The following is a 54982-nucleotide window of genomic DNA, read 5'->3' as shown; positions in this document are numbered from 1 at the left end:
CTTGCGAACCCTCCCGGCACTTCAACCAACATCTGGCTCTCTCCCGCCTTCATGACCGATTAACCACTTTTTTCTTGCTTTGTTCTCTTTTTGGTCTCATGTAATGCGGAACACCCCGTGAACATCGAAGGCAGTTGCCGGGGTCAGGGCAACATGAAACAAGGGACCAGGGCAATGGCGGCAGCGGACATTCTTTCGATGAACGACAAGCGCGTGGCAGACAAGCAAAAGGCGCTCGACAGCGCCCTGGCACAGATCGAGCGGCAGTTCGGCAAGGGCTCGATCATGAAGCTCGGCGGCGAGAACGCCATGCCGGATATCGAGGCGACGTCCACGGGCTCTCTGGGCCTCGACATCGCTCTGGGCATCGGCGGCCTGCCGAAGGGCCGGATCATCGAGATCTACGGGCCGGAAAGCTCGGGCAAGACCACGCTCACCCTGCATGTGGTGGCCGAAGAGCAGAAGAAGGGCGGCGTTTGCGCCTTTGTCGACGCTGAACACGCGCTCGACCCGCAATATGCCAAGAAGCTGGGCGTCGATCTGGACGAGCTGCTGATCTCGCAGCCCGACACGGGCGAGCAGGCGCTTGAGATCGTGGACACGCTGGTGCGCTCGGGCGCCGTCAGCCTTGTGGTGGTCGACTCGGTCGCCGCGCTGACACCGAAGTCGGAGCTTGAGGGCGACATGGGCGACAGCTCGGTCGGCGTGCATGCCCGCCTGATGAGCCAGGCCATGCGCAAGCTGACCGGCTCGATCAGCCGTTCCAACTGCATGGTCATCTTCATCAACCAGATCCGCATGAAGATCGGCGTGATGTTCGGCTCGCCGGAGACGACGACGGGCGGCAACGCGCTGAAGTTCTACTCCTCGGTCCGCCTCGACATCCGCCGCATCGGCGCCGTGAAGGACCGCGACGAGGTCGTCGGCAACTCGACCCGCGTGAAGGTGGTGAAGAACAAGGTGGCCCCGCCGTTCAAGCAGGTCGAGTTCGACATCATGTATGGCGAGGGCATCTCGAAGACGGGCGAGCTCATCGACCTCGGCGTGAAGGCCGGCGTGGTCAACAAATCCGGTGCCTGGTTCTCTTATGGTGACGAGCGGATCGGGCAGGGGCGGGAGAATTCCAAGACCTTCCTGCGTGAGAACCCCGACATCGCCTACGAGATCGAAGACAAGATCCGCGCCTCGCACGGGCTGGATTTTGGGTCTAGCGATGACGACGGCAAATCGGGCGGCGACGACGACCTCGTCGAGATGTGACGCACCCTCGTGGGCCTCTACTCTCGGAGACATTCAAAGGGCGGCCCGTCGTGGGTCGCCCTCTCACGTGACGCCGGTCCCCACACCGATTTCCATATGGAAATCGCAGGCGGAAACCATATGGTTTCCGCTCGCACAGCTCCGGGCGCTCACGCATAAATCACATCCGGTGGACAGGGGCAGACCGCAGCGATACACCGCAGTCCGACCCATTTGACGGACCTCGCCATGACCAGTCTCGCCGACATTCGCTCGACCTTCCTCGATTTCTACGCGGGCCAGGGCCACGAGCGTGTGGCAGCCTCGCCGCTGGTGCCGCGCAACGACCCGACGCTGCTGTTCACCAACTCTGGCATGGTCCAGTTCAAGAACGTCTTCACCGGCGTCGAGCACCGGCCCTACAGCCGCGCCACGACCAGCCAGAAATGCCTGCGCGCCGGCGGCAAGCACAATGACCTCGACAATGTCGGCTACACGGCCCGACACCATACCTTCTTCGAAATGCTGGGGAATTTCTCCTTCCAGGACTATTTCAAGGAAGAGGCGATCACCTATGCCTGGGACCTGCTGACGAAAGGCTTCGGCCTCAACAAGGACAAGCTGCTCGTCACCGTCTACCACACCGACGACGAGGCTGCCGCGCTCTGGAAGAAGATCGCCGGCCTGCCGGATGAGAAGATCATCCGCATCCCCACCGATGACAACTTCTGGATGATGGGCCCGACCGGCCCCTGCGGCCCTTCCTCCGAAATCTTCTACGACCACGGCGACCACATCTGGGGCGGCCCGCCCGGCAGCCCCGAGGAAGACGGCGACCGCTTCATCGAGATCTGGAACCTCGTGTTCATGCAGTTCGAACAGTTTGAGGACGGCACGCGCAAGCCGCTGCCCAACCCCTCGATCGACACCGGGATGGGGCTGGAGCGGATCGGCGCGCTGCTGCAGGGCAAGCACGACAATTACGACACCGACCTCATGCGCGCCCTCATCGAGGCCTCGGCGCATGTCACCTCGACAGACCCCGACGGCCCCGGCAAGGTGCACAACCGGGTCATCGCCGACCATCTGCGCGCCATGTGCTTCCTCATCGCGGAAGGCGTGCTGCCCTCCAATGAGGGGCGCGGCTACGTGCTGCGCCGCATCATGCGCCGCGCCATGCGCCATGCGCATCTGCTCGGCGCGAAAGACCCGGTGATGTACCGCCTGGTGCCGGCGCTGGAGACCGAGATGGGCGTCGCCTATCCCGAGCTCGGGCAGGCGCGCGCGCTGATTACCGAGACGCTGAAGACCGAGGAAGAGCGCTTTCGTCAGACACTCGACCGCGGCCTGAAACTGCTGGACGATGAGCTGGCCGGCCTGCCCGAGGGCGCCGAGCTGCCCGGGGCCTCCGCCTTCAAGCTCTACGACACCTACGGCTTCCCGCTCGACCTCACGCAGGATGCCCTGCGCGAGAAGGGCCGGGGCGTCGATACCGAAGGTTTCGACAGCGCCATGGCCGAGCAGAAGGCCAAGGCCCGCGCGGCCTGGTCCGGCTCTGGCGAGGCGGCGGAAGAGGGCATCTGGTTTGACTTGGCCGACAAGCACGGGCCGACAGAATTCCTCGGCTACGACACCGAGGTGGCCGAGGGGCAGATCCTTGCCCTCGTCGGCGACGGCGCAGCTTTGGTCGACAGTGCCGAGGCCGGGGCCGAGCTGCGGCTGGTGCTGAACCAGACGCCGTTCTATGCCGAATCCGGCGGCCAGGTTGGTGACACCGGCGTGCTGAAGACCGACACGGGCGAGGTGACGATCACCGATTGCCGCAAGATCGCCGGCGTCTTCGTGCATATCGGCCAGGTGACCGAAGGCCGCATCGAGCGCGGGCAGGGCGCCGAGCTGCGCGTCGATCACGAGCGCCGCGGCATGATCCGCGCGAACCATTCCGCCACGCACCTGCTCAACGAGGCGCTGCGCGAGGCGCTTGGCGATCACGTCGCGCAGCGCGGCTCGCTCAACGCGCCCGACCGGCTGCGCTTCGACTTCAGTCACAACAAGGCGCTGAGCCGCGAAGAGATTGCCCGCGTCGAGGGGCAGGTGAACGAGATGATCCGCCAGAACTCGCCTGTCGAGACGCGGATCATGACGCCTGACGATGCGCGCGGCATGGGCGCCCAGGCGCTGTTCGGCGAGAAATACGGCGACGAGGTTCGCGTTGTCTCGATGGGCCAGGCCGATACCGGCAAGGGCCCGAAGGGCGACACCTGGTCGATCGAGCTTTGCGGCGGCACACACGTGACCCGTACCGGCGACATCGGCCTCTTCGCGCTGGTGGCTGACAGCGCCTCCTCCTCCGGCGTCCGCCGGATCGAGGCGCTGACGGGCGCGGCGGCGGTGGCCGAGCTGCGCCGGCGCGACATGACGCTGGGCGAAATCGAAACACTGCTGAAGACCGGCGGCACCGATGTGGCCGAGCGGGTGAAGGCGCTGATGGACGAGCGCCGCACGCTCGCCAACGAGGTTGCTCAGTTGCGCCGCGAACTTGCGATGTCCGGCGGCGCGCATGGCGGGCCGAAAGCCAAAGAGATCAACGGGGTGAAGCTCGTGGCTCAGGTGATGCAGGGCGTCACCGGCAAGGATCTGCCCGCCATCATCGACGAGATGAAGGGCGAGCTTGGCTCTGGCGCCGTGCTGCTCATCGCCGATAGCGGCGGCAAGGCAGCGGTGGCCGCGGGCGTGACCGGCGACCTGACGGCGCGGCTCTCGGCGGTCGATCTGCTGAAGACCGCCGTGGCGGAATTGGGCGGCAAGGGCGGCGGAGGCCGGCCCGATCTGGCCCAAGGGGGCGCCGCGAGCGCCGAGAATGCCGACGGCGCCATTGCCGCGGCCGAGAAACTGATTGGAGATCTGGCATGAGCGCGCTCTGGATTGCCCATGTGAACGTCACGAACGCCGAATCCTACGGCCGTTATGCCGAGCTGGCGACGGGCGCCATCGAGGGTCATGGCGGCGTCTTCCTGGTCCGCGGCGGCAAGTACGAGCAGCTCGAAGGCGAGGATCACGCCCGCAACGTCGTGGCGCGCTTCCCCTCACTGCAGGCAGCGCATGATTGCTACAACTCGCCCGAGTATCAGGCCGCGCTCGAGCACGCCAAGGGCGCGGCCGAGCGCTCGGTCGTGATCGTGGAAGAGGTCGCCTAGATCGACGCGAGAAAGGCGTCGGCGCGGCTGAGGCAGAGCTCGGCCGCCTCGGCCCCGTAATCTTCCAGCGCGCGGTCGAGGAAGTAGTGGCCGACGCCGTCGTAGCGGAAGATCTCCAGCTCGGCACTGCCCTTACTGGCGGCCCATTCGGCGAAATAGGCTTCATCGTCAAAGGGATCGGGGCGGGCGATATGGGCCTGCACCCGCAGCCCCGGCTTCAGCCCCGGCACGAATTCGGCGCCGCCTGCAAAGAACAACGCCCCGCCGATATCGGGCCGCTGGCCCCAGCTTTCCCCCACAAACATCGCGCCGAGCGAGACGCCGGCGAGCACCGCGCCCCGCGGCGCCGCCATGATCGCCGCATGGGCGCGTTCAGCGACGGCATCCCCTACCTCGCGGCGGATCGCGAAGCCCTCGTCGTAGGTCTCGGCGCTGGCGCCATCGTAGAGATCGGGGAGGGAGACGGTATGGCCGTTCGCCTCCCACCGGGCGCGCATGGCTTGCTCGACGGGGCGCAGGCCCAGAACGGAGTGCAGCAGAACGACATGGGCCATCGGCGGTAACCTCCAGGTAATCCCTTTTGAGAACAATAGGGGAACGAGGGGGCCCGTCAACTGGCGGGGGCAACGTCAAATGTTGGATTGAAACTTCATGCCCCGCACGGTCACGGGCCCGGCAGGCCCGTGACGATTGTGCTGTGTGCCGGGGGCGCTACCGCTTAGCTGGCGGCGCGGCCCTGGCGCTTGCGCTCGTGGGGGTCGAGGTAGCGCTTGCGCAGGCGGATGGAGTTCGGCGTGACCTCCACCAGCTCGTCATCGTCGATATAGGCGATGGCCTGCTCCAGCGTCATGATGACCGGAGTCGTCAGGCGCACGGCTTCGTCGGTGCCGGAGGCGCGCACGTTGGTCAGCTGCTTGCCCTTGAGCGGGTTCACATCGAGATCGTTCTCGCGGCTGTGCTCGCCAATAATCATGCCCTCGTAGACCGGGTCTTGCGGCTCGATGAACATCTTGCCGCGATCTTCGAGCTTCCACAGCGAATAGGCCACGGCCGTGCCGCCGCCCATCGAGATCAGCACGCCCTGGCGGCGACCCTGGATGGGGCCGCGGTGCGGCGTCCAGCCGTGGAAGATGCGGTTGAGCACGCCCGAGCCGCGCGTGTCGGTCAGGAACTCGCCGTGGTAGCCGATCAGCCCGCGCGAGGGCACATGGGCCACGATGCGGGTCTTGCCGGCGCCGGCAGGCTTCATCTCGACGAGGTCGCCCTTGCGCTGGCCGGTGAGCTTTTCAACGACGGCGCCGGTGTATTCATCATCGACGTCGATGGTGACTTCCTCGACCGGCTCCATCGTCTGGCCGTTTTCCTGCCGGAAGATCACCTGCGGGCGCGAGATCGACAGCTCGAAGCCTTCGCGGCGCATGTTCTCGATGAGCACGCCCATCTGAAGCTCGCCGCGGCCGGAGACCTCAAAGGCCTCGCCGCCGGGGGTGTCGGCGATGCGGATCGCGACGTTGGATTCGGCTTCCTTCATCAGCCGGTCACGGATGACACGGCTTTGCACCTTCTTGCCTTCGCGCCCGGCGAGGGGCGAATCGTTGATGCCGAAGGTCACGGTGATGGTCGGCGGGTCGATCGGCTGCGAGGGGATCGCATCCTCGACCTCGAGAGCACAGATCGTGTCAGCCACGGTGGCTTTCGTCATGCCCGCGAGGGTGACGATATCGCCAGCCACCGCCTCGTCGATCGGCTGCTGCGAGAGGCCGCGGAAGGCGAGAACCTTGCTGACGCGGAACTGCTCGATCTTGTCGCCCTTGCGGGAGAGGGCCTTCACCGTCTCGCCTGTCTTCAGGCGGCCGGATTCGACGCGGCCGGTCAGAACGCGGCCCATGAACGGGTCGGACGACAGCGTCGTCGCAAGCATCGAGAAGGGCTCGCTGTCGCGGGCCTGCTGCTTCGGCGGCTCGACGTGGGAGATGATGAGATCGAAGAGCGCGTCGAGATTCTTGCGCGGCCCGTCGAGCTCGGTATCGGCCCAGCCGGCACGGCCGGAGGCGTAAAGATGCGGGAAATCAAGCTGTTCGTCGGTCGCGCCGAGGTTGGCGAAAAGGTCGAAGCATTCGTCGAGCGCGCGGTCGGGCTCGGCATCGGCCTTGTCGACCTTGTTGAGCACCACGATGGGCTTCAGCCCCAGAGCGAGCGCCTTGGCGGTGACGAACTTCGTCTGCGGCATCGGGCCCTCGGCGGCGTCGACCAGCAGCACAACGCCATCCACCATCGACAGGATCCGCTCGACCTCACCGCCGAAATCGGCGTGGCCGGGCGTGTCGACGATGTTGATGCGGGTCGAGCCATGCTCGACGCTCGTGCATTTGGCGAGGATGGTGATGCCGCGCTCACGCTCGATATCGTTGGAATCCATGGCACGCTCGGTCGTCGCCTGGTTTTCGCGGTAGGTGCCGGATTGCTTGAGAAGCTCGTCCACCAGCGTCGTCTTGCCGTGGTCAACGTGCGCGATAATCGCGATATTGCGAAGGTCCATGAATAGTGCCTCGAAGGGGGAGTTGCCGGGCGCTTACAATGCAGCCGCAGAAAAGGCCAGCACCAACAGCGTCAGTTGAATATAGAGCGGTCGTCCTGCGCATATATGCGCCAGTCGGCGTCGCCCTTCGGGTTGGGCTGGCCGTGATGAAAGCCGATATAGGGCAGAAGCGCCGCGCTTACCACCGCTGTGACGCGGCGAAACGGCCCTGTGGCTTTGTCAGCGCACGACGTACCAGTCGCGGCGATGGTTGAAGGCGATGACGCCGTTCAGCACCAGCGCCCCCAGCAGCGACCAGAGCACCCGTTCGGCGGGGAAGAGGAAGAAGGCGACGAGGAAGATCACCGCGTCGACTATGAGCTGCACGTTCCCCGCGCGGAAGCCGGTGGTGTCCTGGATCAGCACCGCCACGACGCCAAGCCCGCCGAGCGAGCCCTTGTGGCGGAAGATGGCAAGCAGCCCGAGCCCCGTCATGGCGCCGAAGAGCACGGCGCCGAAGGCCGGGTTGACGTCGCCAAGGTGAAACCAGCCGGGGATGAGATCGCTCAGGATCGACAGGCCGATGACGCAGCCGATGCTCTTGAGGGTGAATTCCAGCCCCATGCGCCGGTAGGCCAGCCAGTAGAACGGCAGGTTGACGATGAAGAACACCACGCCGAACGACCAGCCGGTGAGATACGAGATGATGACGGCGATGCCTGCCGTCTGCCCGGTGATCAGCCCCAGATGGGTCAGGATCACGAGGCCGGTGGAGGTGAGCAGCACGCCCATGGCCAAACCTTGCGCATCCTCCGCCGGTTTGTGGCGGGGCGCGTCTTCTGGCGGGTAGGGCACTGCGGCTGGCATGGCGCGACTTTAACCAACGGTCAGGCGCCGTCCAGCGGTGTGGCGCGAGGGAAGGGGGCGCGCGTGCGCTCTGCCTGCTCTTGCAGCAGACCGTCGGGCCGTCAGTGCGGCGAGGCGCCGGAGAAGAGGTTGATGATGAGCACGCCCGCGAGGATCAGCGACATGCCGATCACGGCCGCCGCGTCGAGCTTCTGCCCGAAGATCAGCCAGCCGGCGAGACCGAGGAGCACGATGCCGAGGCCCGACCAGATGGCGTAGACCACGCCCACGGGCATCACCTTCAGCGCATAGGTCATGGCGTAGAACGAGATGCCATAGGCCACAACGACAAGCACCGAGGGCCAGAACCGCGTGAACTGGTCCGACGCCTTCAGGGCCGTCGTGCCGATGGTTTCGGCGAGGATTGCGAAGAACAGCCAGATGTAGTGGGCGGGCATGCGGCTCTCCCTCGCGGTGCCGGGCGACTCGAAAAGGGGGCCGCAGCCCCCAGCCCCTTCTGCCAATCCCGCAGCGCCTGCGCCAGCCCCCCGCAAATGCGACACGGCGGCGCGGATTTCTCCACGCCGCCGTGCTGATGTTTGCCTGAGTTCTGACGCTTAGAGCGCGAGCTGCTTGTCGAGGTTCTCGGCGACCTTCTCGAGGAAGCCCATGGTGGTCAGCCACTTCTGGTCGGGCCCGACGAGCAGGGCGAGGTCCTTCGTCATGAAGCCCGATTCCACCGTGTCGACGATCACCGTCTCCAGCGTTTCGGCGAAGGTCATCAGCTGGTCGTTGCCGTCGAGCTTGGCGCGGTGCTTCAGGCCGCCCGTCCAGGCGTAGATCGAGGCGATCGAGTTGGTCGAAGTCTGCTCGCCCTTCTGGTGCTGGCGATAGTGCCGCGTAACCGTGCCGTGCGCCGCTTCGGCTTCCACGATCTTGCCGTCGGGCGTCATCAGCTGGCTGGTCATCAGGCCGAGCGAGCCGAAGCCCTGCGCCACGGTGTCGGACTGCACGTCGCCGTCGTAGTTCTTGCAGGCCCAGACATAGCCGCCCGACCACTTCATCGAGGCGGCGACCATGTCGTCGATCAGGCGGTGCTCGTACCAGATCTTCGCGGCTTTGAACTTCTCTTCGAACTCTTCCTCGTAGACCTTCTGGAAGATGTCCTTGAAGCGACCGTCATAGGCTTTGAGGATGGTGTTCTTGGTGGAGAGATACACCGGGTAGCCGCGGTTGAGGCCGTAGTTCAGCGAGGCGCGAGCAAAATCGTAGATGCTCTCGTCGAGGTTATACATGCCCATGGCCACACCGGCGGCGGGCGCGTCGAAGACCTCGCGCTCGATGGTCTGGCCGTCTTCGCCGACGAACTTCATCGTCAGCTTGCCGGGGCCGGGGAAAAGGAAGTCCGTCGCGCGGTACTGGTCACCGAAGGCGTGACGGCCCACCACGATGGGCTGCGTCCAGCCCGGTACCAGGCGGGGGACGTTCTTGCAGATGATCGGCTCGCGGAAGATGACGCCGCCGAGGATGTTGCGGATCGTGCCGTTGGGCGAGCGATACATGCGCTTGAGGCCGAATTCCTCAACGCGCGCCTCGTCGGGCGTGATGGTGGCGCATTTCACGCCAACGCCGACTTCCTTGATCTTGTTGGCGGCGTCGACGGTGATCTGGTCATCCGTCTCGTCGCGCGCCTCGATGCCGAGGTCGTAATAGAGCAGGTCGATGTCGAGATAGGGCAGAATGAGCTTCTGCTTGATGAAATCCCAGATGATGCGGGTCATTTCATCGCCGTCGAGTTCGACGACGGGGTTTTCAACCTTGATCTTGGTCATGGAGCGCTCCCGCTTGAATCGATTTCGGGTCCGCTTACCCGATATCGGCCCGGCAGGGAAGGTATGCAGCGGTATACCGCTATGCGCGATCTGAACCACTTCGCTCCGGCGGCGTTGGGCTGACGGAGGTGACAGATGGATATCACGGATAGCGACCAAGGCCCTACCGCCCGGGCAGCCACGAGAAAACCGGTCGATCACGCGGCCGAACTGGCCCGGCTCGACCGGCTGGCCAATCTGCTCGACGCGAGGTGGCGGATCTTCGGCTTCCCCGTGGGGCTCGATTCGGTTCTCGGCATTGTGCCCGGCATCGGCGATACCATCACACTCGCGCCCTCGGCCTATATGGTCTGGCGCGGCCATCAGCTCGGCGTGCCGAAGCACAAGCTGGCGCAGATGGCTGGGAATACGGGTCTCGACTACGTGGTCGGTCTGGTTCCGCTGCTGGGTGACCTGTTCGACGCGGGCTTCAAGGCGAACCTGCGCAACGCCCGCATTCTGCGTGAGCACCTTACGAAGGAAGCGGCCAAGGCCGGCGCCCTAGCTATTAAGCTCAGCGCCCTGGAACCACGCCTCGATGCGAGGGCGCAGCGCTTCCCACACCGCCGGGGCGCCGCGGCGGACTTTGCCGCCGACGCGGTTCTCCAGCTTTTCGGGCGTGACCTCGTATTCAACCCAAGTGCCGCCGCCCGTTTCCAGATTGGCCATGACGGGCTGCACCCGGTCGATGCTTTTCGCATAGACCGCATCGTCGGAGTCGGCGGTCTCGAACTCGTCCCACAGGCTGCGGAAGGTCCCGCCTTGATCCTCGGGCAGGAGGCCGAAGAGGCGGTCGGCGGCGCGGCGCTCCTTGGCCTCCAGAGCGGCCACATCGTGGTCGCCATGGATCGGCGCGTCGCCCGCGTCGATTTCAACGAGGTCGTGCAGAATGAGCATGCGCAGGGCGCGGGAGGTGTCGGCCGGGCGGACGGCGTGCTCGCCGAGCAGATGCGCGAAGAGCCCGAGGTGCCACGAATGCTCGGCGGAATTCTCGCGGCGCGAGCCGTCGAAGATGGTGGTGCCGCGCAGGATGCCCTTCAGCCGGTCAGCTTCGGCCAGAAAGCGCAGCTGCCGGGCCAGCGGCTCGGGGGCTGGCTGGCCGCGCCGCTCCAGCAGCCCGGTGGCATGGGCGTGGAACTGCGGCCAGCTGTCGGCGAGGGCGGCGGCGCGGCCGGTGGTGAGGGCGGCGCGGGTGATGTCACGGTCGGTCTCTGTCTGCACTGTGGCGCCGAGCACCTGGAAGCCGGGCTGCGCGATATCGAGCATGCGGACGAAGCGCGCCTCGGGCGTGCGCCCGGCTTCGAATTCCTGCCAGAGCGCCAGAAGCGGCGCGCCCTGATCGCCCGGCAGCAGGCCGTAGAGCCGCTTGGCGGCCGCAGCCTCCTTGGCGGCGACGGTGGCGCGGTCGTGGGGCAGGTGGATCGGGTGGTCGCCGGCGTCGATCTCGACGAGGTCGTGGATCAGCGCCATCAGCAGCGCCCGGTCGGGGTTGGTGCCCGCGGGGGCGAGATCGGCGAAAACCATGGCCCAGAGGGCGAGATGCCAGGAATGCTCGGCCGTGTTCTCGCGGCGCGTGCCATCCATCAGCGTGCTGGCGCGGGAGATGCCCTTGAGCTTGTCGGCCTCGGTGAGAAAGGCGAGCTGGGCGGCAAGCCGCCCGCTCATTCGTCCGACGTCAGCGGTTTGGCGCCGCGGGCACGGGCGATGCGCTCGGCCTCGGTCGTCAGCATCACGCGCGCCCGGCGTTCGGCCAGGCGCACCCGCATAGCAGTGAGGAAGGCCTCCTCCATCGTCTGGCTGGAAGAGCCGATCTCTTTTGCGACCTGCATGAAATACTGATCGTCGCCGAGCGCATCCATCACGCGGATCGTCTCGATGGCCAGCTTGTCGGCGATCTCGTCGGTGATGCTGCTCATGGGCCTAACGCGTCGTTTCCGTCAGCCGGCGCGAGACATAGCCCTTCACCGAGTCGATCATCGTATCCATGTGCGGCTCTTCAAAGAAGTGGCCGGCGCCCTCGATCGTCTCGTGAGTGATCGTGATGCCCTTCTGCTCGTGCAGCTTCTTGACGAGCTGCACGGTATCGGCGGGCGGGGCCACACGGTCGGCCGAGCCGTTGATGATCAGGCCGGAAGACGGGCAGGGGGCGAGGAACGAGAAATCGTACATGTTGGCCTGCGGCGCCACCGAGATGAACCCGGTGATCTCGGGCCGGCGCATCAGCAGCTGCATGCCGATCCAGGCGCCGAAGGAGAAGCCCGCAACCCAGCAATGCTTGGAGTTGGAGTTCATCGACTGCAGGTAGTCGAGCGCCGAGGCGGCGTCGGAGAGCTCGCCGATGCCCTGATCGTATTCGCCCTGGCTGCGCCCCACGCCGCGGAAGTTGAACCGCAGCACGGTAAAGCCGAGATCGTGGAAGGCGTAATGCAGGTTGTAGACGACCCGGTTGTTCATCGTGCCGCCGAATTGTGGATGCGGATGCAGGATGATCGCGATCGGCGCGTCGTTGGCTCGTTGCGGGTGGTAGCGGCCTTCAAGCCGGCCTTCAGGACCGGGGAAGATGACTTCGGGCATCGTCGTCCTCTGGAGCCTCGAGGGTTTCTTGACGGAAACGCTCGGGCTCTTTAGAATAATTCTAAACCGGCGCCATCGCGGCCCGGCCAAGCTGCACGGGAAGTATGTGACACCCGGCGCGGCGTCAATGCAATTGGGGCCGGGGCCTCATGTGGGCGGTTGCCGCCAGCCGGTCGGATGGGCCGGAGGACGAGAAGGAACGCGCCGATGAAGCTGTCGACCAAGGGCCGTTATGCAATGGTGGCTTTGTGCGACCTAGCTCTTCAGAAGGACGGCGAACTGATGAGCCTCAGCGAGCTGTCGCAGCGCCAGGACCTGTCGCTGCCCTATCTGGAGCAACTCTTCGTGCGCCTGCGCCGCGCCAATCTGGTGGAAAGCGTGCGCGGCCCGCGCGGCGGCTACCGCCTGGCCCGCCCGGCGAGCGAGATCAGCGTCGCCGACGTTCTGGTCGCCGTGGATGAGACGGTGAGCGCCATGCACAAGGGCGCCGGCGCCTCGGGCGGCGCGTCGGGCAGCCGGGCGCAAAGCCTGACCAACCGGCTGTGGGAATCGCTGGCGGCGCATGTCTATGTCTTCCTGCACCAGACGCGCCTGTCGGATGTCACCAGCAACGGTCTCGCCCCCTGCCGCGCGGTGCCGGCGCTCTTCGAAGTCGTCGAAGAGGCGCTGGGGGCCGAACGCGCGGCAACGGACGAGGCCGCCAGAGAGGGCGTGGGCGAGCCGCAGATCCTCGGCTAACGGGGCTTGGCCAGGGCAGAGCGCCCCGCCGCAAACGACGCCGGGCATGGCCCGGACGGAAAGGAACTTGTGAGGCATTACCTCGATCACGCGGCCACCACGCCGCTGCGCCCCGAAGCGCGAGAGGCCATGGCGGCGGCAATGGATGTCGCCGGCAACCCCTCTTCTGTGCATTCCGAGGGGCGAGCGGCCAAGGGGCTCGTCGAGAAGGCGCGCGCCCAGCTGGCCGAGGCCGTGGGCGCCGATGCCAACGACATCATCTTCACCTCTGGCGCCACAGAAGCGCTGGGGCTGGGCCTCGCCGGCCGTGGCCTGGCCTGCGCGCCGGTCGAGCATGAGGCGGCGCTCGCCTGGTGTGAGCCCTCCCTAGAGGTCTCCGGTGACGGGCGTGTGACGATCCCCGAACCGGTGAAGGCGACGCTTCAGCTCGCCAACAGCGAGACCGGCATCCTGCAGGAGCTGCCGGAGGGGTTGGCGCTCAGCGACATCACGCAAGCTTTCGGCAAGCTGCCCTTCGCCTTCTCATGGTCCGGCCTCGGCATGGCCGTGCTCTCGGCCCACAAGTTCGGCGGGCCCAAGGGCGTCGGCGCGCTGGTGCTTAAGCCGGGCACCGAGGTCGCCGCCCGCGCCCTCGGCGGCGGGCAGGAGATGTCGCGCCGGGCGGGCACCGAGAACATCATCGGTATCGCGGGCCTCGGCGCCGCGGCCGCCGCGGCGCAGGCCGATCTGGCGAATGGCGTTTGGGAAGAGGTTGCGGCCCGCCGCAAACTTCTGGAAGACGCACTGGAAGAGGCGGCGCCGGGGCTCCATATCGTGGGCAAGGATGGCCCGCGCCTGCCGAACGTGACGAATGTCATCTCGCCCGGTTGGAAGGGCGAGACGCAGGTCATGGTGATGGATCTGGCGGGGTTCGCAGTCTCTGCGGGCTCGGCCTGCTCCTCTGGCAAGGTGCGGCTGAGCCGCGTGCTGGAGGCGATGGGTTACGGCGAGGATGCGGCCTGCAGCCTGCGTATCTCGCTGGGGCCGCAGACAAGCGACGAGACGGTGCTGGCCTTCGCCCGCACATTTGGAGAAAAGCGGCGCCGGGCCATTGCCCCCCGCCAGCAGACGAGGATGGACGCATGAACGAAGTCGTCACAACCCGCGAGGGTGTCGAACAGGATACGGTGGATGCCGTCGCCCGCCTCGCCGGCAAGTACAAGTTCGGCTGGGAAACCGAGATCGAGACGGAATACGCGCCGAAGGGCCTCAACGAGGACATCGTGCGCCTGATCTCGATGAAGAACGAAGAGCCCGAGTGGATGCTCGACTGGCGCCTTGCGGCCTTCCGCCGCTGGGAAGGCAAGGAGAACCCCACCTGGCCGATGCTCGACCTGCCCGACATCGACTTTCAGCACCAGTATTACTACGCCCGCCCGAAGAGCATGGACGTGAAGCCCAAATCGCTCGACGAGGTCGACCCCAAGCTGCTCGCTACATACGAAAAGCTCGGTATCCCGTTGAAAGAGCAGGCTTTGCTCGCCGGTGTCGAACCTGCCGAGGGCGAGGAAGATCGCCGCGTTGCCGTCGATGCAGTCTTCGACTCCGTCTCGGTCGGCACGACCTTCAAGGAAGAGCTCGCCAAGGCCGGCGTCATCTTCTGTTCGATCTCGGAAGCGATCCGCGAGCACCCCGAGCTGGTGAAGAAGTACCTCGGCTCCGTGGTGCCCGTCAGCGACAACTTCTACGCCACGCTCAACTCGGCGGTCTTCTCCGACGGCTCGTTCGTCTACATCCCGCCGGGCGTGCGCTGCCCGATGGAGCTCTCCACCTACTTCCGCATCAATGCCGAGAACACCGGCCAGTTCGAGCGGACGCTGATCATCGCCGACAAGGGCTCTTATGTCAGCTACCTCGAAGGCTGCACGGCGCCCCAGCGCGACGTGGCTCAGCTGCACGCGGCGGTCGTCGAGATCGTTGTCGAGGAAGATGCCGAGGTGAAGTACTCCACGGTGCAGAACTGGTTCCCCGGCGACGACGAAGGCAAGGGCGGCATCTACAACTTCGTCACCAAGCGCGCCGATTGCCGGGGCGACCGGGCGAAGGTGATGTGGACGCAGGTCGAAACCGGCTCCGCCATCACCTGGAAGTACCCCTCCTGCATCCTGCGGGGCGATGACAGCCAGGGCGAGTTCTACTCCATCGCCATCACCAACAACGCCCAGCAGGCCGATACCGGCACGAAGATGATGCATCTCGGCAAGAACACAAAGAGCCGCATCGTCAGCAAGGGGATCAGCGCCGGCAAGGCGCAGAACACCTACCGCGGCCTCGTCTCGATGCACCCCAAGGCGACCAACAGCCGGAACTACACGCAGTGCGACAGCCTGCTGATCGGTTCGGGCTGCGGGGCGCATACCGTGCCCTATATCGAGGTGAAGAATAACAGCAGCCGCGTCGAGCACGAGGCCACGACCAGCAAGGTCGATGACGACCAGCTCTTCTACTGCCGCCAGCGCGGCATGGACGAGGAAGAGGCCGTCGCCCTCGTCGTCAACGGCTTCTGCCGCGACGTGCTGCAGGCGCTGCCGATGGAATTCGCCATGGAAGCGCAGCAGCTGGTTGCCATTTCCCTGGAAGGGTCTGTCGGATGATCACCACCACCACGACCAGCATCGAGGGCCGCCCGGCCACCGAGTATCTCGGCATCGTCACGGGCGAGGCCATTCTCGGCGCCAACGTGTTCCGCGACATGTTCGCCAATGTCCGCGATTTCGTCGGCGGGCGCGCCGGCGGCTACGAGCGCGGCATCGGCAAGGCGCGGCGGATCGCGATCGAAGAAATGGAAGACGAGGCGAAAAAGCTGGGGGCGGATGCCGTCGTCGGTGTCGACCTCGATTTCGAAGTCATCAATCAGATGCTCATGGTGACGGCCTCCGGAACGGCCGTCCGACTGGGCTGAAGGAAGAAGAAACATGCTGAATATCAAAGGCCTGAAGGTCGATCTTGAAGAAGAAGACAAGCAGATCCTCAAAGGGGTCGACCTCGAGGTCGGCGCCGGGCAGGTGCACGCGATCATGGGGCCCAACGGCTCCGGCAAGTCGACGCTGTCCTACGTGCTCTCCGGCCGCGACGGCTACGAGGTGAAAGAGGGCTCCGCCACGCTCGACGGCGAGGACCTGCTGGACATGGACCCCGAGGAGCGCGCCGCCGCCGGCCTGTTCCTGGCGTTCCAGTACCCGGTGGAGATCCCCGGGGTGGGCAACATGACCTTCCTGCGCACCGCCTACAACTCGCAACGCAAGGCGCGCGGCGAGCCAGAGGCGAGCGCGGCGGAGTTCCTCAAGCTCGTGCGCGAGAAGGCGAAGGATCTGAAGATCGACGCCGACATGCTCAAGCGCCCGGTCAACGTCGGCTTCTCCGGCGGTGAGAAGAAGCGCAACGAGATCCTGCAGATGGCGGTGCTCGAGCCGAAGATGTGCATCCTCGACGAGACCGATTCCGGCCTTGATGTCGATGCCATGAAGCTCGTCGCCGATGGCGTGAACGCGCTGCGCTCTGAGGGCCGCAGCTTTCTGGTGATCACGCACTATCAGCGCCTGCTCAACCACATCACGCCCGATGTCGTGCACATCATGTCCGACGGGCGCATCATCAAGACCGGCGGCCCCGAGCTGGCGCTGGAAGTGGAAGAGAACGGCTATGCCGACATCCTGGGGGAGACGGCCTGATGGCGCTGACCAAGCCCAAACAGGACACGACGGACGCCCGACTCGCCACGCTGACGCTGCCCGAAGGCGCCCGCTGGGCGCGCGAGGCCCGCGAAGCGGCGCTTGGCCGCCTGCGCGCCATGGGCCTTCCGCATGGCCGCGACGAATACTGGCGCTTCACCCGGCCTGACAGCCTGAACAGGCCCGATCCGGCCCCGGCTGACGTTATGCAGGCGGGGGAAGAGGACATCTTCTCCAGCCGCGAGCGCATCCATATCACCTTCGTCGATGGCGTCTTCTCGCCGGAAGCCTCCGATGCGCTCGAAGGCACGGGGCTGGAGATCGTTCGCCTGGCCGATGCGATGGCCACGGACATCCATTGGATCAAAGACTTCTACGGCAAACTTGAAGCGCGTGGCCACGATCCGGTCGATCGCCCCTTTGCCGCGCTGAACTCCGCCACCGCCACCGACGGCGTGGTGATCCGCGTGACCGGCAAGGCCGAGAAACCCGTCCACATCTCGTACGAACGCCAGGCCGAAAGCTCTGACCCGGCCCTGCACAACCTCATCTGGCTGGAGCCGGGCGCCGAGATGACGCTGCTGGAGAATGGCCCCGCCGCGGCCCGCTTCAATCATGTGATGGAGGTCGAGGTCTCCGACGGCGCCACCTTCCACCACATCCGCGCCCAGGGGCGTGACCACGAGCGCCGCTGTGTCAGCCATCTCTATGCCCGGCTGGGTGAGGAGAGCACGTTCAAGAGCTTCACCCTCACCGCCAATGGCGCGCTGACCCGCAACGAGGGCGTCATCTGGATGGATGGCGACGACGGCGTGGCCCATATCGCCGGCGCCTCGCTGGGCGACGGCAAGGATTTCCACGACGACGACACGATCTTCATCACCCATGACGCGCTGAATTGCGAAAGCCGCCAGGTGTTCAAGAAGGTGCTGCGCAACGGCGCGACCGGCGTCTTCCAGGGCAAGATCCTCGTGCAGCCCGGCGCGCAGAAGACCGATGGCTACCAGATCAGCCAGTCGTTGCTGCTCGATGGCGACAGCCAGTTCCTCGCCAAGCCCGAGCTGGAAATCTACGCTGACGACGTCGCCTGCAGCCACGGCTCCACCTCCGGTGCCATTGACGAGACGGCGCTTTACTACCTGCGCTCGCGCGGTGTGCCGAAGGAGCAGGCAACGGATATGCTGACGCTCTCCTTCGTCGCCGAAGCACTGGAGGAGATTGAGGACGAGAGCCTTGCCGACGAGATCCGCACCCGGCTGGAAGGCTGGCTCGAACGCCGGCGCGACTGAGCGATGGCCGTCTCGACCGACATCCTGGCCAGTTGGCGGGCGCCGCGCTCTGTGATGCGCCGGCTGCTCGCCGCCGGCCGTCGTGAGGACAGGGCGCTCGTCTTTCTGATGACGGGCTGCTTCATCATCTTCATCGCCCAATGGCCGCGCCTGGTGCGCACGGCCGAGCTGACGGGCGATGAGCTGAACCGCCTGATCGCCTATGAATTCCTCGCCTGGATGTTCGTCTGGCCGCTCGTGCTTTACATCGTCACCGGCCTCGCCGCCGGCCTTCTGCGATTGTTCCGCGCGCGGCTTGAGGGCTGGGAGCTGCGCCTCGCGCTGTTTTGGTCGCTGCTCGCCTCGGTGCCGGCGGCGCTGCTTTACGGGCTGATGGAGGGCTTCGTGGGCCCGGGGCCGGGGGCGAACCTCGTTGGTGCCATCTGGATCGCAGGGTTCCTCTTCATCCTGATCGGCGCCCTGCGCGCCGCCGCCGGGCGCCCGGCATGACCTCTTCCCCCAATGGCAGCAACCCGTTCCTGCGGCTGATCGCCGAGAGCTTTCGCGACCCGTCCTCGGCCGCACGCGAGTTGCTCGACATGAGGCTGTCGCGGGCGGTGCTTTGGCCCGGCATCATTCTCATTGCGGTAGTGACCGCCCTGTTGGCCGGCCTGCCGACGCTGGGCACCATTCAGCTCGCGCCGGGCATGGTTGCCCTGCAGCCCTTCGGCTTCGCCATCATCGCAGCGATCGGGCTGGTCGCGTTCGTGGTCGTGCTAGATTTCGGCGGCCGCGCGCTAGGCGGGCAGGGCGATTTCACCGGCGCCATGACGGTTGTGCTCTGGATTCAGGTGCTCTCGACCGTTCTCGGGCTGGCGCAGCTTCTGCTCGCCGTCATCTTCCCGCCGATCCTGGTGGTCACGGCCTTCGCGGTGCTGATCCTGGAGGTGTGGATCTCGGTGCATTTCGTCAACGAGCTGCACCGCTTCGGCAGCCTCATGAAGAGCTTCCTCATGCTCATCGGCTTCGGCCTGGCGCTCATCGTGACTGCCGCGATCCTGCTGGCCGGCCTCGAACTTCTGCTGGGAGGCGTCTGATGCCCTTCGATCTTGCCAAGGTGCGCGCCGATTTTCCGATCCTCTCGCGTGAGGTGAACGGCAAGCCGCTGACCTATCTCGACAATGGCGCATCGGCCCAGAAGCCGCGTGTGGTGATCGACGCCATGACGCAGGTCTACGAGCACGATTATTCCAACGTGCACCGGGGCCTGCACACCCTTTCGAACATCTCGACCGAGCGCTACGAAGCCGTGCGCGGCATCATCGCCCGTTTCCTGCACGCGCCGAGCGAAGACGAGATCGTCTTCAACTCCGGCACGACGGAGGGGATCAACATGGTCGCCTCGTCCTGGGCCGCGCCGCGGCTACAGGCGGGCGACGAGATCGTCCTCTCCATCATGGAGCATCACGCCAATATCGTGCCCTGGCACTTCCTGCGCGAGCGGCAGGGCGTGGTGATCAAATGGGTCGAGACTGATGCCAATGGCGACCTCGACCCTGAGGCCGTGCTGGCCGCCTGCGGGCCGAAGACCAAGCTGATCGCGGTCACGCATTTGAGCAACGTCACCGGCACGGTGGTGGATGTCAAAGCGATCTGCGACGGGGCGCGCGAGAAGGGCATCCCCGTGCTGGTCGACGGGAGCCAGGGCGCCGTGCACATGCCGGTGAACGTGGCCGACATCGGCTGCGATTTCTACGCCATCACCGGCCACAAGCTCTATGGGCCCTCCGGTTCCGGCGCCATCTACATCCGCCGCGAACGGATGGACGAGATGCGCCCCTTCCTGGGCGGCGGCGACATGATCCGCGAGGTCACGCGCGAGAGCGTCACCTACAACGACCCGCCGATGAAGTTCGAGGCCGGCACTCCCGGCATCGTGCAGACCATCGGCCTCGGTGTGGCGCTGGAATACATGATGGACCTCGGCTTGGAGGCGATCGCCGCCCACGAGCGGGATCTGCGCGACTATGCCCGTGCCAAGCTCGACGGGCTGAACTGGCTGCAGGTGCAGGGCCAGTCGGCAGATAAGGCGGCCATTTTCTCGTTCACGATGGAGGGCGCGCATGCGCATGACCTTTCCACCGTGCTCGACAAGCGCGGCATCGCGGTGCGCGCCGGCAGCCATTGCGCAATGCCGCTGATGGAGCACATGGGCGTCACGGCGACGGCCCGCGCCTCTTTCGCCATGTACAACACCGAAGAAGAGGTCGACCGGCTAGTGAGCGCGCTTGAGTTCTGCCACGAGCTCTTCGGCTGATCACGGGCGCGGAATTCGCGCGAATTCCGTCTCGAATTTCGCGCGAAATTCGGTGGCGCGCAGCGGCCAGGGTTGGGCCGATTGACCGTTGCAGCGCCCTGGCGCCGCCGGTATAGACCGCCCCACGGCACCCGTAGCTCAGCTGGATAGAGCGCTGCCCTCCGAAGGCAGAGGCCACAGGTTCGAATCCTGTCGGGTGCACCAAACTCCCAATCAAACTGCCTTCTGATCGACCCGCCCGGCGGCGCGCACCTGGTTGCGGCCGGCATTCTTGGCCTCGTAGAGCGCGCGGTCGGAGCGTTCGATCATGTCGCGCGGCTTGGTCGGGCCGCCGAAGATCGACACGCCGATGCTCACGCTCATCGCCATGCGCTGGCCCTCGATGGTCACGCCTGCCGCCTCGACCGCGGCACGGATGTGTTCCGCGGCTTCCAGCGCCGCCGCCTCGTTCACGCCGGTCAGGATGAAGGCGAATTCCTCGCCGCCATAGCGGAAGCTGTGCTCCGGGTGGCCGCCCGCTTCGCGGAGGACCCCGGCGATCTGGCGGAGTGCCTCGTCGCCGGCGAGATGGCCGTGGCGGTCGTTGAAGCGCTTGAAATGATCGACGTCGATCATGAGCAGCGCGACGCGCGCGCCGGCCTTTTCGGCCGCCGCGATCTCGCGGGCGAGCACCACATCGAACTCGCGGCGGTTGAACAGACCCGTCAGGCTGTCGGTGCGGGCGGAGAGGGCCAGCGCCTGCTCCTGCCGGACGATCTGCAGCGTCATGTCGTTGAAGGCGGTGGCGACAGCGGCAAGCTCGGGCGGGACCTGCACGTCGATCTTGTGCTCGCGGTCGCCTTTGGTGATGCGCCGCGCGCCCGCGACCAGCTCGTCGGTGCTGTTGATCAGTGCGCGGTCGATGATCTGGATGGCGGCGAGGGTGAAGATCAGCGTCAGCGCCGCCGCCGCGAGCGCGAAACGTTCGAGCTGTTCCATCGCAGCCAGTGCGTCGGCATGGCTGGCCTCGTTCTCGCTGCGGATCGCCTCGGCGACATCCTCCATCCTCAGCGCGACATCGACGATCAGCGTCTCGAAGCCCTGCAGATCGGGGTCGGCACTGCTGGCCGTGCCCGGGCGCAGGCCGCCGGCGATTTCCGTCAGCCGCCCCCATTCCGCCTCGATCCCCTCAAGCGTGGGCAGGTAGCCCGGATGCGCCTCGGCCGCCGCCCGCAGCGCCGGCAGATGGCGGACAATGTCGCGCTCGGCTTCCAGAAAATCGGCGCGGTAGCCCTCGTCGCCGGTCAGGGCGAAATCGTTGACGGCAACGGACATCTGCCAGAGCTTGCCTTGGATACGCTCAAGATTGACCAGGACGCGGTGCTGGGCAGTGATCACGTCGCGGAAAGGCTCGGCGATGCGGTCGTGATAGGTGCCATAGGTGAAGGCGGCCATGACGAAGAGCGGCAGCAGCGCCACCGCCATGCCGATGATCAGCCAGGTTCGCAGCGACAGCGTGCGAAACCAGGTCTTAAGGCGCCTTTGCATAAGTCTCTCTCTCCCGTTGCCGCGCGGGGGCGGCCCATGGGCAGTGACTTGTGCGAGGCGGATGCGTCAACCAACATCTTGCAAAGGAATGTCTTAAACGCTTGATAACGAGCGTTCGGACGCCTCGTCAGACAGGTTTCACCAGCCGAGCGAGGGCGCAGAAGCGCTCCAGCTCAATTTCCTCGGCGCGGGCCGTCGGCGGGATGCCGGCGGCGTTGAGTTTGTCTTCGACATCCGGGCCCAGCCCTTTGAGCGCGGCGCGCAGCATCTTGCGACGCTGGTTGAAGGCCATAGCGACGACGCGCTCCAGCGTCTTGGCGTCGGCCGGATAGCGCGGCTCGGCAAGCGCTGTCAGATGGACGACGGCGGAGGAGACCTTGGGCGGCGGGGTGAAGGCCGAGGGCGGCAGGTCCATCACCACCCGCGCCTCGCAGCGCCACTGGGCGAGAAGGGCGAGCCGGCCATAGGCCTTCGAGCCGGGCGCGGCGGTGATGCGCTGCGCCACCTCGCGCTGGAACATCAGCGTCATGCTCTGCCAGAATGGTGGCCACTCAGGCGGGGTGAGCCAGCGGATCAGCAGCTCGGTGCCGACGTTATAGGGCAAGTTGGCGCAGATCCTGACGGGGGCAGAGAGCTTGCCGGTCAGATCCAGCGCCAGAGCATCGCCCTGCAGCACCTCCAGCCGGCCGGGATAGGCGGCGGCGATCTCTTCCAGCGCCGGGATGCAGCGCGGGTCTTTCTCGATGGCGACGACGCGGCGCGCGCCCTCGGCCAGCAGCCCGCGTGTGAGGCCGCCGGGGCCGGGGCCGATCTCCAGAATATCGCTGCCGGTGAGATCGCCGGCGGCGCGGGCGATCTTGGCGGTGAGGTTGAGATCGAGCAGGAAGTTCTGGCCGAGCGCCTTGCGGGCCGAGAGGCCGTGCGTGGCGATCACCTCGCGGAGGGGCGGGAGCGTGTCGATCTGGCTCATACGGGGGTGCCGGTGGAGAGGGGGGAGGGGGCGCTGCCCCCCGCGCCTTTGGCGCCCCCCCGGAGTATTTCGAAGAAAGCGAGATCATGAAGAGGGGAGGGCTGTGGCCTTGCGCGCGGCCATGTCGGAGGCAAGGCGGAGGGCAGCGATCATCGAGGTGGGATCGGCGACGCCGCGGCCCGCGATGTCGAAGGCGGTGCCGTGATCGGGCGAGGTGCGGATGAACGGCAGGCCGAGGGTTACATTGACGCCGCCGGCGAAGTCGATCGTCTTGATCGGAATGAGCGCCTGGTCGTGGTACATCGCGATGGCCGCATCATAGCGGGCGCGGGCGGCGGCGTGGAACATCGTGTCGGCCGGATGAGGGCCGGTGAGGGCGAGGCCTTCGGCGCGGAGCCGGTCGAGCAGGGGAGTGATGAAGGCGATCTCTTCGCCGCCCATGCGGCCCTCTTCGCCGGCGTGCGGGTTGAGGCCGGTCACCGCGATGCGGGGGGCGGGCAGGCCGAAATCGCGCTGCAGGGCGGCATGGGTGATGCGGATCACCTGCTCCAGCCCCGCCTCGGTGAGGGCGGCGGGCACCTGCGACAGGGCGATGTGGATCGTGGCGGGCACGACGCGCAGCTCGGGGCAGGCAAGCATCATCACGACGGGCACGTCGCCGGCCAGATGGGCGAGGTATTCGGTATGGCCGGGAAAGGCGAAGCCGGCGCCGCCGATCAGGGCGGCCTTGGAGATGGGGGCCGTGACGAGGCCGCTGGCCGCGCCCTCTGCCGCGAGGCTGGCACCGAGGCGGATCGCCTCGATCACCTGCGGGGCGTGTGCCGCCTGCGGGACGCCGGGCGTGGCGGCAGGGCCAAAGGCGAGCGGCAGGACGGGCAGGGCGCGCGGCGCTACGGTTTCGGCCTCGGCCGGGGCGGTAACCTCCTGCCACGGGGTGCCTGCGGGTAGGTGGGCCGGGTCGCCGATCCAGGCGAAGGGCAGGGTGGCGCTGAGAGCGGCCCAGGCCTTTGCGGCGACCTCCGGCCCGATGCCCGCGGGCTCGCCGCAGGAGACGACGAGGCTCATCGGTAGCTGATGTTGGCGGCGGCCATCAGGTCGGCCAGCAGCGCATCGGCATAGCCGGCCAGCTGCTCGGAGCGCAGGTTGCTGCGTACCGTCTCGCGGTCGGCGCCGACCGAGGCCTCGGGCAGGCGGGCGCAGAGCATCAGCAGGTAGCGCAGCGAACCGTCAGGGCTGGTGAGGCGCACCGAGGTCTCATCGGCATCGAGCTTGGCCAGCTCCAGCGCGATGTCCTGCGGGATGGCGCCGGGGGTGGCGCTCTCGCGGATCAGCCGCTCCTCGGGCAGGCCATAGGCGACGCCGTAGAGATCGTCGCAGGTGTCGAGCCTGGCGGCGATGCCGGCGGCCTCGGAGAGGCTGCCCTCGGTATTGGGCAGGGTGAAGATGGCGTAGTCGATCTGGGCGGGCGCCGGGCGCGAGGCCGCCACCTCGCGCACATCGCGCAGCTGGAACAGAACGATGCCGTTGGTGATGGGCAGCGGCGGCGACACTTCGCCTGGCTCCAGCCCCAGCAGCACCGGGTGCAACACCGGCGGATAGTTGGAGAGCGGCGTCCAGGGCAGGCGGCCCGATTGCTCGCGGCTCTGGGAGGCGGACACCTCGCGCGCCGCAGCCTCGAATTCCGAGATCGAGCGGATCTGGCCGATCTGCTCGGCCACGCGCTGCGCCTCGGCGGCGCGGTCCGGCGGGGCGGGCAGAATGATCTCGTTGAGCAGCACTTCGACGCCAGCGTTGCTGGGGCCGAGCCCTTCGAGCGCGCGGTCGATATCGGCCTCGGTGATCGTCACCGCATCGCTGTAGCGCAGGCGGATGTAGTCGCGCCAGGCGACGTTGACGGCGAGGTAATCGCGGAAGCTCTGCTCATCGACGCCGACTTCTGCGAGCACGCCGATGAACTGGTCGAGCGGCAGGCTGGCATTGGCGGCGAAATCGGTCATCGCCGCGACGAGGCCCTCTTCGGTGAGGGCGAGGCCGGCGCGATCGAGCGCGCCCTGCTTGACGCGCTCTTCCACCAGCTGCTGCAACGCCAGCTCCTGCAGGTCGCCTGGGGTGCGGAACACTTCGAGCATCAATGCGCGCTGCTGAACCTCGTAATTGGTCACCACGCGGTCGCCGATGCTGACGACGGGCGAGAAGAGGCCCTGCGCCGCCAGGGGCGCGGCGGTCAACGCCGACAGGCCGAGGGCGCCCGCGATCAAGATGCTCTGAATGGTCCGCATGGCCCCACCTTCCTGTGGCCGGCTTACGCGGCCTTGTCTGCTCTTCCCCGCCCGCCCGATCCCGCGGCCTATTGGCTGCAAGAGGCCGCCGCGACCGGGGCCGCAGCGCCGGCGCTGAAGCCTTCAAGCGAGACGCTCAGGCCCAGGTCGGTCACCGGCGGGCCGGCGGTAGCGGTGGTGTAGCGGCGCGACAGGGAAAAATCCACACTCACGCATTCATTGCGCCAGCCGATGCCGATGCCGGCGCGGGCAGGCTGAGAATTGGCGACGTCATAGCGCCCGTCGAGGCTGACACGCCAGCGCTCGTTGATGCGGTAATCGGCATCGACAGACCATTCGGCGACGGGCTGGCTGCGCCCCTCGGCCGGATCGCCGGGCAGCCAGACATAGGCCGCACCAAGGTCGACGGGGCCGCGCAGCCAGTCGATCTCGGCCCCGGTTTTGCCGAAGCCGGTCTCGGGGTCGTAGAGGGTGCGGGCGGTGAGTGTGAGGCCGCTGGGGAACTCCAGCTGACTGGCGGCGAGGTAATCCGAGCGGCGCCCGTCGAGGCCGGAGGAGGGCGAGAAGCCCGAGATCGCCTCGGGCCTGAAGAGCCGGCCGAAGGTCAGCCGCAGACGCGCCCCCTCCGCCGTGCTCGCCTGCCAAGACAGGCCGGCGGCAACGCGCAGGCCGCGCTCGCTGGCATCCTCGCCGGGGAAGCGAGAGAGGGCGAAGAGGTTGGCCTCGTCGAGCTCGGCGAGCGGGCTGTCTTCGTTCGGCGGGGTTCCGCCATAGGGCTGCGACCAGGCGATGGCGACGATGGGCTCCAGCACCTGCGTCACATCGGCGCCGGCACGGATCAGGGGCCAGCGGAGGGTGGCGGAGAGCGCTGGCTCGGCGCGGGTGAGGATGCCGGCGGCCGGGTCATCCTCGATCCGGTAGGCATCGGCGCGGGCGCGGGCGCCGAGGTCGATGACGAGCCCGGGGCCGAGGATGCGTGTGACACCGGCAGAGCCCCAAAGCCCCATCCGCGCCATGTCGCGCCCGCCGCCGGGGCGCTGGAACGCATCGAGCGAGAGGCCAAAGTCAGCGCGCCCGCCGGCGCCGAAGCTCAGGCGCTGCTCATGCGCCGCGTGCAGGGCGAGGGGGGGCAGGTTGTCTTGCGATTCGTCCTGCCGGAGAGTCGAGAAATAGCTGAGGTCGGCCTGCGTGAGGCTGTGATCGGTCACCCCGGTCAGGCGGATTGCGGAGGTCAGCAGGTCGGCATCGGAATAGCCGTAGGTGCCAAGGTAAGCCCGGTCGGAGGCGAGCTGCAGATCGCCATCCAGCTGCCAGATCTCGGCAAAGCGGTAATCGGCATGGGCGAAGACATAGCCCCGCAGGCCGCCGGGGCGCACGTCGTCGGCGCTGATAGCGCCGAGGATGCTCATGTCGCCGGCGAAAAAGGCCTGGCGGTAACGCGCCTCCAGCGTGCGGGTCAGGGGAGAGAGATAGGGCGTGAGCGTCAGGTCGCGGCTGTCGCCGAGCGCGAAGAAATAGGGCAGCCGCACGCCCACACCGAGGCGGTCAGAGGTCTTGATCGAGGGCACCAGCAGGCCGGTGGCGCGGTCAACGGTGGGGTCGGGCAGGCGCAGGCGCGGGATATAGGCCACCGGCAGGCCGCGGATGTGGAAGGTCGCCTTCTCGAACCAGAGCTGGCGCGCCGCCTCGTCATGCACGACCCGCTCGGCGCGGATCTCCCACAGCGGCGCCTGGCCGGAGCAGACATGGCAGGAGGTGGCGACGGTGCGCGACAGCTCGGTCAGATCGCCCTCGCGGCGAATGGCAGCGGCGGCGAGTTGCAGGCGCCGGTCGAGCACCAGCCGGGCGCCGAGCAGGATGCCTCGTTCGAGACGCGGGTCGAGCTCGGCGCGGGTGGCGGTGAAGATGTCGCCCTCGGGTGTTTCGATGAAGATGGGGCCGGTGATGGCGAGGTTGTCCGCCGCCTGATCGTAGCGGATGGCGGCGGCGGAGAGGCGGGTGCCCTCGTAGAGCACCTCGACATTGCCCTCGACATAGAGCGTGCGGCCCTCGACCGTCAGGCTGTCAGCCACCAGCGAGGGTAGCGATTGCGCGGCTGCGGCGAGGGGCAGCAGAAGCGCCAGGGCAATGGCGGCGGCACGGCGGACCATAGCCAAGCGGAGCATCAGCCGTCCTCCAGATGGAGGATGACGCCGAGCGCGAGCGCGACGGCGGCGGCGGGCGGCGCCCAGGCGGCGAGGCCGGCGGGGATGTCGCCATTCTCGCCGAGCACCCTGGCGAAGTTGCGGATGAAATAGGTCGCAAAGCCCAGGAGGATGGCAAAGAGCACCATCATGCCCGTCCGCCCGCCACGCTGGTGGCGCATGGTGAAGCCGGCGCCGATCAGCACCATCGCGACGAGGAAGAGCGGGTTCGCCAGCTCCATCTGCAGATGCACCATGTGGCGGCGGGCCGAGAAGCCGGCCTCCTTCAGCTCGGCAATGAAGCGCGGCAGCTCCCAGATGGGGATCGAAGCGGGGGTGCCGAAGCTGTCGCGGATGGAATCGGCGGTGAGACTGGAGGTGAGGGTCAAGCTCGGCAACACATCCGCGGCGGCCTCGGGGTTCGGCGCATCGAGCGGCCAGCGCTTCACGCCCGTCAGCTCCCACGCGCCGGGCACAAGCCGGGCCGTCGCGGCTTCCAGCCGCTCCACCGGCAGATCGCCCGTCGCATAGGTGAGGAAGGACACCTCGCTGAGCTCGGTGCCGTCGAGCGAGGCGCGCCCGGCATGGATCACGCTCTGTCCCTCGCGCCCACCCTGGCGCAGCCAAAGCCCGTCCTCCGCCAGTGCCTGAACGGCCGTGGTGCCGCTGAGCTGCAGGCTGCGTGCCTCGTATTCCCGCGCCGTGCTCGCCGAGAGCGGGTTGAGCACCGCCAGCGCCGCAAAGCCGATGACAAGCGTCACCAGCACCGGCGCCACGAGCGCCCTCAGAGCGGATCGGCCCGAGGCCCGAGTGACCACCATCTCGGACGAGCGGGAGAGCGACAGGAACAGCATCACCGAGGCGAGGATCGCGACGATGGGCATCAGTTCGTAAATCGAGCCGGGCAGCGACAGCAGCGACAGCTGCACCAGCGTCATGAAGCCGGCGACATCGCTGTGTCGGCGGGCCTGCTCGATCAGCTCGACGAAGACCAGCAGCAGCGTGAAGGCGCCGAAGATCATCGCGAAGGCGGCGGCGAAGCGGCGGGCGAAATAGCGGTGCAGGATCATGCCGCGGCCTCCTTCGGCCCGCGGCGGCGGCGGAAGAGATGCGGGCGGGCAGCAAGGCTGAGCGCCGCCCAGCTGAGCAACAGCCCGGTCAGCCCCGGCAGGTAGAGCGTGGGCCAGGCGGCAGGATTGCTGCGCACCAGCCCGGTGACGCCGCTCTCCACCACCTTGACCACGACGACCAGCGCGATGGCCGCCACGATCTGCCGCCAGACGCCGAAACGCGAGAAGCCGCCCACGAGCAGGGTCGAGAAGCCGATCAGCGGGCCGACGAAGCCGAGGATGCCCTGCGCGAAACGGTCGTGCCCCTGCGCCACCAGCGCGCCGATGGTGCGGCCCGTCCGCTCGGCGAGGGCCTCGTCGGCGAACAGAAGCTCCAACGTTGGCATTTCGTTGAGGGCTGGCTGGCGGCTGGCGGCGCTGCCGGTGAGCGCGCCGATGTCATAGGCCAGATCGTCGAAGGCGGTGACGCCGAGCGTGCCCTCGGCGGTCTCGCTCTGGCCCGGGCGGAAGGTCTGCGCCATACCGTCGATCATCACCAGCTGCGGCCCGCCCTCGCCGCGCACCAGATAGGCGCGCGCGGCGGTATAGGTGATCGACTGGCTCTCGCTGCGCCGGTCGGCGAGGAAGATATCCTGCAGCTCGCCCTCGGGCGTGATGTCGCGCACGTAGAAGGTGACGCCCGGCGTCGGCGTGACGAATTGCCCTTCCTGCAACAGAGCGGCGGCGACGCTTTCGGCGATCTCGGCCTGCCGTGCAGAGAGCTGCGACTGCGCCATCGGCGAGAGCAGGTGGGTCAGCACCCAGACCAGCAGCATGACGATGAGCCCGAACACCGCCACCGGCCGCGCCAGCCGCCAGACTGAGAAGCCGGTCGCCTGCACCGCCACGAGTTCGCTATCCGAGGAGAGCCGGTTGGTGGCCGAAATGGCTGCGGCGAAGGCGGCGATGGGCAGGATGATGCGGATGATCCCCGGCAGCGACAGCGCGGTCAGCTCAAGGAACGTCCCGATCGTCTGGCCGTTGCCGATGAGCTGGTCGAACAGCGTCACCGCCCTGTTGATCCAGTAGATCAGGATCAGCACCAGCGCGAAGAAGCCGAAATGGGCCAGGAGCATCGCCAGAAAATATCGGTCGAACCGGCCCATGCCGCTCCTTCTTGGTCCAGGCCGGGAGTGGCCGGCGCAGGCAAGCTACCCGACGCCGCGTCGGCTTTGAACTCGTTTCTGGTCAATCGCGGCGCCGCTGGCTAGGCTCCGCCGGTCACGTTTGAGGAGAACTGCATGACCTCGCCGATCCCCGTCACCTTCACCGAGACCGAGGCAGCCACGCTGCTGCAGAAGGAGGGCACGATTGCCGTCCTGCTCGGCCCCGGAGGAGAGATGGATGCCGCCGCGCGCCGGGTGAACACCGCCACGCGCAAGGCGCTGAGCCGGCTGGCCGAGTCGAAGCACTGGGCCTCGCTCGGCGAGGGCGAGCTCGCCGTGCTCACCATGCCGGCTGGCGTGTCGGCCGAGACGCTGCTGGTCGCCAAGATGCCGCGACGGGCCGATGCCGCCCTGGCCCGCAAGGCCGGCGCCGCTATCGCCGCCAAGGCGGGTGAGGGCCGGGTGACCATCGCCGCCGCCACCTTCCCCCGCGCGGCAGAGCTGGCCTTCGGCTTCGTGCTGCGCGCCTATGACTTCCGCGATTTCCGCACCGGTGAGCCGCCGGCGCCGCGGCAGGTGGAGGTGATGTGCGCCAAGCCGGAGGAGGTCGCCGAGGCCTCGGGGCCCATGGCCGCGCTGGCGGAGGGCATTTTCTTCACCCGCGATCTCGTCAACACGCCCGCCAACGTTCTGACGACAGACGATTTCGCCGCCCGCCTTGCCGCGATGCAGGAGATCGGGCTGGAGGTGGAGATCCTCGAAGAGGAGGAGCTGGCCCAACTTGGCCTGCGGTTGCTGCTGTCCGTCGGGCAGGGCTCTGACGCGCCGTCGAAGGTGGTGGTGATGCGCTGGAACGGCGGCGGAGACGAGCCGCCTCTGGCGCTGATCGGCAAGGGCGTGGTGTTCGATACCGGGGGCATCTCGCTGAAGCCTGGCCCCGGCATGGAAGACATGGTGATGGACATGGGCGGCGCCGGCACCGTCGCCGGCACCATGCGGGCGCTGGCGCTGCGGCGCGCCAAGGCCAACGTGGTGGGGCTGGTGGGCCTCGTGGAGAACATGCCCTCCGGTTCGGCCACCCGCCCCGGCGACGTCGTGCGCTCGATGAAGGGCGACACGGTAGAGAACATCAACACCGACGCCGAGGGCCGGCTCGTGCTGGCCGATGTGCTCTGGTACGCGCAGGAGCGCTTCCAGCCGGCGGCGATGGTGGACCTCGCCACGCTGACGGGCGCCATCGTGGTGGCGCTGGGGCCGGAGCATACGGGCGTCTTCGGGAATGACGATGCCTTCACGAGCCGCTTCCTGAGCGCGGCGAAGGCCGAGGGCGAGGGCGCCTGGCACATGCCGCTGACGGCCGCCTATGACAAGCTGCTGAAGAGCCGGGTGGCCGATCTGAAAAACGTGGGCGGCCGGCCCGGCGGCGCGGTGATCGCGGCGCGGTTCCTGAACAACTTCGTCAAACCCGAGGTGCCGTGGATCCACCTCGACATCGCGGCGACGGCCTGGGCCGCCTCGGGCACGGATTTCTCGCCGAAGGGCGCGACGGGCTGGGGTGTGCTGGCGCTCGACCGGCTCGTGCGGGACGGGTTCGAGAAGGGGTGATCGGGGGGCTGTGTCGCCCACTGCATCTCCGTCGTAGCGCAACCCTTGCCGCTCTTTCCCTTGCCCGGAATCAAGGGTTTGAGCCCGCCGCACGAGCGCCGGCCCGTCCCCATGGGCTGGCGCTCTAGTGACGCTGGGGCATAGCCCTCCGCTGGGAAGGGCGTGGCGGCGTAAGTGCTGTAGCTGGGAGGTTGAGGCGCCACCCCACGGGCCGGCGTGCGAGGGGGAGCGAAGGGGTTTCCATCGCCTCCATCGCAGTCGCCCAAACTCGCGGGACATTCCCGCCACCTAAGGTATGCTCCCCCAGCAGAATCGCGAAGGACCCGATGGGCGACGTCTTCTTCTATCACCTCACCGAAAGCCCCCTCGAACGGGCGCTGCCGATGCTGCTCGGCAAGGCGCTCGAGGCCGGCTGGCGTGTGGAGCTGCGGGGGCGTGAGGCGGCGCAGATGGACCGGCTCGACGAGGCGCTCTGGCTCGGGGCAGAGGACGGCTTCCTGCCCCATGGCCGCGCCGGCGGGGCGCATGACGCGCGCCAGCCTGTCCTGCTCACCGCTGGCGAGGCGCCGGCCAATGACCCGGCCTGCATCATGAGCGTCGGCGGCGCCGAGGTGACGGCTGATGAGGTCAGCGCAAAGGCCCGCGTCTGCGTGCTCTTCGATGGCGCCGACGAGGCCGCCGTCGTTCAGGCGCGGGGCCAGTGGAAGGCGCTCACCGGCTCAGGGGCCAAAGCGCAATACTGGGCGCAGGAGGACGGGCGATGGAAGAAGAAGGCCGAGAGCTGACGCGCCCCCGCAGCGGCGGCTGCCAATGCGGCGCCGTGCGCTATCGCGTGACGGCGCTGACCGACAATGCCCATATCTGCCATTGCCGCATGTGCCAGAAGGCCACCGGCAATCTCTTCGCCCCGCTGATCTCTGCCGCCGACGGCGCGCTGACCTTCACGCGCGGCACGCCCGCGACCTTCCGCTCGTCGGACCATGCGACGCGCGGCTTCTGCGCCGCCTGCGGCACGCCGCTCTTTTACGGCTATGACGAGGGCCGGGGCTTTTCGCTGATGATGGGCACCTTCGACGACCCCGCCAGCCTTCCGCCCCTCCGCGAGGAATGCGGGCTGGAAGGCCGCCAGCCGCAGATGGACGAGATTGGCAGTGTCGCGCGCAAGGGGACTACCGAGGAGGACATGCCCGAAGCGCCGGCCATCGCCGCCTCGAACCGGCAGCATCCGGATCACGACTAGCGGGATCACGGGGCGGCTGGCCCCCGAGGTACTTTCGGCCAGATGAAGCGGAAGCGGGGCGAGCGTTTGCGGTCGTGCTTCAGACAGGCTGGCAGACGAGCCCCGCGACCGTCAGCGCGTCAGGATCATCTCGCCGCCGGTGATCTCGATATGGCTGAGGCGGGACAGGTAATCCATGCCCAGCAGCGACAGCCCGTTGTCGCCCTCGGTGACCGAGGCGAGAAGCCCGTCATCGACGAAATCGCCGATCTGGAGGCTGTCGAGCCGCACCGTAGCGATGTTGACCGTGCCGCTCGCCGTCTGCGCAGAGTTCACATAGGCCAGCCGATCCGGCTCCAGCCCCGCGGCCTCGGCATCGCTCTGGCTGAGCACGACACCCGAGGCACCGGTATCAACGATCATCGCGACCGGCGTGCCGTTTACATCGGCCGTCACGTGGTAATGCCCGTCGCGGCCGCGCGGGATGACCATGCGCCCGTCGCCCAGCACCGTCGCCGTGGGGCGCATATCGCGGGACACGTCGTCCCACAGGCCATAGGCAGCGATGGCGCCCACGAAGATCAGCCCCCACACAGCGGCCTGGCTGGCGACGCGCCCCAGACGGCCGCGGTTGGCCACAAGGAACCAGCCGAGGATCGCGGCGCCGAGCAGCACCAGGTAGAACAGGCGCATCGCCTCATCGCCGCCAAAGCCGCTCATCCGATCATCCCCGCACCGCTCAGCCCGTCGAGGATGAACTGCACGGACAGCGCCGCCAGCAGCATCCCCAGCACCCGGGTCACCACATTGATGCCCACCGCTCCCAGCAGGCGTTCGATCGACGTCGCCGCCAGCAGCGCCACGAAGACGATGGCAAGGATTGCCGCTGCCACCGCGCCCACCGCCACCAGATCGGCTGGGCCGTCACTCTGCCCGGCAAAGAGGATCAGCGTCGTTATGGCGCCGGGGCCGACGATCAAGGGCAGGGCGAGCGGAAAGACCGAGGGGTCGTGATCGGCATCGGCGGCCTCGCCCTCGGCCGTGCCGCGGCGCCTGTCCTGCCGGCGCTCGAACAGCATGTCGAGCGCGGTGAGGAACAGCAGCACGCCGCCTGCGATGCGGAAGGCGGGCAGGGTGATGCCGACGAAGCCCAGCACCGCCTCGCCGAGCAGCAGGAAGGCCAGCATCAACACGGCAGAGACGGCGATGGCCCGCAGCGCCAGCGTGCGCCGGTGGCGGGCTGTCATGCCGCGCGTCAGCGCAATGAAGACCGGCACGAGCCCCGGCGGGTCGATGATCACGAACAGCGTCGTGAAGACGGTGACGAGGGTGACGGGCTCCATCATGCCCCAGATGTGGAGCTTCCCTCGCCCGGCGGCAAGGGAAAGCGCCCGGACGGCGCCCCGCTACGCGGCGGCGAGGCGGGCCTGGGCCCCGCATGGGAGGGATGCATGGGGCGCCGTGGTGGCCGCGTTGACCTGGCTCTGTGCATGCTTCAAACTGAGTTCGTCTGCTTAAGAAGGTGCCAGATCGGGCGTTTCACTCCCGCAAAGCCGGAACAACCGGCACGCGCCAAGAATGCCAGCCCAAGAGGACGACCCATGAACATGCCCCGCTCGGCAGAGGTCGACCGCATCGAGTCTCTCGGCCAGGTTCCCGCGATCCTGGAAGCCTGCCGGCTCGTCAGCGGCATGCGCTTCGTCGCGGTGGCGCATGTCTCACCCGAGAAATGGGTGACCTGTGCCTCGCTCGACGAGATAGAATTCGGCCTGGGCCCGGGCGACGAGCTGCCGGTGGAATCCACCATTTGCAATGAGGTGCGCTGCGCCGAGAAGGCCATCGTCTTTGACGATGCCGAAAAAGACGAGATCTACCGGCTGCACCCCACGCCGAAGCTCTACAAGTTCCGCAGCTATATCTCGGTGCCCATTGTCACCGCCGAGGGCGAGTTTTTCGGCACGCTTTGCGCCATCGACACGGAACCGCGCGAGCTGAACAACAGCAAGGTCCTGGGCACCTACCGGCTGATGGCCGACCTGATCGGCATGCAGCTCTCCACCGAGGTGGAATTCGAAGAGGCCGTGCGCCGGCTCGCCGAAGAGAAGCTGACAGCCCATCTGCGCGAGGAATTCATCGGCGTCGTCGGCCATGATCTGCGGAACCCGCTGCAGGCCGTCTCTGCCGGGCTGCGCATGATGCGGCGCGGCGGCGGCGATGCGGCGCGGCAAGAGGCGCTGATCGGCGAGATGACCCGCGCGATGGACCGGGCGGAGCAGATCATCGAGAACCTGATGGATCTCACCCGCGGCCGCCTGGGCGACGGCATCCCCCTGCAGGCCGACCGCTGCGACAAGCTGGCCGAGGATTTCGCCGGTATCATTGACGAGACCCGCGCCAGCACAGGCCGAGAGATCGAGGCGCATATCGATGTGCCGCAGGCGGTGCATTGCGACCGTCAGCGGTTGGGTCAGCTGCTGGCCAACCTCGTCTCCAACGCCGCCAGCCATGGCAGCGCCGATGCGCCGATCGAGGTCGATGTCGCACAGGGCGACGGCGAATTGTCGATCAAGGTGGCCAATGGCGGCACGATCCCTGCCGAGGACATGGCGAACCTGTTCAAGCCCTATTCACGCTCGAAGTCGCGGCGCCGCGAAGAGGGCGTGGGGCTGGGGCTCTACATCGCCAACGAGATCGCGCGGGCGCATGACGGCACGCTGCGGGTAACGTCCAAAGACGGGCGGACGGAATTCACCTTCCGGATGCCGCTGAAGGACGCGTAGCAGGCGCGGGGCAGGGCGGGCGTCAGCCCACGGGCCCTCACGCCTGCGCATTCTCCAGCTTTTCCAGAGCGGCCATCCACATGGCTTCGGCGCGGCCGAGCCCGTCCATCACCTCGGCATACTTCTTGTTCCACGTCTCAAGCTCGCCGGCGCGGCCGTCTTCGTAGAGCGCCGGGTCGGCCAGCTTCTTGGCGAGCTTGTCGCGCATCGCCTCGATCTTGGCGACGCGGGCCTCGCAGGCCTTCACGTCGCTGCGGAGCGCGGCGATGTCGGCGGGCTTGGCCTTGGCCTTCGGGGCCTTGTCCTTGCCCTTGCTCTCCTTCGGCTTGTCCTGCCCGAGCAGCATCTTGCGATAGGCTTCGAGATCTTCCTCGTAGGGCGCGACGCGGCCGTCCTTCACCAGCCAGAGCCGGTCGGCGACCATGGAGAGCAGGTGCATGTCGTGGGAGACGAGGATGACGGCGCCGGAATAGGCGGTCAGCGCCTCCATCAGCGCCTCGCGGCTCTCGATATCGAGGTGGTTGGTCGGCTCGTCGAGGATCAGAAGGTGCGGCGCGTGATACGTCGCCAGCAGGAGCGACAGCCGCGCCTTCTGCCCGCCCGAAAGGCGGCGCACCTCGGTATCGGCCTGCGCCTCGCCAAGGCCGAAGCCGGCCAGCCGGGCGCGGCGTTTCGGCGGCGTCAGCTCGGGCAGGGCGCGGGCGACATGCTGCAGGGGCGTCTCGTCGGCATGCAGCTCGTCGACCTGATGCTGGGCGAAGAAGCCGATGCGCAGCTTGGAACTCTTGGTGAGCGAGCCGCCCATCTTCTCCAGCCGGTCGGAGAGCAGCTTGGCCAGCGTCGACTTGCCCTCGCCGTTGCGGCCGAGCAGCGCGATGCGGTCGTCCTGGTCGATGCGCAGGTCGAGCTTGGTGAGGATGGCCTTGCCATCGTAGCCGACAGAGGCGCCCTCGGTGGAGATGATGGGCGGCGAAAGTTCTTCGGGCTCGGGGAAGGTGAAGACCGTGCGGGCCGCATCCTCGGGCAGGCGGATCGTCTCCATCTTCTCCAGCATCTTCACGCGGCTCTGCGCCTGCCGTGCCTTGCTGGCCTTGGCCTTGAACCGGTCGACGAAGCTTTGCAGGTGGGCGCGGCGGGCGTCCTGCTTCTTGGCTTCGGCGGCGAGCAGGGCGTGCTTTTCGGCGCGGGCCTTGGCGAACTGGTCGTAGGTGCCCGTCCAGTAGGTGAGCTTCTTGTGCTCCAGATGCAGGATGCCGGTGACGGAGCGGTTCAGGAGCTCGCGGTCGTGGCTGACGATCAGCACCGTGTGCGGGTAGCGGGCGATATAGGCTTCGAGCCAGAGCGCGCCTTCAAGGTCGAGGTAGTTCGTCGGCTCGTCGAGGAGCAGCAGGTCCGGCTCGGAGAAGAGCACGCCGGCGAGGGCCACGCGCATCCGCCAGCCGCCGGAGAAGGCAGAGCAGGGCTGGTGCATCTCTTCATCGGTGAAGCCGAGGCCCTTGAGGATGGTCGCGGCCCGCGCCTCGGCGCTCCAGGCGTCGATATCGGTCAGGCGCGCGGCGATCTCGGCGATGCGGCCGGCATCCTGCGATTCCTCCGCCATCAGGGCGGCGCGCTCTTCGTCGGCCGCCAGCACGGTGTTGAGCAGCGAAACCTCGTTGCCAGGCACCTCCTGCGCCACGCCGCCGATGCGCCATGACTTGGGGATGGTGATCTCGCCGCCATCCAGCGCCAGCTCGCCGCGGATCATGCGGAAGAGCGTGGTCTTGCCCGTTCCGTTGCGCCCGACCAGGCCCACCTTGTGACCTTCGGGGATGACGGCGGAGGCCTCTTCGATCAGCGACCGGCCGGCGACGGAATAGGAGATGTTGTCAATGCGCAGCATGTTGCGCGCCTTGCCGCAAAGCAGCGGCGGCGGCAAGGGGGAGGGCGGGGCGCCTTACGCCGCCGGCGGCTCCCAAAGCTCCACCGCATTGCCCTCCGGGTCGTGGATGCGGGCGAAGCGGCCGGTTTGCGGGTCGTCCCACTCGGGGCGGGTCTCGACCGCCACCCCGTCGGCGCGCAGCCGCTCGATCATCTCCGCCAGGCCCGAGACGCGGAAGTTGAGCATCACGCTCTGCTCGGGAGCGAAGTAGTCCGACGTTGTGCGGAAAGGCGCAAATACAACCGGCCCGCCTTCGGTGCTCCAGGCCCATTTGTCGCCCGTCGGCCCGGCGGGTGACAGGCCGGGGCCGACGCCAAGGTGCCGCGCGTACCATTCGGCGAGGGCGTCGGGGTCGGTTGCGCGGAAGAAGACACCGCCAATCGCATGAACAGGCATGGCACGCTCCTTGAATGTCGCTCGACCGTAGCCGCCGATTGCCCTTCCGGCAATCGCGGCGCGCCAGCCTTTCGGGCAGAGGGTGCGACACGGCGCATCATTCCGCACAGGCATCCAAGATGGGATGCTTGACATCCTCGTGATAGAACGCGAGGCCAGCGCGGGCGCGTTCCTTGCGCCCCATCCGTTTGAGGCTTCCATGACATCCGTTGACAACAACCTTTCGGCCGGGGAGGCCGACGTCGATCACTCCGCCCGGAATCGGCTGGTTATTACATTGTTGCTTGTTTCGGCGTTCACCGTGATCCTCAACGAGACGATCATGTCGGTCGCGCTGCCGCGCCTGATGGCCGATCTCGGCGTCACGGCAAGCGCGGCGCAATGGCTGACGACCGCCTTCCTGCTGACCATGGCCGTGATCATCCCGATCACCGGCTTTCTGCTGCAGCGATTTCACACGCGGCAGGTGTTCCTGAGCGCGATGTCTTTCTTCAGCCTCGGCACGCTGATTTGCGCGCTGTCGCCGGCGCTGCCGATGCTGATCGGCGGGCGCGTGGTGCAGGCTGTCGGCACGGCGATGATGATGCCGCTGCTGATGACCACGGTGATGAACCTCGTGCCGCCGTCGAAGCGCGGCCAGACGATGGGCAACATCTCCATCGTCATCTCGGTGGCACCCGCCATCGGCCCGACGATCTCGGGCATCATCCTGAACTACCTCGCCTGGCGCTGGATGTTCTGGCTGGTGCTGCCCATCGGCCTCGGCGCCCTGCTGCTTGGCTACCTCAAGCTTCAGAACGTGACCGAGCCGCGGCGCCCGCCGCTCGACATCATATCGGTCCCGCTCGCCGCCATCGGCTTCGGCGGCGTTGTCTATGGCCTGTCGACCATCGGCGAGGGCGCGGGCGAGCGCGAGGCGGCGATGCCCGTCTGGGTGCCGCTTGTCGTGGGTGGCGTGGTGCTGGCGCTCTTCATCTGGCGCCAGCTCATCCTGGGGCCGAAGGAGAAGGCTCTGCTCGATCTGCGCACCTTCAAGGTGCGGGTCTTCACCGTTTCTGTCGTCATGATGGGGCTGGCGATGATGTCGCTCTTCGGCATGATCATCCTGCTGCCGCTCTTCATGCAGAACGTGCTCGGCCTCTCGGCCCTCACCTCCGGCCTGCTGCTGCTGCCCGGCGGTCTGACCATGGGCCTGCTCGCCCCCTTCGTCGGCCGCCTGTTCGACAAGGTGGGCGCCCGCAAGCTGGTGATCCCCGGCGCGGTGCTGGTGAGCGCGGCGCTCTGGCTGATGTCGACCTTCGGCTTGGACACGGGCATGCCGATGCTGCTGCTGGCACATATCGTTCTCAGCGTCGGGCTGGCCTGCCTCTTCACGCCGCTCTTCACCTCGTCGCTCGGCTCGCTGCCGCCGCATCTCTACTCCTACGGCTCGGCGGTGATCGGCACGGCGCAACAAGTGGCCGGGGCCGCGGGCATCGCGCTCTTTGTCTCGATCATGTCGGTGCGCGCGCAGGCAGAGATCATGGCCGGCGCCGATGTAGTGGCCGGAACTGCGGCGGGGCTGCGCAGCGGCTTCTTCACCGCCGCGATCATCTCGCTCGGTTTGATCGCCGCGAGCTTCTTCGTGCGCCGCCCGCCGGACATGGGCGGCCCGCCGGCCCACGGCGCGCACTAAGCCTTAAGCGGGCCGCTCCACCCGGGGCGGCCCGTTTGCTTTCCGGGGCAGGGGCGCGTTATCAAGGGCTTGGAGGCCGGGGAGGGGTTAACAGCCACGACTTGCCACCGATCCAAGGGATAGCTTTCCGTTGCTGCAGATCCGAAAAAGCCACTTTCGTCATGCGCCTGTTATGTTGTAGCATCATGTTACGTTATATCGTATTGCCGGGCAGGCCTCGACCTCACCGGCTGACTGAACAGGAGAGGCGCATGCCCAAGATGATCCGCAACATGACCCCGCTGGCCGCCGGCCTGAGCGTTCTGCTTGGCTCTGCAGCCTGGGCCCAGGACGAGCACCGCGAGCTTGGGGCGCATGAGCACGGCGTCAGCACGCTCGACATCGCCATCGAAGGCAGCGACATTGCCCTGATGCTGCACGCGCCGGGCGCCGATATCGTGGGCTTCGAATACGAGGCCGAGAGCGACGAAGACGTTGCCGCCGTCGAAGCTGCGCTGCAAACCCTCTCCGACCCGCTGGCGCTATTCGACTTTGGCGCGGATGCCGGCTGCACCGTCTCTGCCGCCGAGGCGGAAGTGGTTCACGGCGATCACGACGAGCATGACCATGAGCACGCCGAAGAGGACGATCATGACGAGCATGAAGACAGCGAAGACGAGGATCATGATGACCATGACGAGCACGCCGATCATGACGAGCACGATGAAGACCATGATCACGACCATGAAGGCGGCCACAGCGAGTTCGAGGCGGTCTATTCCATCACCTGCACCGGGCCTGTGACCGAAATGACCTTCCCCTACCTCGACGCCTTCCCGAATGCGCAGGAGATCGAAGTGCAACTCATCACCGAGACGGGGGCCAGCGCGGCCGAAATCACGCGCGACGCTTCCCAGCTCGCGCTCAACTGAGCGATGAGCGTTTCCGCCCTCACCCTCACTGGGTTGCTCCATCAATACGACGGTGGGGGCGGTTTCACGCTGCGCTGCCCCAATTTCGAAGTCGGGCAGACCGAAAGCGTTCTGCTCCTCGGCGAAAGTGGCTCTGGCAAGTCGACTTTGCTCAGCCTGATCTGCGGCATCCTCGCCCCGAAAGAAGGGCAGATCGACATTGCCGGCACCGAGATGTCGAAGCTGAAACCGGCGGCGCGCGATGCCTTCCGCGCCGAACATATCGGCGTCATCTTCCAGCAGTTCAACCTGCTGCCCTATGCCTCCGCGCAGGACAACGTCCTGCTGCCGCTGCACTTTTCCTCCGCCCGCCGCGCCCGCGTGTCCGACCCGCCAGCCCGTGCCCGGGCGCTGCTCGCCGCGCTCGGCCTGCCGGAAGGGACGGCGGCCAGCGCCGCGCGCAACCTCTCGGTCGGCCAGCAGCAGCGCGTCGCTGTGGCCCGGGCGCTGATCGGCGCGCCCGAGCTGATCGTGGCCGACGAGCCCACCTCGGCGCTCGATGCAACCACGCAGGGCACTTTCCTCGACCTGCTCTTCGATCAGTGCCGCGCCGCCGGATCGGCCCTGCTCATGGTCAGCCACGACCCCCGCATAGGCGACCGCTTCGACCGCGTCGTGCAACTCACCGACATCGTCACAACTGAGCGGGCCGCTGCCGCATGATCTTTCGCCTCGCTTTCGCCTCGCTCCTCGCGCGGTCACTGACCGTTGGAATGACCGTTCTGTCCATCGCCCTCTCCGTCGCCCTGTTCCTCGGGGTGGAGAAGGTGCGCACCGGCGCCCGCGCCAGCTTCGCCGACACGATCAGCAACACGGACCTCATCGTCGGCGCCCGCTCCGGCTCCGTCCAGCTGCTGCTCTATTCCGTCTTCCGTATCGGCAACGCCACCAACAACGTCACCTGGCAGAGCTATCAGGACATCGCGGCCCGCCCCGAGGTGGACTGGATCGTGCCGATCTCGCTGGGCGACAGTCACCGGCAGTTCCGGGTCATGGGCACGACCGCGGAGTTCTTCGACCGCTACAAGTATCGCGGCGGGCGAGACCTTGCCTTTGAAGACGGCCACGGGCTGGAGGATCTCTACGACGCCGTTGTCGGCGCCGACGTGGCGGAGACGCTGGGCTATTCGGTCGATGACCCCATCGTCGTCTCGCATGGCCTCGCTTCCTTCACCGAGCACGAAGACCAGCCCTTCCGCATCGCCGGCATCCTGGAGAAGACGGGCACCCCCGTGGACCGGACGGTGATCGTCAGCCTCGAAGCCATCGAGGCGATCCATGTCGATTGGCAATCCGGCGGGCGCATCCCCGGCCAGACGACACCGGTCGAGCAGATCCGGCAGATGGATCTGACACCCACCGCCATCACCGCCGCGCTGGTTGGGACGGAATCCCGCCTGCAGATCTTCGGCCTGCAGCGCTGGATCAACGAGTATCCCGAAGAGCCGTTGCTCGCCGTGCTGCCCGGCGTGGCGCTGCAGGAGCTCTGGGCCATCGTCGGCGTGGCCGAGACGGCGCTGATCGGCGTCTCCGCCATGGTCGTCGTCACGGCGCTGATCGGCATGATGGCGATGATCTTCTCCTCGCTCAACGAGCGACGGCGGGAGATGGCGATCTTCCGGGCGATGGGCGCCAAGCCCAGCACGATCCTCGGCCTGCTGGTGCTGGAGGCGGCGCTGATGGCCGCCATCGGCGCGCTCGCCGGCATGGCGCTGCTCTATGCCGCGCTCGCCATCGGCCGGCCGCTCATCGATGCCGCCTTCGGCCTCTGGCTGCCGCTCGACCCGCCGAGCCTTCGAGAGCTGCAGACCCTCGGCGCCGTCATCGCCGTTGCCGTCATCGTGAGCCTTCTGCCAGCGCTGCGGGCCTACAGACTGTCACTCGCAGATGGTATGATGGTGCGGACATAAGGAGACCCGCCATGCCCGCCTCCCTCTCCCTCGGCCGACGCACGCTGCTTTCCCTCGGTGCCGGCGCCCTTGCCGCACCGCTGATGCCCCGCGCCGCCCTCGCGGCCGACCCGATCGAGATCACCTGGGACGATCTGGTGCCCCCGGGCACGCCGTGGCCAGAGATCGCGGGGCAGGGCGTCTATGACGAGGTCAACGACATCTGGCGCCCGGAATGGGACGAGAACGGCCTGAAGATGAACACGGCTTATGACGGCAAGCTGATCCGCATGCCCGGCTACATCATCCCGATGGAGACGGGGGCGGATGGCGTGACGGAGTTCATCCTCGTGCCCTACGTCGGCGCCTGCATTCACGTGCCGCCGCCGCCGCCGAACCAGCTGGTTTATGTCACCACCGAAGAGCCCTGGGGCAATGACGACATGTGGACAGCGATCTGGGTGACGGGCGTCATACGCACAGAGGCCAGCTCCACCGAGATCGCCGAGATCGGCTACCGCCTGACTGCTGAAGAGATCGAGACCTACGTATGGTAACCCGCCGCACCTTGCTCGCTGCGCTGCCGGCAGGGCTGCTCGCCCGCCCGCTCTATGCTGCACCCATCGATCTGGAATGGGAGGATCTGGTGCCCCCCGGCGGCGCGGCGGCGCCCGACCTATCCGGCCTCGTCGAGCACGATGAAGCCAGCAGCCTGGCCGCGCAGCAGCCGATCTCTACCGGCGTGCGCTCTGACTGGAACGGCGAGACGGTGCGCATCGCAGGCTTCATGATCCCGCTCGACTACTCCGGCACCGGGGTCAGCGCCTTCATGCTGGTGCCCTATGTCGGCGCATGCATCCACGTACCGCCGCCGCCGGCGAACCAGCTGATCCTGGTCACCACCGAGCGCCCCTACGAGTCCGAGGGCCTCTTCGAGCCGATCGTCGTCACCGGCATGTTCGGCGCCGCCTCCGTCTCCACCCAGCTCGCCGATATCGGCTACGCGCTGTCGGCGGACCGCGTGGAGCCTTACCGCTAGGAGCGTGGGCCGGTCGGAAAGCTCCGGCACCGCTGAGACTGATCACGCCGGCAGCAGCCAGATCTTGCCGGTCGTCGGGTGCCGCTGGACGATCATCTCCGCACCCCAGACCTCGCTGACCCGCTCCGCCGTCAACACGTCGTCCGGCTTGCCCGTCGCCACCACGCGGCCCCCGTCCAGCACGCAGAGCCGGTCGCAGAACATGGCGGCGAGGTTGAGGTCGTGCAGCGCGGCGATGACCGTCACGCCGATCTCGCGGACGAAGCGCAGCAGCGACAGCTGGTAGCGGATGTCGAGGTGGTTCGTCGGCTCGTCGAGCACCAGGATGCGAGGCTGCTGAACCATGGCTCGGGCGAGCAGCACCCGCTGGCGTTCTCCGCCGGAGAGGGTGCGGAAGGGGCGGGCACGAAAACTCTCCAGCCCGAGGAGGGCGACGGCGGCGTCGATCAGGGCGTGATCGTGGGCGCTGTCGGGCTCCAGCAGGCGCTTGTGGGCCGAGCGGCCCATGGCGACGACCTCTTCGACCGTCAGGGGGAAGTCGGAGGGCATGTCCTGCAGGACGGCGCCGACGCGTTGGGCCACCCACGCGGCGGACTGGCTCCAGGCATCCTCGCCATCCACCAGCACCCGGCCCGCGGTGGGGCGGTTGATGCGGTAGATGGTGCGCAGGAGCGTCGACTTGCCGGCGCCGTTGGGGCCGAGGAGGCCGACCATCTCGCCGGGCGCCACTTCCAGCGAGGCGTTCTGGACAAGCGGCCGCCCGCCGGCCTCGAAGCTCACCCCCTCCAGCGCCAGGCGGCCCGGCGGCAGGCTCACGGGGCACCTGCAAGCGAGCGGGCGTCACGGCGCAGGAGCCAGATGAAGAACGGCCCGCCGACCAGCGCGGTGACGATGCCCACCGGCAGCTCCAGAGGCGCGATGATCGAGCGGGCGACGAGGTCTGCCGCGATGGTGAAGGCCGCGCCGAGGAGAGCGACGGCGGGCAGGGCATGGCGGTGATCGGCGCCGACCATGAGGCGCACGATATGCGGCATGATGAGGCCGACGAAGCCGATGACCCCGGCGACGGCCACGGTGATCCCGGTCAGCGCGGCGGTCAGCACGAACATGGCGCGGCGATGCGCCTCGACATTGAGGCCGAGCGCCACGGCGCTCTCGTCGCCCGCCATCAAGAGGTTCAGCCGGCGCGCCTGCACGAGCATCACCGCGAGGCCGAGGGCGAGGGCGGCGACAGGGATCGGCAGCAGCTTCCACTGCGCGCCGCCGAAGCCGCCGAGCGTCCAGAACAGCACGCGGGCGGCGAGCTGGGGGTCGGGCGAGGTGAGGACGAGGAGCGAGGTGAAGGCCGACAGGACGGCGCTCATCGCCACGCCGGCGAGGACGAGCCGCGTCGGTGTCATCCGCCCGCCGGTGCGGGCGATCCAGAAGACGATTGTGAGCGTCGCGAGCCCGCCGAGGAAGGCGGCGATGTGCAGCGTGAAGGCGCCGAGCGTCACGAGGCCGAAGCGCATCACGACCACGGCGCCGGTCGCCGCGCCGGAGGAGACGCCGAGGATCGACGGCCCCGCCAGCGGGTTGCGCACGATGGCCTGGATGACCATGCCGCAGACGCCGAGGCTGGCGCCCACGACGGCGGCGAGGATCACCCGCGGAACCCGCGTCTGCACCACGATGATCTCGTAGGCCTCGCGCCATGTCGGCTCGAAGAGCCAGCCGCCGCTGATCCAGTGCAGGAAAATCGCTGCCGCCGTGCCCGCCGGGATATGCACCGAGCCGATCATCAGCCCGGCCAGCCCGGCGATCACGACGAGGGATGTCATACCGGCGAGGGCGAGGAGGTGTCGCCCTCGCCGGGCGCCGGCGCTGGGATATCCGCCGGCATGCGCGGCGCCCGGTGGAGGCCGGGACGCCGCAACTTTGGAGGGCGGCGGACTGCGCAGGATCGCCAGAAGCTCGGCGCGGTGCCGATCCTCGGGGCTGGTCTCCTCCGCCGGGGGTGCCGCCACCACTCGCATGGCTACTCGAACGCTCCGGGGTGGAAGGCGCGGGCCAGCTCCTGAAGCGCGGTCACAGAGCTCGGCCCCGGCTGGCCGATGACGGAGGAGATGGTGATGAAGTTGCCTTCCTCCACCGCCGGCACGCCCGCGATGATCGGCTGGCTCATCAGGAAGTCCACACGGGCCTGGCCGATGTTGTTCGACGGATCGTCCACGACCTGCCCGCTCTCGGTGCCCGAGTAGAACACCACGATGTACTCCGGCGCCTCGGCCACCAGCTGCTCCCAAGAGGTGCTGCCGTAGCGGTTGTTCTCCTCGCCGAGGATGTTCGTGGCCCCGGCCCGCTCCACCACGTGGCTCAGCATGGTGTTGCCGAGCACGGCGCGGGGCGCATCCTCGCCGCCATTGTAGATGAAGACCGGGATCGCCTCGGTCCCCTCCAGCGCCGCCTCGACCTCGGCGACCTCACCTTGCATCTCCTCGATCAGCGCCTCGCCCCGCTCCGGCACGCCGAAGATGCCGGCGACGGAGCGGATCTCGCCATAGAGCTCGTCGAAGCCGAAGCGGCCGAGGTTGCAGCCCTCGGTGTTCAGCCGCGTCTTCATGCCGAGGTCATGCAGCTGGTCGCGGGTGTGGCGGCTTTCGGAAAAGCCGTCGGGGTAGCCGGCATAGACGAAATCCGCCTCGGCATCGATGAGCTGCTCGGTGGTAGCGACGAGCGGCGAGAGGATGGGGATCTCGTTATAGGTCGCCTCGTATTCCGGGCTGATCTGCATGCCGGCCATGTAGGAGGTGCCGGCCATATGGTCCTCTAGCCCCAGAGCCAGCATCAACTCGGTGGCGTTGTTGGAGAGGGTGACGGCCCGCTCGGGCGCGGCCTCGTAGGTGGTCTCCACGCCGCAATTGTCATCCGTGTAAGGGTAATGGCTGTCCTGCGCGGCGGCGCTGCCGGCGATGAGGGCGAGCGTGGCGGCGGTGGTGAGATGTCGCATCATGATGTGGCTCCTTGGCTGACGCGTGGGGCCGGGGCCCGGCTGCTGGCGAAGGCGGGCAGCACGGTCTGGGCGAAGAGGTCAATAGTGCGCTCGGCCTCGGCCAGCGGCAGGGCGCCGTTGGCCGAGGGGAAGAGGCGGATGGAGTGGACGCCGGTGCGGGCGGTCAGCGCCTCGATCTGGGCCGCGCAGGCCTCCGGCGTGCCGGCGATGGCATGGCCCTGCAGCATCTCGGCACGGGTGCGGGGCGGGGGAGGGGCCTCGCCCTTGGCGTCGGCGCGATCGGCCCTGCGCTTGTTGAGGAGGGCGAGGAGGGCCTGCAGCTTCTCCTCCGCCACCGCCGCATCGCGGTGAATGATGATGTAGCGCGAGAGAGAGGAGGCGCGGAGGGGCGCGCGATCCTCTCCCAAGGCCTCGGTGAAGGGGCCGATCTGGCGGGTCTCGTTGGGCTCCAGCGACAGGAGCAGCGGCAGCCGCCGTTCCACCGCGAGCGCCATGGTCTCGGGCGAGACGGCGGCGACGTAGACGGGCGGGTGCGGACGCTGCACCGGCGGCGGGCCGACGGTGACATCCTCGAACTGCCAGGTGGGGCCGGTGGCGGAGACGGGCGCGCCGCTCCATGCCTTTAGCATGATGTCCAGCGCCTCGCCGAAGCTCTCCTTCGCCTCAAGGGGCAACCCGAGCGTCCTGAAAGTGCCCGGGTTGGTCCCCCGCCCGACGCCGACATCGATGCGGCCGCCGCTCTGAAAGTCGAGCTGCGCCACCTGTTCGGCCAGCATGAGCGGGTGATGCAGCGGTAGGACGAGGATCGACGTGCCGAACCGCAGCCGCTCTGTCCGCGCGAGGATGGCCGCGCCGAGCAGCAGCGTGTGCGGGTAGGGATTGGTCGCGCCGCGGAAGTGGAATTCGTTGAACCAGATGCCGCCATAGCCCAGCACGTCCGCCCGCTCCGCCAGCCGCATGAGCCGGGCATGGTCGCCGAGCGTATCGTCACGGGCGAAGCCGGCGAGATCGAAGCGGATGCTCACGGGCGGTCCCTCCGGCGCAAGATGACGGCGCCCGCCGCGGTGGCGGGACGGTTGCTGAATGACATGAGGCCTCCTCCCGGTGCTCGCCGGCTCCTCCGGTGGTCTGGTTAGCATGGGGGTTGGGTGGTGGGAAGCTAAGATGCTGCTTTTATTGATAAAAGAACATACCCTAGGGGGGTATGCTACGTGGAGAAAGGACTTTCCGGGCCTGTCTTCGCCTTGCGAAAGGGACGGGCCGCTGAACCCTCTTTCCAGCTTCTGAAGCCGGGACTTTCCGCTATCGCGAAGCCCCGCCAGCCAACTCGTGCCATCCGCCTCACTCTCCCCACCCCGAGGCAAAGGGATGCGCCGCGCCCCAGACGCGAGCCGCGTCCTTGGCGACCAGCCGGTGCTCCATCGCGTCGAGTTCTCTCAGCGCCGTCTCCGGGCAGCCAGTGCGCTCCAGTGCCTTTCGGTAGGCGCGGCGGACCGAGCCGGGCCGCCAGGGCAGCATGGCGCCGGCCACCCATTTCCGCAGAGGGGCGGGCAAACTTTCGAACTCGCGCATGGCGTCTCCCTCGCGCCCGCGTTTCTTCAGGCTGGTGCGCCCGAGGTTGTGGGACATGTGCGGGCCCTTTCTCGCAAATGCCGAACCGGTAGGTGCATTGCTGTGTCGCCGGCTCGGCTGTACCGTCCGACCAGATTCGATACGTTATAACATAACTACTAACTGGCGGGTTTCTGGTGGGCAAGTCAGAGGGAGCGAAAAGCTTGCGCTCAGTCTCCGACCAATGCGGGCGCGTAAGCTCAGGAGCGTGAGACGTCCCGCGAAGGTCCGCCTCTCGCCCGACGCTACAACAGCAGCATTAAACCCTCGTCAGCCACCCCAGGCTTCGGCTCTGCGAGGTGAGGACGGAGAGGAGCGCCTGACGGGAGCTGTCGATATGGGCGACCATCGAGGCGCGGGCCTGGGCGGCGTCGCCGGCGCTGATGTGGCGGACGATCTCGAAATGGTCCTTGTGGTCGGGCGCGTAGAGCGCAGGGGACTTCCATTCCAGAAAGAAGAACCGTTCGAATTCGCGCAGCGCCTGCACGGCGGTGCGATGAAGCCGGGCGTTGCCGGCGGCCAGGGCAACGGATTCGTGGAAGACGTTGTTGAGCTGGTTCTGCGCGCTGATCCGTTCGATATCGTTGCCGGCGAGCGCATGCTGCTCGTCGTTGGTCGCGTCAGCCAGATAGGTCAGCTCGTCGATGGCCTCGTTGCCCGCCCGTTCGGCGGCGAGAGCGGCGCAATCACCCTCGATGGCAAGGCGGAAGTCGAAGATGTCGTCGATGTCAGAGACATGGATCGGCGTCACCTGATAGCCGCGCCGGGGAATGGCCTGCACCAGGCCCTCGACCTGCAGGCGTAGCAGGGCCTCGCGAACGGGCGTTTTGCTCATCGCCAGCTTGGTGGCGAGATCGGCTTCGATGAACTCCGAGCCGGGCGCCATTTCGCAGCTGACGATTCGCTGGCGAATCGTGGCGTGGGCCTGATCGGCGAGCGAGGCGGGCTTCAGGTCGGGTTCCGCTGCGTCAGGCTGAAGCTGATAGGCGCGTTCTGTTCGCGGGCCGCTCATTCTCTCCCCAAAGCCTCCATCTTCGCGCTGACAAACCGGGCGCCGGACAGGGCGCTGCCGGCCAAATGACCCTTAAGGTCTTGCGCCCTGCCGGGCAATGTCTGTCGTAATATATCACAGTGAGTATCTGATATGAGAGACGACCGGGGGCGGTCGGGAAGGGGACGATCTTGGGGGCATATCTGGCGCGGCGCGTCTTTCTGGGGCTGGGGGTGCTCATCATCGCCCTGCTTGTCCTGTTCGTTCTGATCTACGCGGTGCCCGGCGATCCGGCGCAGATCGCCCTCGGCCCCCGTGCCAGCGAGGCGCAGAAGATCGCCTTCCGCGAGCGCATGGGCCTCGATCAGCCGCTCCTCGTTCAGGCCCTGCGCTTTCTCGGGCAGATCCTGCGCGGCGACATGGGCAATGACCTGCTCACCCAGCGGCCCGTCGCCGATCTCGTCTTGGCCGCGCTGCCCCGCACGGTGATGCTGGCGGTTACCGGGCTCGGCTGGGCCATCGTCATCGGCCTTCCGCTCGGCGTCATCTCTGCTTTGAAGCCCAACAGCCTGATCGACCGGATCGTCGGTGTCATCTCCACCTCCGTCGTCGCGCTGCCGGCCTTCCTGATGGCGATCTACGGGCTGATGCTCTTCTCCGTCACCCTGGGCTGGTTCCCGGCCATCGGGGCAGGGGAGCCGGGCGATTTCGGCGACCAGGTCAGCCATCTCGTCCTGCCGGCACTGGCCGTGGGCCTCGCCTGGGTCGGCTATATCGCACGGCTCGTGCGCGTGGCGCTGATCGAGACGCTGAGCGAGAACCATGTGCGCACCTACCGCTCCTACGGCGTGTCTGACCTGCGCATCGCGCTGCGTTTCGCGCTGCCGATTGCCGTCGTGCCCGTCGTCTCCGTGCTCGGGGTGGGGATGGGCAACCTGCTCTCCGGCGCCGTGCTGGTGGAGGTGGTGTTCTCGCGGCCCGGCCTTGGCTCGCTCGCCTATGACGCCGTCATCAGCCGCAACTTTCCGGTGCTGCTCGGCGCAGTGGTGGTGACGACGGGCCTTTACGTCACCGCCAACGTCCTCGCCGATGCCGTCATCGGCCTGCTCGACCCGCGCGTCGCGGAAGGGGGCTGAGCCATGACCGACGTCACCGCCTTTCCCGCCCGCCGCGGCCTGCGGCTGCAGCTCGCCCAGGGGCCGCTCCAGCGCCTCCTGCGCAATCCGGCCGGCGCCGTTTCGCTCGCCGTGATCCTGCTGCTCTTCTTCGTCGCCATCTTCGCGCCGCTCGTTGCGCCTGACGATCCCATCGCCATCTCGCCGCGCGACCGGATGCAGGGGCCGTCGCTGGCGCATTGGCTCGGCACCGACCAGCTCGGCCGCGACGTGCTGAGCCGCATCATCTTCGGCACCCGCACCGCGCTTCGCGTGGCGCTGACAGGCACCGCCGGCGCGCTGGCCGTGGGGCTGACGCTGGGGCTCGTCTCGGGCCTCGCGCCCAAGTGGCTCGACAGCCTGCTGGTGCTCATCAACGACTCGCTGAAGGCGCTGCCGCTGGTACTATTCGCCCTGGCGCTCGTCTCGATCTACGGGCCGTCGATGGTGACGCTCATCGTCGTCATCACCATCTCGATGGCGCCCGGCTACTTCCGCGTGGTGCGCAGCCAGGTGATGGTGCTGCGCAACGCCGACTATGTGACCGCCGCCGAGGCGATGGGGGCCTCGAAGCTGCGCCTCGCCGCCTCGCATCTGCTCCCCAATCTCCTCGGCCCGATCCTTGTGCTCATCGCCATGGATATCCCGGCCGTCATCGGCATCGAGAGCGGGCTGAGCTTCCTTGGCCAGGGCGTGCAGCCGCCCGAGGCGAGTTGGGGCAACATGCTGTCGGAGGGCTACGCCTATCTCCGCCAGGCGCCGCATATCGCGCTGACCGCGGGGGCGCCCATCGTGCTCGCCACCATCGCCTTCACCTTCTTCGGCGAGGCCCTGCGCGATGCGCTCGACCCGCGGGCGAGGGGGCGGTCATGAGCGCGGTCCTGTCCCTCAACGACGTCTCGGTGAACTACGCCAAGGGCCGCGGCCATGTCGCCGCCGTGCGCGGGGTGACGCTGGAGCTGGCGGCGGGCGAGACGCTGGGGCTGGTCGGTGAGAGCGGCTCGGGAAAGTCGAGCCTCGCCTCGGCGATCACCGGCCTCTTGCCGAACGGCGCGCATGTGACCGGACAGGTGCTCTTCGAGGGGCAGGACATGGCCGCTATGGGCGCCGACGCCCAGCGCCGATTGCGCGGCAGCGCCATCGCCACCATCGCGCAGGACCCGTTCACCTCGCTCAACCCCGTCACCCGCATCGGCCGGCAGCTCGTGGAGTTCCAGCATTGGCGCGGCGAGGGGCGGCGGGCGCTCTGGGCGCGGGCGGAGGAGATGCTGACGCGGGTAGGCCTCTCCGACCCGGGCGCGCGGATGAAGCAATATCCGCACCAGCTCTCCGGCGGCATCCGCCAGCGGGTGTCCATCGCCGCGGCCCTGCTGGCCGGCCCGCGCCTTCTGATCGCCGACGAGCCGACCACGGCACTCGATGCCACGACCGAGGACCAGATCATCGAGCTGATCCGCGAGGCCCGGCGCCTGATCGACGGGGCCGTCGTCTTCATCACCCACGACATGGGTGTCGTCCGCCGCCTGTGCGACCGGGTCGCCGTGCTCTACGCCGGCGAGCTGGTGGAGACCGGGCCGGTGGCCGAGGTGATGGCCGATCCCAAGCACCCCTACACCCGCGCGCTGCTCGAATGTGACCCGGCCAGCATCGTCACGCCCACGCGCCACCTGCCGACCATCCCCGGCACCGTACCGGCCCCCGGCGCCCTCCCGCCGGGCTGCATCTTCGCGCCCCGTTGCGCGATGGCCGAGGCGGAATGCCAGACCACCGCGCCGGCGCGCCGCCCCCTGGGACCCGAAAGGGCCAGCGCCTGCCACTTCGCGGGAGCCGTCTGAGCCATGCCAACGACACCCAACCTGCCGCTCCTCGAAATCAACGACCTCGTCGTTCGCTACCCCTCCGGCACGCTTATCGAGCGGCTGCGGGGCGCGCCGCATGAGGTGACCATCCTGCCCGGCGTCGCCCTACGCATCGAACGCGGCGAGACGCTCGGCCTCATCGGCGAGAGCGGCTCGGGCAAGACGACGCTCGGCCGCGCCGCCCTTGGCCTGACGCCGATCTCCGGCGGCACCATCCGCATCGGCGATGAGGTCACCTCGCAGGCCTCGGGCCAGACCTGGGCGCGCATCCGCCGCAATGTCGGACTGATGTTCCAGGATGCCCAGGCCGCGCTCGACCCGCGCATGAGCATCGGCCGCTCGGTGACGGAGCCGCTGGTGATCCACCGGATGCTCAAGGGCGACCGGATGGACAAGGCGGTGGAGCTGCTCGGCAAGGTGGGCCTCGGGCCGGACTTCGCCCGGCGCTACCCGCACGAGATCTCCGGCGGCCAGGCGCGGCGGGTGACAGTAGCACGGGCGCTGGCGCTCGACCCCGCGCTGGTCATCGCCGACGAGCCGACGGCGGGACTGGATCTGTCGGTGCAGGGCGAACTCCTCAACCTGCTCAACGAGCTGCAGGAGCGGCTGGGCGTGAGCTTTCTGCTCATCACCCACAACCTCGCCGTGGCGCGCCATGTCACCGACCGCATCGCCATCATGTATCTCGGCCGCATCGTCGAGACCGGCCCCTCGGCGCGGATCTTCGCCGAACCGGCGCATCCCTACACCCGTGCGCTCCTCAAGGCGCGGGCAGTGGGCGGAGCGCCCGCCGCGCCGCCGATCGAGGGCGAGGTGCCCAGCCTGAAAGCCCGGCCCTCGGGCTGCGAGTTCCACACCCGCTGCCCGCGCGCCACCGACATCTGCCGCGCCATGGCGCCGGAGCGGCGGGCCATCGGGCCGGGCCATATCGTCGCCTGCCACCATGCCGAAGCGGGGCAGGCCGCACCCGAGATGTCCAACGTCACGCCTCTGCCACGTCAGGCAGCGCGCGCCACCAGCATTTGAAGACCCACTTTGGAGAAACGACACATGACGGAAATCAAGCTCAACAGACGCCAGGTGATGCAGAGCCTCGGGGCAGGGGGCCTGGCCCTCTCCGCCGGCAGTCTCTTCTCGGCCGGCGCCGCCTTCGCGCAGGACGGCACGACCCTGCGCATCCGCAACGACGGCGACATCCGCCGGCTCGATCCGGCAACCCGCGGCGGCTGGTATGACGAGACCATCATGTTCGCTATCTTCAGCGGCCTGATCCGCTACCCCTCCGGCGACGAATGGGGCTGGGAGCTCGATGCTGCCGAGAGCATCGATGACAGCGATCCCTTGCACATCGGCTTCACCCTGCGCCCCGGCATCATGTTCACGAACGACTTCGGCGAGCTGACGGCCGAGGATGTGAAATTCTCCTACGAGCGCTTCCTCGACCCCGCGGTCGACGCCGTCTACGGCTCTGACTGGGTCGCGCTCGACAGCGTGGAGGTCACAGGCACCTACACCGGCATCATCCACCTCAAGCAGCCCTTCGCGCCGCTCTTCACGTCCACCATGCCGCATGCCTCGGGGCTGATCGTCAGCAAGGCTGCGCTGGAAGCCTCCGGCGGCGCGGTGATCGAGACCGACCCGCTCGCCTGCTCCGGCCCCTACCAGATCGGCGAGTGGCGCCCGCGAGAGCGGATCAGGCTGACGCGCAACCCCGGCTGGACCGGCCCCGAGCCCTATTACGACGTCATCGAGCTGCTCCCGATCGACGATCTGACTGCCGCCGAAACCGCCTTCGATGCCGGCGACCTCGATGCGACGCAGATTGCGGTGAACTCCATCCCGGTGCGAGACCCCGAGGCAGACAACCTCGTCGTCAAGCCGGCCCTTGCCTACACATGGCTCGGCATGAACGTCGAAAGCGAGAAGCTGCAGGACGTGCGGGTGCGCCGCGCCATCCAGCGAGCCATCGACCCGGCCGAAGTGGTCGTCGCCACCTTCGGCGAGGCCGTGACGCAGGCGTACGGCATCGTCCCGCCGCCGCTGCTCGGCGCGCGCTACGAAAACCTCTATCCCTACGATCCCGCGGCGTCGCAGGAACTGCTCGCAGAAGCGGGGGCCGAGGGGCTTGAGGTGACGCTGTTCTTCGGCGCCGACCCCGACCTCCTCATCGCGGCTCAGGTCATCCAGGCCCAGCTCGCCGCCGCGGGCATCAAGCTGAACATCCGCCAGATGGATGGCGCCACGCTCACCGCCCAGCAGCAGGACAACGAGGGCGGCACCCACAAGGAGATCGAGCTCTTCTTCAACACCTTCACCACCGCGCCCGACCCCTCCTGGGTCACCGAGTGGTTCACCTCCGGCCAGATCGGCGTGTGGAACTTCCAGCGCACCGGCAGCGCCGAGTGGGACGCCAAGAACGCGGCGGCTGCGGAGGAGACCGACCCGGAGGTTCGCGACCAGATGTATGTCGAGCTGCAGAACGAGCTGGAGGAGACCGGCGCATATGTCTTCCTCTACCACGGCGTGAACGCCTGGATCTCGAAGCCCGACGTCGAGGCCGCTTACTCGGCCGACGCGCAATGGGCACTGCTGCGCGACTTCAAGGGCGTCTGAGCGCCCCTTGCCCCGGAGCGGCATGCTCCGGGGCCTTTCAAGACCCAAGGCAAGCCCGCCGGCCCCGGCGCGGCAGGAGTAACTGAACGTGACGACCTCACCTGTGGTGTCGCCGGCGCTTGCGCGCTGGCGGCGGGCCTTTCGCGCCCTGAGCCATCCGCAATACCGGCGCTATTTCTTCTCACAGGTTCCAATGGTGGTGGGCAGCTGGATCCACTCCATCGCGCTTGGCTGGCTGATGTGGCGGCTCTCGGCCTCACCCTTCATGCTGGGGGTGCTCGCCGTCTGCGACCTTGGCCCCACGTTCCTGCTCGGCCCCGTCACCGGCACGGTCATCGACAGGGTCGACCGGCGCAAGCTGATGCTGACGCTCCTCGGCCTCAACTTCACGCTCGTCACCTTCCTTGCGGTGATGACCGTCACCGATAACGTGACCATCGGCCTCCTTCTGGCGATCACACCGCTTATCGGCATCGTGCAGGCCTTCGACAGCCCCACGCGGCAGACCTTCGTGGCCGAGCTGGTGCCGCCGGAAGACCTGCGCAACGCCCTGGCGCTCAACTCGCTGCTCTTCAACTCGGCCCGCCTGATCGGCCCTGCCATCGGCGGGGTGGTGGCCGCCTGGGTGGGGGAGGGCTATGCCTTCTTCCTCAAGGCGCTGGCCTTCCTCGCCCCCGCCTATGTCGTCGCCACCATGACCCTTCCCCATCGCGATCCGGTGAGCCGAGGCCGCTTTTTCGACGACATGGCCAAGGGCCTCGCGTTCGTGCGCACGCATAACGAGGCGGGTCGCATCCTGATCCTCGTCGGCATCTGCTCCTTCACCTCGGTGCCCT

The 54982-nt window shown here is 67.6% G+C and carries 53 protein-coding genes, 1 tRNA gene and 1 pseudogene (1 of these 55 only partly in view); 30 read left to right on the top strand and 25 right to left on the bottom strand.

All coding sequences use genetic code 11. The annotated features are described in order from the left end of the window. Positions 1 to 174 precede the first annotated feature (174 nt). From recA to ACXN5S_RS04350, 3 genes are all read left to right on the top strand, one after another. Entirely contained in the window at positions 175 to 1260 is a 1086-nt protein-coding gene (gene recA, locus ACXN5S_RS04360) for a recombinase RecA (RefSeq protein WP_458604177.1), read from the top strand. A gap of 228 nt (positions 1261 to 1488) precedes the next feature. After that, positions 1489 to 4152 (top strand): alanine--tRNA ligase, encoded by a 2664-nt coding sequence (alaS, locus tag ACXN5S_RS04355; RefSeq protein WP_458604176.1) that lies wholly within the window; start codon positions 1489 to 1491, stop codon positions 4150 to 4152. Further along, positions 4149 to 4436 carry a DUF1330 domain-containing protein gene (locus ACXN5S_RS04350; protein WP_458604175.1) on the top strand — a complete coding sequence of 96 codons (288 nt, stop codon included), beginning with the start codon at positions 4149 to 4151 and terminating at the stop codon, positions 4434 to 4436. Before alaS ends, ACXN5S_RS04350 begins: the two co-directional genes overlap by 4 nt. Here ACXN5S_RS04350 and ACXN5S_RS04345 read toward each other — a convergent pair. From ACXN5S_RS04345 to ACXN5S_RS04325, 5 genes are all read right to left on the bottom strand, one after another. Further along, positions 4433 to 4990 carry a dienelactone hydrolase family protein gene (locus tag ACXN5S_RS04345; protein ID WP_458604174.1) on the bottom strand — a complete coding sequence of 186 codons (558 nt, stop codon included), beginning with the start codon at positions 4988 to 4990 and terminating at the stop codon, positions 4433 to 4435. The genes ACXN5S_RS04350 and ACXN5S_RS04345 overlap by 4 nt on opposite strands. A 164-nt stretch (positions 4991 to 5154) precedes the next feature. After that, the gene (typA, locus tag ACXN5S_RS04340) at positions 5155 to 6975 is read right to left on the bottom strand and encodes a translational GTPase TypA (protein ID WP_458604173.1); all 1821 of its coding nucleotides are present in this window, start codon (positions 6973 to 6975) and stop codon (positions 5155 to 5157) included. 219 nt (positions 6976 to 7194) lie between these two features. After that, positions 7195 to 7821: a YitT family protein gene (locus ACXN5S_RS04335; RefSeq protein ID WP_458604172.1), complete on the bottom strand. Its 627-nt coding sequence runs from the start codon at positions 7819 to 7821 to the stop codon at positions 7195 to 7197. 101 nt (positions 7822 to 7922) lie between these two features. After that, positions 7923 to 8258 (bottom strand): DMT family transporter, encoded by a 336-nt coding sequence (locus ACXN5S_RS04330; RefSeq protein ID WP_458604171.1) that lies wholly within the window; start codon positions 8256 to 8258, stop codon positions 7923 to 7925. A 159-nt stretch (positions 8259 to 8417) separates the two neighbouring features. Then, the gene (locus ACXN5S_RS04325) at positions 8418 to 9632 is read right to left on the bottom strand and encodes an NADP-dependent isocitrate dehydrogenase (protein WP_458604170.1); all 1215 of its coding nucleotides are present in this window, start codon (positions 9630 to 9632) and stop codon (positions 8418 to 8420) included. A gap of 135 nt (positions 9633 to 9767) precedes the next feature. On the opposite strand from ACXN5S_RS04325, the pseudogene ACXN5S_RS04320 reads away from it, so the two are divergent. After that, positions 9768 to 10133, top strand: a pseudogene (locus ACXN5S_RS04320) (DUF4112 domain-containing protein); the annotation flags it as partial. 39 nt (positions 10134 to 10172) lie between these two features. On the opposite strand, the gene ACXN5S_RS04315 reads toward ACXN5S_RS04320, so the two are convergent. From ACXN5S_RS04315 to ACXN5S_RS04305, 3 genes are read right to left on the bottom strand one after another with little or no spacing between them, the layout of a single operon-like run. After that, complete coding sequence (locus ACXN5S_RS04315) at positions 10173 to 11336, bottom strand: HD domain-containing protein (protein WP_458604169.1); 1164 nt, start codon at positions 11334 to 11336, stop codon at positions 10173 to 10175. After that, a complete protein-coding gene (locus ACXN5S_RS04310) occupies positions 11333 to 11587 on the bottom strand; it encodes a hypothetical protein (protein ID WP_458604168.1) in 255 nt (84 codons plus the stop codon). The genes ACXN5S_RS04315 and ACXN5S_RS04310 overlap by 4 nt, the downstream gene beginning before the upstream one ends. A 4-nt stretch (positions 11588 to 11591) precedes the next feature. After that, the gene (locus tag ACXN5S_RS04305; RefSeq protein ID WP_458604167.1) at positions 11592 to 12245 is read right to left on the bottom strand and encodes an alpha/beta hydrolase; all 654 of its coding nucleotides are present in this window, start codon (positions 12243 to 12245) and stop codon (positions 11592 to 11594) included. 207 nt (positions 12246 to 12452) lie between these two features. Between ACXN5S_RS04305 and ACXN5S_RS04300 the strand changes: the two genes are divergently transcribed. From ACXN5S_RS04300 to ACXN5S_RS04255, 10 genes are all read left to right on the top strand, one after another. Then, positions 12453 to 12983 carry an Rrf2 family transcriptional regulator gene (locus ACXN5S_RS04300; RefSeq protein ID WP_458604166.1) on the top strand — a complete coding sequence of 177 codons (531 nt, stop codon included), beginning with the start codon at positions 12453 to 12455 and terminating at the stop codon, positions 12981 to 12983. 69 nt (positions 12984 to 13052) lie between these two features. After that, on the top strand, positions 13053 to 14108 hold the full coding sequence (locus ACXN5S_RS04295; protein WP_458604165.1) for a cysteine desulfurase family protein: 1056 nt from the start codon (positions 13053 to 13055) through the stop codon (positions 14106 to 14108). Continuing rightward, positions 14105 to 15616: a Fe-S cluster assembly protein SufB gene (gene sufB, locus ACXN5S_RS04290; RefSeq protein WP_458604164.1), complete on the top strand. Its 1512-nt coding sequence runs from the start codon at positions 14105 to 14107 to the stop codon at positions 15614 to 15616. The genes ACXN5S_RS04295 and sufB overlap by 4 nt, the downstream gene beginning before the upstream one ends. Beyond that, positions 15613 to 15924 (top strand): heavy metal-binding domain-containing protein, encoded by a 312-nt coding sequence (locus ACXN5S_RS04285; RefSeq protein ID WP_163892085.1) that lies wholly within the window; start codon positions 15613 to 15615, stop codon positions 15922 to 15924. Before sufB ends, ACXN5S_RS04285 begins: the two co-directional genes overlap by 4 nt. A 13-nt stretch (positions 15925 to 15937) precedes the next feature. Further along, positions 15938 to 16693, top strand: coding sequence for a Fe-S cluster assembly ATPase SufC (gene sufC / locus ACXN5S_RS04280; RefSeq protein WP_458604163.1), 756 nt, complete (start codon positions 15938 to 15940; stop codon positions 16691 to 16693). Continuing rightward, entirely contained in the window at positions 16693 to 17982 is a 1290-nt protein-coding gene (locus tag ACXN5S_RS04275; RefSeq protein WP_458604162.1) for a SufB/SufD family protein, read from the top strand. The genes sufC and ACXN5S_RS04275 overlap by 1 nt, the downstream gene beginning before the upstream one ends. A gap of 3 nt (positions 17983 to 17985) precedes the next feature. Continuing rightward, a complete protein-coding gene (locus ACXN5S_RS04270) occupies positions 17986 to 18471 on the top strand; it encodes a hypothetical protein (protein WP_458604161.1) in 486 nt (161 codons plus the stop codon). After that, positions 18468 to 19058 (top strand): Yip1 family protein, encoded by a 591-nt coding sequence (locus tag ACXN5S_RS04265; RefSeq protein ID WP_458604160.1) that lies wholly within the window; start codon positions 18468 to 18470, stop codon positions 19056 to 19058. The genes ACXN5S_RS04270 and ACXN5S_RS04265 overlap by 4 nt, the downstream gene beginning before the upstream one ends. Further along, positions 19058 to 20278, top strand: a complete 1221-nt coding sequence (locus tag ACXN5S_RS04260) for a cysteine desulfurase (RefSeq protein WP_458604159.1) — start codon at positions 19058 to 19060, stop codon at positions 20276 to 20278. Before ACXN5S_RS04265 ends, ACXN5S_RS04260 begins: the two co-directional genes overlap by 1 nt. Before the next feature lie 127 nt (positions 20279 to 20405). Continuing rightward, positions 20406 to 20482 (top strand) — tRNA-Arg (locus ACXN5S_RS04255). A 9-nt stretch (positions 20483 to 20491) separates the two neighbouring features. Here the strand turns inward: ACXN5S_RS04255 and ACXN5S_RS04250 are convergent. From ACXN5S_RS04250 to lptF, 7 genes are all read right to left on the bottom strand, one after another. Then, positions 20492 to 21805, bottom strand: coding sequence for a diguanylate cyclase (locus ACXN5S_RS04250; RefSeq protein ID WP_458604158.1), 1314 nt, complete (start codon positions 21803 to 21805; stop codon positions 20492 to 20494). A gap of 127 nt (positions 21806 to 21932) precedes the next feature. After that, positions 21933 to 22775: a 16S rRNA (adenine(1518)-N(6)/adenine(1519)-N(6))-dimethyltransferase RsmA gene (rsmA, locus tag ACXN5S_RS04245; RefSeq protein ID WP_458604157.1), complete on the bottom strand. Its 843-nt coding sequence runs from the start codon at positions 22773 to 22775 to the stop codon at positions 21933 to 21935. A gap of 84 nt (positions 22776 to 22859) precedes the next feature. Next, the gene (gene pdxA / locus ACXN5S_RS04240) at positions 22860 to 23840 is read right to left on the bottom strand and encodes a 4-hydroxythreonine-4-phosphate dehydrogenase PdxA (RefSeq protein ID WP_458604156.1); all 981 of its coding nucleotides are present in this window, start codon (positions 23838 to 23840) and stop codon (positions 22860 to 22862) included. After that, positions 23837 to 25054, bottom strand: a complete 1218-nt coding sequence (locus tag ACXN5S_RS04235) for a peptidylprolyl isomerase (protein WP_458604155.1) — start codon at positions 25052 to 25054, stop codon at positions 23837 to 23839. The genes pdxA and ACXN5S_RS04235 overlap by 4 nt, the downstream gene beginning before the upstream one ends. Positions 25055 to 25122: 68 nt before the next feature. Beyond that, a complete protein-coding gene (locus ACXN5S_RS04230) occupies positions 25123 to 27219 on the bottom strand; it encodes an LPS-assembly protein LptD (RefSeq protein WP_458604154.1) in 2097 nt (698 codons plus the stop codon). After that, the gene (lptG, locus tag ACXN5S_RS04225) at positions 27219 to 28307 is read right to left on the bottom strand and encodes an LPS export ABC transporter permease LptG (RefSeq protein ID WP_458604153.1); all 1089 of its coding nucleotides are present in this window, start codon (positions 28305 to 28307) and stop codon (positions 27219 to 27221) included. The genes ACXN5S_RS04230 and lptG overlap by 1 nt, the downstream gene beginning before the upstream one ends. Then, the gene (gene lptF / locus ACXN5S_RS04220; protein ID WP_458604152.1) at positions 28304 to 29452 is read right to left on the bottom strand and encodes an LPS export ABC transporter permease LptF; all 1149 of its coding nucleotides are present in this window, start codon (positions 29450 to 29452) and stop codon (positions 28304 to 28306) included. The genes lptG and lptF overlap by 4 nt, the downstream gene beginning before the upstream one ends. Positions 29453 to 29587: 135 nt before the next feature. Between lptF and ACXN5S_RS04215 the strand changes: the two genes are divergently transcribed. From ACXN5S_RS04215 to ACXN5S_RS04205, 3 genes are all read left to right on the top strand, one after another. After that, positions 29588 to 31057, top strand: a complete 1470-nt coding sequence (locus tag ACXN5S_RS04215) for a leucyl aminopeptidase (protein WP_458604151.1) — start codon at positions 29588 to 29590, stop codon at positions 31055 to 31057. A 326-nt stretch (positions 31058 to 31383) separates the two neighbouring features. After that, positions 31384 to 31842, top strand: a complete 459-nt coding sequence (locus ACXN5S_RS04210) for a DNA polymerase III subunit chi (RefSeq protein ID WP_458604150.1) — start codon at positions 31384 to 31386, stop codon at positions 31840 to 31842. After that, positions 31818 to 32297, top strand: coding sequence for a GFA family protein (locus ACXN5S_RS04205; RefSeq protein WP_458604149.1), 480 nt, complete (start codon positions 31818 to 31820; stop codon positions 32295 to 32297). The genes ACXN5S_RS04210 and ACXN5S_RS04205 overlap by 25 nt, the downstream gene beginning before the upstream one ends. A 111-nt stretch (positions 32298 to 32408) precedes the next feature. On the opposite strand, the gene ACXN5S_RS04200 is transcribed toward ACXN5S_RS04205, so the two are convergent. Beyond that, complete coding sequence (locus ACXN5S_RS04200) at positions 32409 to 32996, bottom strand: retropepsin-like aspartic protease family protein (RefSeq protein ID WP_458604148.1); 588 nt, start codon at positions 32994 to 32996, stop codon at positions 32409 to 32411. Continuing rightward, positions 32993 to 33622, bottom strand: coding sequence for a MarC family protein (locus ACXN5S_RS04195; RefSeq protein WP_458604147.1), 630 nt, complete (start codon positions 33620 to 33622; stop codon positions 32993 to 32995). Before ACXN5S_RS04195 ends, ACXN5S_RS04200 begins: the two co-directional genes overlap by 4 nt. Positions 33623 to 33877: 255 nt before the next feature. Here ACXN5S_RS04195 and ACXN5S_RS04190 point away from each other — a divergent pair, with 255 nt between their 5' ends. Beyond that, a complete protein-coding gene (locus tag ACXN5S_RS04190) occupies positions 33878 to 35056 on the top strand; it encodes a GAF domain-containing sensor histidine kinase (protein ID WP_458604146.1) in 1179 nt (392 codons plus the stop codon). A 37-nt stretch (positions 35057 to 35093) separates the two neighbouring features. On the opposite strand, the gene ACXN5S_RS04185 is transcribed toward ACXN5S_RS04190, so the two are convergent. Both ACXN5S_RS04185 and ACXN5S_RS04180 read right to left on the bottom strand, forming a co-directional pair. Beyond that, a complete protein-coding gene (locus ACXN5S_RS04185) occupies positions 35094 to 36938 on the bottom strand; it encodes an ABC-F family ATP-binding cassette domain-containing protein (protein WP_458604145.1) in 1845 nt (614 codons plus the stop codon). A 54-nt stretch (positions 36939 to 36992) separates the two neighbouring features. After that, entirely contained in the window at positions 36993 to 37373 is a 381-nt protein-coding gene (locus ACXN5S_RS04180; protein WP_458604144.1) for a VOC family protein, read from the bottom strand. Positions 37374 to 37572: 199 nt separating this feature from the next. Between ACXN5S_RS04180 and ACXN5S_RS04175 the strand changes: the two genes are divergently transcribed. From ACXN5S_RS04175 to ACXN5S_RS04150, 6 genes are all read left to right on the top strand, one after another. Next, entirely contained in the window at positions 37573 to 39048 is a 1476-nt protein-coding gene (locus tag ACXN5S_RS04175) for an MDR family MFS transporter (RefSeq protein WP_458604143.1), read from the top strand. Positions 39049 to 39299: 251 nt separating this feature from the next. After that, the gene (zrgA, locus tag ACXN5S_RS04170; RefSeq protein WP_458604142.1) at positions 39300 to 39959 is read left to right on the top strand and encodes a zinc uptake protein ZrgA; all 660 of its coding nucleotides are present in this window, start codon (positions 39300 to 39302) and stop codon (positions 39957 to 39959) included. Between the two features lie 3 nt (positions 39960 to 39962). Next, on the top strand, positions 39963 to 40661 hold the full coding sequence (locus ACXN5S_RS04165; protein WP_458604141.1) for an ABC transporter ATP-binding protein: 699 nt from the start codon (positions 39963 to 39965) through the stop codon (positions 40659 to 40661). Further along, positions 40658 to 41908: an ABC transporter permease gene (locus ACXN5S_RS04160; protein WP_458604140.1), complete on the top strand. Its 1251-nt coding sequence runs from the start codon at positions 40658 to 40660 to the stop codon at positions 41906 to 41908. Before ACXN5S_RS04165 ends, ACXN5S_RS04160 begins: the two co-directional genes overlap by 4 nt. An 11-nt stretch (positions 41909 to 41919) precedes the next feature. Next, positions 41920 to 42444, top strand: a complete 525-nt coding sequence (locus tag ACXN5S_RS04155; RefSeq protein ID WP_458604139.1) for a DUF3299 domain-containing protein — start codon at positions 41920 to 41922, stop codon at positions 42442 to 42444. Beyond that, positions 42438 to 42926, top strand: a complete 489-nt coding sequence (locus ACXN5S_RS04150) for a DUF3299 domain-containing protein (protein ID WP_458604138.1) — start codon at positions 42438 to 42440, stop codon at positions 42924 to 42926. The genes ACXN5S_RS04155 and ACXN5S_RS04150 overlap by 7 nt, the downstream gene beginning before the upstream one ends. Before the next feature lie 42 nt (positions 42927 to 42968). Here the strand turns inward: ACXN5S_RS04150 and ACXN5S_RS04145 are convergent, their stop codons facing one another. The 6 genes from ACXN5S_RS04145 to ACXN5S_RS04120 form a co-directional block, all read right to left on the bottom strand. Then, entirely contained in the window at positions 42969 to 43742 is a 774-nt protein-coding gene (locus tag ACXN5S_RS04145; RefSeq protein ID WP_458604137.1) for an ABC transporter ATP-binding protein, read from the bottom strand. Then, positions 43739 to 44746, bottom strand: a complete 1008-nt coding sequence (locus ACXN5S_RS04140) for a FecCD family ABC transporter permease (RefSeq protein WP_458604136.1) — start codon at positions 44744 to 44746, stop codon at positions 43739 to 43741. Before ACXN5S_RS04140 ends, ACXN5S_RS04145 begins: the two co-directional genes overlap by 4 nt. Positions 44747 to 44943: 197 nt before the next feature. Further along, the gene (locus ACXN5S_RS04135; protein ID WP_458604135.1) at positions 44944 to 45918 is read right to left on the bottom strand and encodes an ABC transporter substrate-binding protein; all 975 of its coding nucleotides are present in this window, start codon (positions 45916 to 45918) and stop codon (positions 44944 to 44946) included. Next, on the bottom strand, positions 45915 to 46943 hold the full coding sequence (locus ACXN5S_RS04130; protein ID WP_458604134.1) for an LLM class flavin-dependent oxidoreductase: 1029 nt from the start codon (positions 46941 to 46943) through the stop codon (positions 45915 to 45917). Before ACXN5S_RS04130 ends, ACXN5S_RS04135 begins: the two co-directional genes overlap by 4 nt. Positions 46944 to 47259: 316 nt before the next feature. Then, complete coding sequence (locus ACXN5S_RS04125; RefSeq protein WP_458604133.1) at positions 47260 to 47547, bottom strand: DUF6525 family protein; 288 nt, start codon at positions 47545 to 47547, stop codon at positions 47260 to 47262. 241 nt (positions 47548 to 47788) lie between these two features. Next, positions 47789 to 48541: a GntR family transcriptional regulator gene (locus ACXN5S_RS04120; protein WP_458604132.1), complete on the bottom strand. Its 753-nt coding sequence runs from the start codon at positions 48539 to 48541 to the stop codon at positions 47789 to 47791. A gap of 170 nt (positions 48542 to 48711) precedes the next feature. Between ACXN5S_RS04120 and ACXN5S_RS04115 the strand changes: the two genes are divergently transcribed. The 6 genes from ACXN5S_RS04115 to ACXN5S_RS04090 form a co-directional block, all read left to right on the top strand. After that, positions 48712 to 49656: an ABC transporter permease gene (locus ACXN5S_RS04115; protein WP_458604131.1), complete on the top strand. Its 945-nt coding sequence runs from the start codon at positions 48712 to 48714 to the stop codon at positions 49654 to 49656. 3 nt (positions 49657 to 49659) lie between these two features. Continuing rightward, positions 49660 to 50547, top strand: a complete 888-nt coding sequence (locus ACXN5S_RS04110) for an ABC transporter permease (RefSeq protein ID WP_458604130.1) — start codon at positions 49660 to 49662, stop codon at positions 50545 to 50547. After that, positions 50544 to 51509 carry an ABC transporter ATP-binding protein gene (locus ACXN5S_RS04105; protein ID WP_458604129.1) on the top strand — a complete coding sequence of 322 codons (966 nt, stop codon included), beginning with the start codon at positions 50544 to 50546 and terminating at the stop codon, positions 51507 to 51509. Before ACXN5S_RS04110 ends, ACXN5S_RS04105 begins: the two co-directional genes overlap by 4 nt. 3 nt (positions 51510 to 51512) lie before the next feature. Further along, on the top strand, positions 51513 to 52559 hold the full coding sequence (locus tag ACXN5S_RS04100) for an ABC transporter ATP-binding protein (RefSeq protein ID WP_458604128.1): 1047 nt from the start codon (positions 51513 to 51515) through the stop codon (positions 52557 to 52559). A gap of 24 nt (positions 52560 to 52583) precedes the next feature. Next, a complete protein-coding gene (locus tag ACXN5S_RS04095) occupies positions 52584 to 54146 on the top strand; it encodes an ABC transporter substrate-binding protein (protein WP_458604127.1) in 1563 nt (520 codons plus the stop codon). Between the two features lie 88 nt (positions 54147 to 54234). Then, a protein-coding gene (locus tag ACXN5S_RS04090; protein ID WP_458604126.1) for an MFS transporter crosses the window boundary here: on the top strand, positions 54235 to 54982 show its 5' portion. 566 nt of this gene lie beyond the right edge of the window; the window shows 748 of its 1314 coding nt (coding positions 1–748); it begins with the start codon at positions 54235 to 54237; its stop codon lies beyond the right edge, outside the window.

Source organism: Pseudoroseicyclus sp. H15 (genome assembly GCF_054353345.1).
The sequence above is the reverse complement of the archived record's forward strand: the minus strand, read 5'-3'. Positions and strand labels throughout refer to the sequence as shown.

Excerpts from the sequence above, each read along its gene's own strand:
- recA (WP_458604177.1), top strand. The coding sequence starts at position 175 with ATGGCGGCAGCGGACATTCTTTCGATGAACGACAAGCGCGTGGCAGAC.
- alaS (WP_458604176.1), top strand. The coding sequence starts at position 1,489 with ATGACCAGTCTCGCCGACATTCGCTCGACCTTCCTCGATTTCTACGCG.
- ACXN5S_RS04350 (WP_458604175.1), top strand. The coding sequence starts at position 4,149 with ATGAGCGCGCTCTGGATTGCCCATGTGAACGTCACGAACGCCGAATCC.
- ACXN5S_RS04345 (WP_458604174.1), bottom strand. The coding sequence starts at position 4,990 with ATGGCCCATGTCGTTCTGCTGCACTCCGTTCTGGGCCTGCGCCCCGTC.
- typA (WP_458604173.1), bottom strand. The coding sequence starts at position 6,975 with ATGGACCTTCGCAATATCGCGATTATCGCGCACGTTGACCACGGCAAG.
- ACXN5S_RS04335 (WP_458604172.1), bottom strand. The coding sequence starts at position 7,821 with ATGCCAGCCGCAGTGCCCTACCCGCCAGAAGACGCGCCCCGCCACAAA.
- ACXN5S_RS04330 (WP_458604171.1), bottom strand. The coding sequence starts at position 8,258 with ATGCCCGCCCACTACATCTGGCTGTTCTTCGCAATCCTCGCCGAAACC.
- ACXN5S_RS04325 (WP_458604170.1), bottom strand. The coding sequence starts at position 9,632 with ATGACCAAGATCAAGGTTGAAAACCCCGTCGTCGAACTCGACGGCGAT.
- ACXN5S_RS04315 (WP_458604169.1), bottom strand. The coding sequence starts at position 11,336 with ATGAGCGGGCGGCTTGCCGCCCAGCTCGCCTTTCTCACCGAGGCCGAC.
- ACXN5S_RS04310 (WP_458604168.1), bottom strand. The coding sequence starts at position 11,587 with ATGAGCAGCATCACCGACGAGATCGCCGACAAGCTGGCCATCGAGACG.
- ACXN5S_RS04305 (WP_458604167.1), bottom strand. The coding sequence starts at position 12,245 with ATGCCCGAAGTCATCTTCCCCGGTCCTGAAGGCCGGCTTGAAGGCCGC.
- ACXN5S_RS04300 (WP_458604166.1), top strand. The coding sequence starts at position 12,453 with ATGAAGCTGTCGACCAAGGGCCGTTATGCAATGGTGGCTTTGTGCGAC.
- sufB (WP_458604164.1), top strand. The coding sequence starts at position 14,105 with ATGAACGAAGTCGTCACAACCCGCGAGGGTGTCGAACAGGATACGGTG.
- ACXN5S_RS04285 (WP_163892085.1), top strand. The coding sequence starts at position 15,613 with ATGATCACCACCACCACGACCAGCATCGAGGGCCGCCCGGCCACCGAG.
- sufC (WP_458604163.1), top strand. The coding sequence starts at position 15,938 with ATGCTGAATATCAAAGGCCTGAAGGTCGATCTTGAAGAAGAAGACAAG.
- ACXN5S_RS04275 (WP_458604162.1), top strand. The coding sequence starts at position 16,693 with ATGGCGCTGACCAAGCCCAAACAGGACACGACGGACGCCCGACTCGCC.
- ACXN5S_RS04270 (WP_458604161.1), top strand. The coding sequence starts at position 17,986 with ATGGCCGTCTCGACCGACATCCTGGCCAGTTGGCGGGCGCCGCGCTCT.
- ACXN5S_RS04265 (WP_458604160.1), top strand. The coding sequence starts at position 18,468 with ATGACCTCTTCCCCCAATGGCAGCAACCCGTTCCTGCGGCTGATCGCC.
- ACXN5S_RS04260 (WP_458604159.1), top strand. The coding sequence starts at position 19,058 with ATGCCCTTCGATCTTGCCAAGGTGCGCGCCGATTTTCCGATCCTCTCG.
- ACXN5S_RS04250 (WP_458604158.1), bottom strand. The coding sequence starts at position 21,805 with ATGCAAAGGCGCCTTAAGACCTGGTTTCGCACGCTGTCGCTGCGAACC.
- rsmA (WP_458604157.1), bottom strand. The coding sequence starts at position 22,775 with ATGAGCCAGATCGACACGCTCCCGCCCCTCCGCGAGGTGATCGCCACG.
- pdxA (WP_458604156.1), bottom strand. The coding sequence starts at position 23,840 with ATGAGCCTCGTCGTCTCCTGCGGCGAGCCCGCGGGCATCGGGCCGGAG.
- ACXN5S_RS04235 (WP_458604155.1), bottom strand. The coding sequence starts at position 25,054 with ATGCGGACCATTCAGAGCATCTTGATCGCGGGCGCCCTCGGCCTGTCG.
- ACXN5S_RS04230 (WP_458604154.1), bottom strand. The coding sequence starts at position 27,219 with ATGCTCCGCTTGGCTATGGTCCGCCGTGCCGCCGCCATTGCCCTGGCG.
- lptG (WP_458604153.1), bottom strand. The coding sequence starts at position 28,307 with ATGATCCTGCACCGCTATTTCGCCCGCCGCTTCGCCGCCGCCTTCGCG.
- lptF (WP_458604152.1), bottom strand. The coding sequence starts at position 29,452 with ATGGGCCGGTTCGACCGATATTTTCTGGCGATGCTCCTGGCCCATTTC.
- ACXN5S_RS04215 (WP_458604151.1), top strand. The coding sequence starts at position 29,588 with ATGACCTCGCCGATCCCCGTCACCTTCACCGAGACCGAGGCAGCCACG.
- ACXN5S_RS04210 (WP_458604150.1), top strand. The coding sequence starts at position 31,384 with ATGGGCGACGTCTTCTTCTATCACCTCACCGAAAGCCCCCTCGAACGG.
- ACXN5S_RS04205 (WP_458604149.1), top strand. The coding sequence starts at position 31,818 with ATGGAAGAAGAAGGCCGAGAGCTGACGCGCCCCCGCAGCGGCGGCTGC.
- ACXN5S_RS04200 (WP_458604148.1), bottom strand. The coding sequence starts at position 32,996 with ATGAGCGGCTTTGGCGGCGATGAGGCGATGCGCCTGTTCTACCTGGTG.
- ACXN5S_RS04195 (WP_458604147.1), bottom strand. The coding sequence starts at position 33,622 with ATGATGGAGCCCGTCACCCTCGTCACCGTCTTCACGACGCTGTTCGTG.
- ACXN5S_RS04190 (WP_458604146.1), top strand. The coding sequence starts at position 33,878 with ATGAACATGCCCCGCTCGGCAGAGGTCGACCGCATCGAGTCTCTCGGC.
- ACXN5S_RS04185 (WP_458604145.1), bottom strand. The coding sequence starts at position 36,938 with ATGCTGCGCATTGACAACATCTCCTATTCCGTCGCCGGCCGGTCGCTG.
- ACXN5S_RS04180 (WP_458604144.1), bottom strand. The coding sequence starts at position 37,373 with ATGCCTGTTCATGCGATTGGCGGTGTCTTCTTCCGCGCAACCGACCCC.
- ACXN5S_RS04175 (WP_458604143.1), top strand. The coding sequence starts at position 37,573 with ATGACATCCGTTGACAACAACCTTTCGGCCGGGGAGGCCGACGTCGAT.
- zrgA (WP_458604142.1), top strand. The coding sequence starts at position 39,300 with ATGCCCAAGATGATCCGCAACATGACCCCGCTGGCCGCCGGCCTGAGC.
- ACXN5S_RS04165 (WP_458604141.1), top strand. The coding sequence starts at position 39,963 with ATGAGCGTTTCCGCCCTCACCCTCACTGGGTTGCTCCATCAATACGAC.
- ACXN5S_RS04160 (WP_458604140.1), top strand. The coding sequence starts at position 40,658 with ATGATCTTTCGCCTCGCTTTCGCCTCGCTCCTCGCGCGGTCACTGACC.
- ACXN5S_RS04155 (WP_458604139.1), top strand. The coding sequence starts at position 41,920 with ATGCCCGCCTCCCTCTCCCTCGGCCGACGCACGCTGCTTTCCCTCGGT.
- ACXN5S_RS04150 (WP_458604138.1), top strand. The coding sequence starts at position 42,438 with ATGGTAACCCGCCGCACCTTGCTCGCTGCGCTGCCGGCAGGGCTGCTC.
- ACXN5S_RS04140 (WP_458604136.1), bottom strand. The coding sequence starts at position 44,746 with ATGACATCCCTCGTCGTGATCGCCGGGCTGGCCGGGCTGATGATCGGC.
- ACXN5S_RS04135 (WP_458604135.1), bottom strand. The coding sequence starts at position 45,918 with ATGATGCGACATCTCACCACCGCCGCCACGCTCGCCCTCATCGCCGGC.
- ACXN5S_RS04125 (WP_458604133.1), bottom strand. The coding sequence starts at position 47,547 with ATGTCCCACAACCTCGGGCGCACCAGCCTGAAGAAACGCGGGCGCGAG.
- ACXN5S_RS04120 (WP_458604132.1), bottom strand. The coding sequence starts at position 48,541 with ATGAGCGGCCCGCGAACAGAACGCGCCTATCAGCTTCAGCCTGACGCA.
- ACXN5S_RS04110 (WP_458604130.1), top strand. The coding sequence starts at position 49,660 with ATGACCGACGTCACCGCCTTTCCCGCCCGCCGCGGCCTGCGGCTGCAG.
- ACXN5S_RS04105 (WP_458604129.1), top strand. The coding sequence starts at position 50,544 with ATGAGCGCGGTCCTGTCCCTCAACGACGTCTCGGTGAACTACGCCAAG.
- ACXN5S_RS04100 (WP_458604128.1), top strand. The coding sequence starts at position 51,513 with ATGCCAACGACACCCAACCTGCCGCTCCTCGAAATCAACGACCTCGTC.
- ACXN5S_RS04095 (WP_458604127.1), top strand. The coding sequence starts at position 52,584 with ATGACGGAAATCAAGCTCAACAGACGCCAGGTGATGCAGAGCCTCGGG.